The sequence below is a fragment of the Azohydromonas aeria genome (genome assembly GCF_009760915.1).
Taxonomy (GTDB): Bacteria; Pseudomonadota; Gammaproteobacteria; order Burkholderiales; family Burkholderiaceae_C; genus Azohydromonas; species Azohydromonas aeria.
Genome location: NZ_VIDQ01000063.1, coordinates 1 through 44,685, shown reverse-complemented (window position 1 = coordinate 44,685; position 44,685 = coordinate 1). Strand labels below are relative to the sequence as shown.

General features: G+C 71.9%; 40 protein-coding genes. 15 read left to right on the top strand and 25 right to left on the bottom strand.

Annotation, left to right across the window (positions count from 1 at the left end; translation table 11 throughout):
* Window positions 1-817, bottom strand: an 817-nt coding sequence (locus FJ694_RS27080; RefSeq protein ID WP_198321015.1) for a HAMP domain-containing protein, incomplete at its 3' end; no start/stop codon positions are given.
* A 374-nt stretch (window positions 818-1,191) separates the two neighbouring features.
* Here FJ694_RS27080 and FJ694_RS27075 point away from each other — a divergent pair.
* Window positions 1,192-4,446: a PAS domain S-box protein gene (locus tag FJ694_RS27075; RefSeq protein ID WP_198321014.1), complete on the top strand. Its 3,255-nt coding sequence runs from the start codon at window positions 1,192-1,194 to the stop codon at window positions 4,444-4,446.
* A gap of 15 nt (window positions 4,447-4,461) precedes the next feature.
* Here the strand turns inward: FJ694_RS27075 and FJ694_RS27070 are convergent, their stop codons facing one another.
* From FJ694_RS27070 to FJ694_RS27015, 12 genes are all read right to left on the bottom strand, one after another.
* The gene (locus FJ694_RS27070) at window positions 4,462-5,367 is read right to left on the bottom strand and encodes an ACP S-malonyltransferase (RefSeq protein WP_157270656.1); all 906 of its coding nucleotides are present in this window, start codon (window positions 5,365-5,367) and stop codon (window positions 4,462-4,464) included.
* Between the two features lie 4 nt (window positions 5,368-5,371).
* Complete coding sequence (locus FJ694_RS27065; RefSeq protein WP_157270655.1) at window positions 5,372-6,247, bottom strand: triphosphoribosyl-dephospho-CoA synthase; 876 nt, start codon at window positions 6,245-6,247, stop codon at window positions 5,372-5,374.
* The gene (gene mdcG, locus FJ694_RS27060; protein ID WP_157270654.1) at window positions 6,244-6,945 is read right to left on the bottom strand and encodes a malonate decarboxylase holo-[acyl-carrier-protein] synthase; all 702 of its coding nucleotides are present in this window, start codon (window positions 6,943-6,945) and stop codon (window positions 6,244-6,246) included. Before mdcG ends, FJ694_RS27065 begins: the two co-directional genes overlap by 4 nt.
* A 16-nt stretch (window positions 6,946-6,961) precedes the next feature.
* Window positions 6,962-7,663, bottom strand: a complete 702-nt coding sequence (locus FJ694_RS27055) for a biotin-independent malonate decarboxylase subunit gamma (protein WP_157270653.1) — start codon at window positions 7,661-7,663, stop codon at window positions 6,962-6,964.
* Between the two features lie 18 nt (window positions 7,664-7,681).
* Window positions 7,682-8,575, bottom strand: a complete 894-nt coding sequence (locus FJ694_RS27050) for a biotin-independent malonate decarboxylase subunit beta (protein ID WP_157270652.1) — start codon at window positions 8,573-8,575, stop codon at window positions 7,682-7,684.
* Window positions 8,572-8,907 (bottom strand): malonate decarboxylase acyl carrier protein, encoded by a 336-nt coding sequence (mdcC, locus tag FJ694_RS27045; RefSeq protein WP_157270651.1) that lies wholly within the window; start codon window positions 8,905-8,907, stop codon window positions 8,572-8,574. The genes FJ694_RS27050 and mdcC overlap by 4 nt, the downstream gene beginning before the upstream one ends.
* Before the next feature lie 17 nt (window positions 8,908-8,924).
* Complete coding sequence (gene mdcA / locus FJ694_RS27040; RefSeq protein WP_157270650.1) at window positions 8,925-10,607, bottom strand: malonate decarboxylase subunit alpha; 1,683 nt, start codon at window positions 10,605-10,607, stop codon at window positions 8,925-8,927.
* A gap of 10 nt (window positions 10,608-10,617) precedes the next feature.
* Window positions 10,618-11,661: a Bug family tripartite tricarboxylate transporter substrate binding protein gene (locus FJ694_RS27035; protein ID WP_157270649.1), complete on the bottom strand. Its 1,044-nt coding sequence runs from the start codon at window positions 11,659-11,661 to the stop codon at window positions 10,618-10,620.
* A gap of 235 nt (window positions 11,662-11,896) precedes the next feature.
* Window positions 11,897-13,138: a type II toxin-antitoxin system HipA family toxin gene (locus FJ694_RS27030; RefSeq protein ID WP_232540240.1), complete on the bottom strand. Its 1,242-nt coding sequence runs from the start codon at window positions 13,136-13,138 to the stop codon at window positions 11,897-11,899.
* Window positions 13,119-13,391 (bottom strand): helix-turn-helix domain-containing protein, encoded by a 273-nt coding sequence (locus FJ694_RS27025; RefSeq protein WP_157270648.1) that lies wholly within the window; start codon window positions 13,389-13,391, stop codon window positions 13,119-13,121. Before FJ694_RS27025 ends, FJ694_RS27030 begins: the two co-directional genes overlap by 20 nt.
* 89 nt (window positions 13,392-13,480) lie before the next feature.
* Window positions 13,481-14,395 (bottom strand): LysR family transcriptional regulator, encoded by a 915-nt coding sequence (locus FJ694_RS27020; protein ID WP_157270647.1) that lies wholly within the window; start codon window positions 14,393-14,395, stop codon window positions 13,481-13,483.
* Between the two features lie 762 nt (window positions 14,396-15,157).
* Window positions 15,158-16,126, bottom strand: a complete 969-nt coding sequence (locus FJ694_RS27015; protein ID WP_157270646.1) for a Bug family tripartite tricarboxylate transporter substrate binding protein — start codon at window positions 16,124-16,126, stop codon at window positions 15,158-15,160.
* A gap of 251 nt (window positions 16,127-16,377) precedes the next feature.
* Between FJ694_RS27015 and FJ694_RS27010 the strand changes: the two genes are divergently transcribed.
* From FJ694_RS27010 to FJ694_RS26995, 4 genes are all read left to right on the top strand, one after another.
* The gene (locus FJ694_RS27010) at window positions 16,378-17,163 is read left to right on the top strand and encodes a transporter substrate-binding domain-containing protein (RefSeq protein WP_157270645.1); all 786 of its coding nucleotides are present in this window, start codon (window positions 16,378-16,380) and stop codon (window positions 17,161-17,163) included.
* A gap of 213 nt (window positions 17,164-17,376) precedes the next feature.
* Window positions 17,377-18,054 carry an amino acid ABC transporter permease gene (locus FJ694_RS27005; RefSeq protein WP_157270644.1) on the top strand — a complete coding sequence of 226 codons (678 nt, stop codon included), beginning with the start codon at window positions 17,377-17,379 and terminating at the stop codon, window positions 18,052-18,054.
* 1 nt (window position 18,055) lies between these two features.
* Complete coding sequence (locus tag FJ694_RS27000; RefSeq protein ID WP_157270643.1) at window positions 18,056-18,706, top strand: amino acid ABC transporter permease; 651 nt, start codon at window positions 18,056-18,058, stop codon at window positions 18,704-18,706.
* 1 nt (window position 18,707) lies between these two features.
* Window positions 18,708-19,451, top strand: coding sequence for an amino acid ABC transporter ATP-binding protein (locus FJ694_RS26995; protein ID WP_157270662.1), 744 nt, complete (start codon window positions 18,708-18,710; stop codon window positions 19,449-19,451).
* Window positions 19,452-19,472: 21 nt separating this feature from the next.
* Here FJ694_RS26995 and FJ694_RS26990 read toward each other — a convergent pair whose 3' ends face one another.
* Window positions 19,473-20,189 (bottom strand): GntR family transcriptional regulator, encoded by a 717-nt coding sequence (locus FJ694_RS26990; RefSeq protein WP_157270642.1) that lies wholly within the window; start codon window positions 20,187-20,189, stop codon window positions 19,473-19,475.
* Between the two features lie 267 nt (window positions 20,190-20,456).
* Between FJ694_RS26990 and FJ694_RS26985 the strand changes: the two genes are divergently transcribed.
* The gene (locus tag FJ694_RS26985) at window positions 20,457-22,439 is read left to right on the top strand and encodes a diguanylate cyclase domain-containing protein (RefSeq protein ID WP_157270641.1); all 1,983 of its coding nucleotides are present in this window, start codon (window positions 20,457-20,459) and stop codon (window positions 22,437-22,439) included.
* 27 nt (window positions 22,440-22,466) lie between these two features.
* Here the strand turns inward: FJ694_RS26985 and FJ694_RS26980 are convergent, their stop codons facing one another.
* Window positions 22,467-22,991: a gamma carbonic anhydrase family protein gene (locus FJ694_RS26980; protein ID WP_157270640.1), complete on the bottom strand. Its 525-nt coding sequence runs from the start codon at window positions 22,989-22,991 to the stop codon at window positions 22,467-22,469.
* A 261-nt stretch (window positions 22,992-23,252) separates the two neighbouring features.
* Here FJ694_RS26980 and FJ694_RS26975 point away from each other — a divergent pair, with 261 nt between their 5' ends.
* On the top strand, window positions 23,253-25,001 hold the full coding sequence (locus FJ694_RS26975; protein WP_157270639.1) for a methyl-accepting chemotaxis protein: 1,749 nt from the start codon (window positions 23,253-23,255) through the stop codon (window positions 24,999-25,001).
* A gap of 19 nt (window positions 25,002-25,020) precedes the next feature.
* Here FJ694_RS26975 and FJ694_RS26970 read toward each other — a convergent pair whose 3' ends face one another.
* The 7 genes from FJ694_RS26970 to cyoA all read right to left on the bottom strand — a co-directional run bounded on the left by FJ694_RS26970 (window position 25,021) and on the right by cyoA (window position 31,963).
* The gene (locus FJ694_RS26970; RefSeq protein WP_157270638.1) at window positions 25,021-25,569 is read right to left on the bottom strand and encodes a response regulator transcription factor; all 549 of its coding nucleotides are present in this window, start codon (window positions 25,567-25,569) and stop codon (window positions 25,021-25,023) included.
* A complete protein-coding gene (locus FJ694_RS26965; protein ID WP_157270637.1) occupies window positions 25,556-26,866 on the bottom strand; it encodes an ATP-binding protein in 1,311 nt (436 codons plus the stop codon). Before FJ694_RS26965 ends, FJ694_RS26970 begins: the two co-directional genes overlap by 14 nt.
* Before the next feature lie 36 nt (window positions 26,867-26,902).
* The gene (locus FJ694_RS26960) at window positions 26,903-27,709 is read right to left on the bottom strand and encodes an SURF1 family protein (protein ID WP_232540239.1); all 807 of its coding nucleotides are present in this window, start codon (window positions 27,707-27,709) and stop codon (window positions 26,903-26,905) included.
* Window position 27,710: 1 nt separating this feature from the next.
* The gene (cyoD, locus tag FJ694_RS26955; RefSeq protein WP_375140257.1) at window positions 27,711-28,148 is read right to left on the bottom strand and encodes a cytochrome o ubiquinol oxidase subunit IV; all 438 of its coding nucleotides are present in this window, start codon (window positions 28,146-28,148) and stop codon (window positions 27,711-27,713) included.
* Window positions 28,149-28,159: 11 nt separating this feature from the next.
* A complete protein-coding gene (gene cyoC, locus FJ694_RS26950; protein ID WP_157270659.1) occupies window positions 28,160-28,804 on the bottom strand; it encodes a cytochrome o ubiquinol oxidase subunit III in 645 nt (214 codons plus the stop codon).
* Between the two features lie 78 nt (window positions 28,805-28,882).
* Window positions 28,883-30,889 (bottom strand): cytochrome o ubiquinol oxidase subunit I, encoded by a 2,007-nt coding sequence (cyoB, locus tag FJ694_RS26945; RefSeq protein WP_157270636.1) that lies wholly within the window; start codon window positions 30,887-30,889, stop codon window positions 28,883-28,885.
* A 69-nt stretch (window positions 30,890-30,958) separates the two neighbouring features.
* On the bottom strand, window positions 30,959-31,963 hold the full coding sequence (gene cyoA, locus FJ694_RS26940) for a ubiquinol oxidase subunit II (protein WP_232540238.1): 1,005 nt from the start codon (window positions 31,961-31,963) through the stop codon (window positions 30,959-30,961).
* Between the two features lie 206 nt (window positions 31,964-32,169).
* On the opposite strand from cyoA, the gene FJ694_RS26935 reads away from it, so the two are divergent.
* Window positions 32,170-33,525: an MFS transporter gene (locus FJ694_RS26935; RefSeq protein ID WP_157270634.1), complete on the top strand. Its 1,356-nt coding sequence runs from the start codon at window positions 32,170-32,172 to the stop codon at window positions 33,523-33,525.
* Between the two features lie 137 nt (window positions 33,526-33,662).
* Here the strand turns inward: FJ694_RS26935 and FJ694_RS26930 are convergent, their stop codons facing one another.
* Entirely contained in the window at window positions 33,663-34,166 is a 504-nt protein-coding gene (locus tag FJ694_RS26930; protein ID WP_157270633.1) for a hypothetical protein, read from the bottom strand.
* A gap of 182 nt (window positions 34,167-34,348) precedes the next feature.
* Between FJ694_RS26930 and FJ694_RS26925 the strand changes: the two genes are divergently transcribed.
* From FJ694_RS26925 to FJ694_RS26905, 5 genes are all read left to right on the top strand, one after another.
* Window positions 34,349-35,755 carry a selenium-binding protein SBP56-related protein gene (locus FJ694_RS26925; protein WP_157270632.1) on the top strand — a complete coding sequence of 469 codons (1,407 nt, stop codon included), beginning with the start codon at window positions 34,349-34,351 and terminating at the stop codon, window positions 35,753-35,755.
* A 1-nt stretch (window position 35,756) separates the two neighbouring features.
* Window positions 35,757-36,413, top strand: a complete 657-nt coding sequence (locus tag FJ694_RS26920) for a hypothetical protein (RefSeq protein WP_157270631.1) — start codon at window positions 35,757-35,759, stop codon at window positions 36,411-36,413.
* A gap of 107 nt (window positions 36,414-36,520) precedes the next feature.
* Window positions 36,521-37,750: a GNAT family N-acetyltransferase gene (locus FJ694_RS26915; RefSeq protein WP_157270630.1), complete on the top strand. Its 1,230-nt coding sequence runs from the start codon at window positions 36,521-36,523 to the stop codon at window positions 37,748-37,750.
* A gap of 229 nt (window positions 37,751-37,979) precedes the next feature.
* Entirely contained in the window at window positions 37,980-39,404 is a 1,425-nt protein-coding gene (locus FJ694_RS26910; protein ID WP_157270629.1) for an LLM class flavin-dependent oxidoreductase, read from the top strand.
* 170 nt (window positions 39,405-39,574) lie between these two features.
* Entirely contained in the window at window positions 39,575-39,913 is a 339-nt protein-coding gene (locus FJ694_RS26905) for a hypothetical protein (RefSeq protein WP_198321011.1), read from the top strand.
* Window positions 39,914-40,041: 128 nt separating this feature from the next.
* On the opposite strand, the gene FJ694_RS26900 is transcribed toward FJ694_RS26905, so the two are convergent.
* The gene (locus tag FJ694_RS26900) at window positions 40,042-41,082 is read right to left on the bottom strand and encodes a UDP-glucose--hexose-1-phosphate uridylyltransferase (RefSeq protein WP_157270627.1); all 1,041 of its coding nucleotides are present in this window, start codon (window positions 41,080-41,082) and stop codon (window positions 40,042-40,044) included.
* Window positions 41,079-42,092: a UDP-glucose 4-epimerase GalE gene (galE, locus tag FJ694_RS26895; protein WP_157270626.1), complete on the bottom strand. Its 1,014-nt coding sequence runs from the start codon at window positions 42,090-42,092 to the stop codon at window positions 41,079-41,081. The genes FJ694_RS26900 and galE overlap by 4 nt, the downstream gene beginning before the upstream one ends.
* 229 nt (window positions 42,093-42,321) lie before the next feature.
* Here galE and FJ694_RS26890 point away from each other — a divergent pair, with 229 nt between their 5' ends.
* Entirely contained in the window at window positions 42,322-43,125 is an 804-nt protein-coding gene (locus FJ694_RS26890) for an alpha/beta fold hydrolase (RefSeq protein ID WP_157270625.1), read from the top strand.
* On the top strand, window positions 43,125-44,685 hold a 1,561-nt coding region (locus FJ694_RS26885; RefSeq protein ID WP_157270624.1), incomplete at its 3' end, for an ATP-binding protein. The genes FJ694_RS26890 and FJ694_RS26885, both read left to right, overlap by 1 nt.

The window sequence follows — 44,685 nt, the reverse complement described above, 5'->3', positions numbered from 1 at the left end:
CGATGCCGTCCACCGAGGTGCGGATCTCGCCCACCAGGGCGCGCAGCGCCTCCTGCATGGCGCCGACGGCGCGCAGCAGGCGGCCGACCTCGTCCTGGCCGCCGGCGGGCACCTCGGTGCTCAGGTCACCGCTGGCGATGCGCTCGGCCGCGGCCTGCGCCGCCGACAGCGGCCGCGCGATGCCGCGCGCCAGCCGCCAGCCCAGTACGCCGGCCAGCAGCGCGCAGGCCAGCGCGGTGCCGACCAGCCGCGACTTGATCGAGGCCAGCTCCGCGTTCACGGCCTCGCCCAGCGCGGCGCTGCGCGCCTGCTCGAAGCGCGCCAGCTCCGAGGCCACCTCGGTGTAGCGCTGCGCGGTGTTCTTGAACTGGTCGGCTGCCTGTGCCAGCACCACGGCATCGGCCGGCGGCGTCTTGAGCAGCCCCTCGCGCTGCGACAGGTACTGCGCACGCGCCTGCCCCAGGCGCTCGATGATCGCCACGGCCTCGGGCGTGGTCTCGATCTCGGCGAATCGCTTCTGAATCACGGTGGTGCGCTCCGTGACCCGCTTCATGTCTTCGGCGAAGTGCGCACCCAGGGACTTGTCCGCGCTGTAGACCACGGCCAGCGTGCGCTGCGAATTCAGCACGATGTTCTCGCGCCACTCTCCAGCCAGCTGCAGGCGCTCGGCCTGCAGCCCGGTCAGGGCCCGCGTTTCTTCCTGGGCCCGGCCCAGTTGCAGGAAGGCCGTCACCGCCAGCACGGCGATGAGGCCGACGATGCCCGCGAAGCCCAGGGCCAGGCGGGTGCCGATGTTCAGGTTGCTCAGCTTGTTCATGACAGGAAGGAGGGGCCTCATCGGCAGGCCCGACGACAACTTTTTCAATACACGGAAAGTGAAATTCGGCGTGTTTCACGGCAAGTTGAGCGAGCGCAAACCTTTCCACGCGCGGACCATGACTTGTTCACGCCGCTTCGGGCGTTTCCCGGGGCAGCCTCGGCATTCCCCGGGCACGCAGCCCCGGTCGGGCGCAGCCTGGGAACCCGTGACTTTTTTCACGAACCGTGCCGGCGTGGATGAGGCGTGGGTTGGAGGCCGGGAGCGCCTGTTCACAATTTCCGGCCTATGAGCAGCCGCCCGCGCCCGCATGCCTCGACCTGGTGCGAGGCCCGCCCTTCCCGTCGTCAGGCGGCGCCGGCCAGGGCACGGGCATGAAGCTGCCCGACGACGGCGCCTGGGGGGGCGGCTCGAGCGACGCCTGGAACGAGGCGGCGCTGCAGCCCAGCATGCCGTTCAGGACCGATGCCCAGGGGGCGCTGGCGTCGGCCGGCGCGGCCTGGAGCGTCTACGCCGGCCTGTCCGTCGAGCAGCTGGCGCAACGGGGCTGGGCGGCCGTCATCGATGCCGCGGACCTGCCCGAGCGCAACGCTGCATGGCGTACCGGCATGGCCCGGGGGATGGCGTTTTCCATGCGGCTGCGCGTGCGCCGGCACGACGGGCAGAGGCGCTGGCACCTCGTGCGGCTGCAGCCGCTGCGCCACGGCGACGGACTGCCGCACGCGTGGCTGGGGTCGGCCACCGACATGCACGACCTGCCCGGCGAGCACCCGGACGGCGCCGGCCGGGACGATGCCGCGGCTTTCCCGGCCGAGCCCGGCGGCGCCCGTGCCGAGGCCGGCCTGCAGCGGCGCGAGGCCTATCTCGACGCCGTGCTGCAGGCGCTGCCCGTGGGCGTGCTGCTGGCGGACGCCGAGGGCGCCCTGATCCTGAGCAACGAAGCGTTCCGAAGCCTGTGGGGCATGGTGCCGCCGACCCGGGATTGCAGCGAGTACGGCCGCTGGGAGGGCTACTGGCCCGAAACCGGCGCACGCATCCAGGCGCACGAGTGGGCCCTGGTGCGCGCGCTGCGCCAGGGCGAGGTCGTGCGCGGCGAGCTGGTCGAGGCCCAGCCCTTCGACGACGGCCCGCGCCGCTTCCTGCTCAGCAACGCCGCGCCGGTGCGCGATGCGCGGGGCCGCATCGTCGGCGGCGTGGCGGTGATGGTGGACGTCACCGGGCAGCGCGCCGCGCAGCTGGAGCGCGAGCGGCTGCTGACGGCACAGACCCTGGCGCGCGGGCAGGTCGAGTCGATGCTCGAGGCCATCAGCGACGCCTTCTTCGCGCTGAACCACGACTGGCGCTTCACCTACGTCAACGACCGCGCGCAGCAGGTGCTGGGCGTGCAGCGCGCCGAGCTGCTGGGCCGCTCGGTGTGGGAAGCGTACGCGCCGGCCGTGGGCACGGTGTTCGAGCGCGAGTACCGCCGCGCCATGGCGCAGGGCGTGCCGGTGGCCTTCGAGGCGCACTACCCACCGCTGGAGATGTGGTTCGAGGTGCGCGCCTACCCCGGGCGGCAGGGCCTGTCGGTGTACTTCCAGGACATCACGGCGCGGCGCGTGGCCGAGGAGCGGCTGCAGGCCAGCGAGGCCCGGCTGCAGGCGGTGTTCGACGCCGCGCCGGTGGGGCTGCTGGTGGCCGAGGCGCCGGGCGGCCGGATCGTGCAGGCCAACCGGCAACTCGAAGAGATCCTGGGCCATCCCACGCTGCCCGCGCAGGACGTGCAGGGCTACGCGGCCTACGCGGCCTTCGACGCCGACGGCCGGCCCGTGCCGCCGCAGGACACGCCGCTGGCCCGTGCCCTGGCCGGCGAGGAGCGGCCGCAGAAGGAAATGCTCTACCGCCGCGGCGACGGCCACCTGACCTGGATTCGGGCCGTGGCCACGCCGCTGCGCGACGCCCAGGGCGGCATCAACGGCGCGCTGGTGGCCGTGGTCGACATCGACCAGGAGCGCCGCGCCATCGACGCGCTGCAGGAGCGCACCGCGCAGCTGGCGCAGACCCGGCTGCGGCTGGACGTGGCGTTGACCGGGGGCCAGCTCGGCGTCTGGGACTGGAACGTGGCCACGGGCGAATCCTGGTGGACGCGGCAGATGTTCGAGCTGCTGGGGCTGCCGCAGCGCGAGGACGGCGCCGCCCGGGCGGACCTGTTCATGTCCATGGTGCATCCCGAGGACCGCGGCGCCGTCGAGGCCGCCATCGCGCAGGCGATGGAAGGCCAGGAGATGTTCGAGGCGGAGATGCGCCTGGTGCGTGCCGACGGCCGGCAGTGCTGGGTGCTGGGCCGGGCCAAGGTGCTGCGCGACGAATGGGGCCAGCCGCTGCGCCTGGTGGGCGTGAACCTCGACATCACGGCGCAGAAGGCGGCCCAGGCGCGCATCGTGGAGCTCAACGCCACGCTGGAAGCGCAGGTCCAGCAGCGCACGGCCGAGCTGCAGCGCACGGCGGCGCGCGAGCGCGCCATCCTCTGCAGCGCGGCCAGCGCCATCGTCGCCACCGACCTGGAGGGCCGCATCACCTCGTTCAACCCGGCCGCCGAGGCGATGTTCCGCCTGACCGCGCAAGCCGCGCTTGGCAGGCCGGTGGTCGATCTCTACGACCCGGAAGACTGCCAGACCCACCTGGCGAACTTCCCGCCGGAAGTGCTGCAGGTGCTGTGGCCCGACGAGGCGGCGCGGTTCCAGGGCTCACCCGGTTCGCAGCGCAGCGAATGGCGCTACGTGCGCGCGGACGGCACGCGCTTTCCCGGGCTGCTGAGCGTGAGCGTGCTGCGCGACGCCCAAGGCGCGCCCAAGGGGCTGCTGGGCATCGTCACGGACCTCACGGAGCGCAAGGCGCTCGAGGAAGCGCTGCACCAGCGCACGCACCAGGCGGAGGCCGCCAACCGGGCCAAGAGCGCGTTCCTGGCCCACATGAGCCACGAGATCCGCACCCCGCTCAACGCCGTCATCGGGTTGAGCGACCTGCTGCGCCGGCGAGCGCTGCCCGAGGACGCGGCCCGCTTCGTCAGCCACATCCACGGTGCCGGCGAGCAGCTGCTGGCGCTGGTCAGCGACGTGCTCGACCTCTCGCGCATCGAGGCCGGCGAGATGGTGCTGGAGTCGGTGGACTTCGAGCCGCGCCAGCTGCTGGAGGCGGCCCTGGCGATGGTGCAGCCGCAAGCCGGCGCCAAGGGCCTGGCCCTGGCGTGCGACATCGCGCCGGACCTGCCGGCACGGCTCTATGGCGATCCGCTGCGGCTGCGCCAAGTGCTGCTCAACCTGCTGTCCAACGCCGTGAAGTTCACGCCGTCGGGCAGCGTGACCCTGCACGTCGGGCTGCTGGCGCGCAAGCACCAGCAGGTGCTGGTGCGCCTGGACGTGGCGGACACCGGCATCGGCATCGCGCCGGAGCAGCAGCAGCGCATCTTCGAGCCGTTCACGCAGGCCGACGGCTCCATCACGCGGCGCTTCGGCGGCACGGGACTGGGCCTGTCCATCGTGCGGCGCCTGGTGGACATGATGGGCGGCACGCTGCTCGTGCACAGCCAGCCCGGCCAGGGCAGCACCTTCAGCATCAAGCTGCCCATGACGCTGGCCGGCGAGGACTGAAACCGCGCCCGGAATTCAGCCCGACCGGGCCCGCAGCCACTTCGCCACGGCGGCGGCGCTGCGGAACTCGTCCACGCAGCGCGCCGGGATGTCCGGATACCGTGCCTGCCACAGCCGCGCCAGCGCCTGTCCGGGGCCGATCTCCAGCACCGCGTCCACGCGCTGCGCGAAGAGCGCGTCCATGCACTCGTCCCAGCGCACCGTGCGGGCTATCTGCACGGCCAGCGCCTCGCGCGCCTGCGCGGCGTCGCGCACGCGGCCCAGGGCGTTGCTGAACAGCGCCGTGCGCGGCCGCGCCAGCGGCACGGGCGCCAGCTCGCGCGCGAAGGCGTCGGCGGCCGGTTGCATCCAGTGCGTGTGCGAAGCCAGCGCCACGTTCAGCAAGGTGCAGCGCGCCCCCTGCGCCTCGGCCCCGCGCACGACCTCGTCCAGCACGGCACGCAGGCCGCCCAGCACCACGGCGTCGAAGCCGTTGCGGATGGCGACGTCCAGGCCGAAGCGGGTGCCCAGCGCCGAAAGCGCGTCGGGCGCCAGGCCGGTGACGGCGAGCAGCCCGGTGTCGGCGGCCGCGGCGGCGGCGTCCATGCAGGCGGCACGCCGCCGCGCCAGCGCCAGCGCGGTCTGCGCATCGAACACGCCCGCCGCGCAGAAGGCGGCCAGCTCGCCCACGCTGTAGCCGGCCACGCCCACCGGCGCCGCGGGCAGCAGCGGCGCGAGCTGCGACCAGGCCGCCAGCGCCAGCCCGGTGAGCAGCGGCTGCGCCACCGCGTTGCGCCCGGCCCAGGCCGCGTCGGCCAGGCGCGCGCGCCAGCCGGCGCCGACGTGCTGCTCGACGGCGGCGACGGCCTCGCCGGGCGCCAGCCAGGACAGCATGTCCGGGTGCTGCATGCCCTGGCCGGAGAAGACGAGGGCGTATCTCATGGCTTCAGTCCCGGGACGCCAGGCGCTGAATGAAGCAGGCCGCGGCCAGCATGTCCGCGCAACCACCGGGCGAGAGCCGCCGCGCGACGAAGGCGCGGTGCAGGGCCCACGCGGCTTCCACCGCGCCCGGCGCCGCCGCGCCGCCCGCGGCCAGGAAGCCGCGCGCCGACTGCCGGGCGAATTGCAGGCCCTCCAGCCCGCCGCGGTGCGCCAGGTTGCTGTCGTCGAGCACCGCCAGGATCGAGAAGAACACTTCCAGACGCACACCGGGCAGGCCGAGCCCGGCGCGCCGCGCCCGGTCCCAGGCCGGCAGCGCCGTCTCGAACAGCGCCGGGAAACCCAGCGCCGCCTCCTGCGAGGCGCTGCGCAGGCCGAGCCGGCGCGCGGCCAGGCCGCCGGGCAGGACCGGCACCCGTCGAGCGCGCGACGCCAGCGCCGCGCCCCAGTGCCGGCCCAGCGCGGCCCGGAGGGCGGTGGCCTGCGGCGCCGTGCCTTCAGCCTGCGCCGCGCCCGCCGCCGCGCACAGCAGCCCCAGCACGAAGATGGCGCCGCGGTGCGTGTTGATGCCGCCCGTGGCCGCCAGCATGCGCGCCTCGGCGCCGATGCCGCAGCTCTCCAGCTCGGCGAAAGGCACGCGCGCCGCGCCCAGCTCGGCCATGCGCACGAAATAGCGGCGCAGCGCGAACAGGCTGCGCATGAAGGTGTGCGCGTCCATGTCGGCATGGCTGCCGCTGTCCACGAAGGACACCAGGCCCGGCTTGGGCGCCAGCGCCAGCTCGTCGTGCAGCGCCAGCGTGGCGGCGCGGCCGATGGCGGCGGCGGTCAGCCGCGGCGACGAGGCAGGTGCGGGATCGGCCCGCCGCAGCGCCGCGCCGCTCATGCCGCGCGCGCCAGCGCCGGCGCCTCCCAGCCTTCAGGCAGCGCCTGCTCCAGGCTCGCGCCGTGCAGCCGCTTCACCAGCAGCGCGCGGCTGCGGCCCGCGCGCCAAGCGGCCCACTCGCGCCACGCCACCGCGCCGCCGTCCGGGAAGACCAGCTCGCCGTCCAGCCGCAGGCCTTCCGGCGCATGCCGCTGCAGCAGCGCCGCGGCGGCGTCCGCCGCGCCCGCGTCCTGCACCGCCAGCCACAGGTCAAGGTCGGAGCGCGCATGCAGGTAGCGCTGGCCCGTCAGCCACTGCCAGCCGGCGCTGCCGTAGGCATGGGCGTTCAATCCCTGCTGCTGCAGCGCCTCGTGCAGCGCCTGCGCCTCCGCCCGTAGCGCGCGCGGCAGCGCCGCGGCCGCCTCGCACAGGGCGGGAAACTCGCCGAACCGGGCGATGGCCGAGGCCGGCAGCCGCAGCCCCAGCAGCCGGCGCCCGAAGACCGGCGGCGCCGACAGGCCCAGCGCGATCGAAGCCGGCGCCGGGTCGCCCGGTTGCGGCAGCGGCTGGCGCGTGACCACCAGCGGCAGGTCGTGGTCGGCCCAGTGCCGCAGGCAGTCGCGGGCCTGCCCGTCCCAGGCGCAGCAGTTCGCTTCCGACAGGTCCTGCCAGCCCGCGGCGGACAGCCAGGCGAGCTGATGACGGCGCAACGGTGGCATGTTCCGGCTCCTCTCGTCAGGCCGCGTCCAGCACCCGCTGCGCCACCGCGGCGGCCAGGCGCCGGCCGCCGCGCTCGGCGCCGTCCAGCGCGCGCGTGTCCCCGGTGGGCGTGTGCGCCAGCGCCTCGCGCAGCGCGCCGGGTAGATCGCCCTGCCAAAGCCCGCGCACGCCGCCCATGGCCACGTAGTTGGCCACGCCCGGCGCGAACACCGGATTCGATTGCGACAGCGACTCCAGCAGCTCCGGCGCCAGCTTGGTCACGCGCGCCATGGCCGGGATGCGCATGACGCGGATCTCGGCCTGCGGCAGCGCGTAGCAGGCGTCCGCGATCAGCCCCGAGGTGATGAAGCCGCCCGACAGCGCTTGGTCGTACACCAGCCCGATGACGCGGTGGCCGCGCCGGCGCGCCAGGTCGATGCACAGGCCCAGGTGCGCCATCGCGCGGTTGATGCCCAGCAGCTCATCGCGGCGGCGCAGCTGCTGCCCCTGCGTGTCGATCAGCAGCAGGATCGGCCGCCCGGGATGGCTCGCCACCGTGTCCAGCACCACCCGCGCCTGCGCCAGCGCCAGCTGCACGCCGATGGGCGCGTGGTTCGTGGTGCCCACCACCGTCAGCGGCGCGCCGTCGAAGGTCGCGGTGCCGTGCAGGAAGTCGCCGTCCGCCGTGATGCCGTGATCGGCGCCGAAAAGCTGCGTCGCCAGCGTATTCCAGTCCATGTCGGAGCCCTTTCTGCCTCAGGCCGCGCGCAGCGCGCGCACCTCGTCCACGTCCAGCGCCGGCACCCGCTCCGCGTCCGCCACGCCCAGCTGGCGCCACAACTGGATCGCCTCCTCGTCGCCATCGAACCCTTCGGGCAGCAGGCGCAGGCGTTCGGCCAGCAGCGCGTGCTCGGCTTCCAGCGCTTCCAGCGTCACCGGCCGGCTCTCGTCCAGCGCGGCGATGGCGGCGGCGCGGAAGGCGGCCACGTCGTCCTCCACCAGCACGTCGCAGTCGCCGCTGAGCCAGCGGTGCTTGCCGCCCGTCGTGCGCCACACCAGGGCGCGGTCTTTCGAGTCGAACTCCTCGACGCCGTGCGAGGCTTCGATCACCTCCGGGCCCGACATGGCCAGCCGCCCCACGTCGCTCATCACGATGAAGTCGGTGCAGCGCGCCACGATGCCCATGCCGCCGAAGCAGCCGTTGGCGCTGCCGATGAGCGTGAGCACCGGGATGCCGGCGGCGCGCACGTCCAGCACCGCGCGCATCACCTCGGACACCGCGATCAGCCCGGCATTGGCCTCGTGCAGCCGCACGCCGCCGGAGTCGGCCAGCAGCAGCACCGCGTCGGGCCGCTCGCGCAGCGCGCGCCTGAGCATGCCGACCAGCTTGGCGCCGTGCACCTCGCCCACGCCGCCGCCCATGAAGCCGCCCTCCTGCGCCGCCACGAACACCGGCCGGCCACCGAGCGTGGCGCGCCCGACGGCCACGCCGTCGTCGAAGGACGAGGGCACGCCCAGCTGCGCCAGGTGCGGGCTGCTGACGCGCTCGGCCGGCGGCAGCCACTCGTGGAAGCTGCCCGCGTCGAGCACGCGCGCCAGGCGCTCGCGCGCCGGGCACTCGGCATAGCTGATGGTGGTGCTCGTGCTCATGGCCGGTTCCCGGAAAGCGGCAGCTCGGCCACGGCCTGGTCCAGCCGCAGGCTGACCACCGCGGGCGTCGCGCCCATGTCGTTGATGGAGACGCGCAGCCCGGCCAGCGGGTGGCGCAAGTGGAAATCCTCAAGCACGGCCTGCCAGATGGCGCCGAAGCCGCGCGCCGAGGTTTCCACCTGCACGCTGCAGGCGTCGCCGGCGGCGGGCTCCAGCATCACTTCCAGGTTGCCGGAGCCAACCACGCCGACCAGCACCGGGGCGAAGGTGCCCGCGGCCTGCCGGCCCTCGAAGCTGAAATCCAGGGTTTCGATGCCCGCATGAAGGCTCATGTCAGGGTCTCCTTCCTTCACCAGTTGCGGAAGCGCTTGGGCGGCTGGTAGAGCCCGCCGGAAGCGCGCACCAGGTCGCGCATGGAGCGTGCGGCCAGCAGGTTGCGGGTGGCGTCGCGCGGGTCGATGCCGAGGTCCTGCGGGCGCTGGATGACGCCGCGGTCGCGCAGGTTCTCCACCATGCGTCGGTCGCGGCCCAGGCCGACGGCCGTGTAGCCCGCCACGCCGCGGATGGCCTGCGCCCGCTCCTCGTCGGTGCGGCACAGCAGCAAGTTGGCGATGCCTTCCTCGGTGAGCACGTGCGTCACGTCCTCGCCGTAGATCATGATCGGCGGCAGCTGCATGCCCGCCTGCTCGGCCAGCTGCCAGGCGTCGAGCTTGTCCACGAAGGCCGGCTGCATGTGCTCGCGAAAGGTTTCCACCATCTGCACCACGAGCTTTTGCCCGCGCGGCGTGCCGGCGGCGCCGCCGCGACCGGCGCGCGCCTCCCGCCCGGCGCGCAGCCAGGCCGGGCTGGCGTGGCGGCGCCCGCGCGCGTCGGCGCCCATGTTGGGCGCGCCGCCGAAGCCGGCAATGCGGCCCAGCGTCGCGGTGGAGCTGTTGCCGTCGAGGTCCATCTGCAGCGTCGAGCCGATGAACAGGTCGCAGGCATAGTGGCCCGCGGCCTGGCAAAAGGCGCGGTTGCTGCGCAGCGAGCCGTCCGGCCCGGTGAAGAACACGTCGGAGCGGGCGCGGATGTAGTCCTCCATGCCCAGCTCGGAGCCGAAGGAGTGGATCGACTTGACCCAGCCGGCCTCGATGGCGGGAATCAGCGCCGGGTGCGGATTCAGCGCCCAGTGCCGGCAGATCTTCCCCTTCAGTCCCAGCGCCTCGCCGTAGGTCGGCAGCAGCAGCTCGATGGCGGCGGTGTCGAAGCCGATGCCGTGGTTCAGGCGCTGCACGCCGTACTCGGCATAAATGCCCTTGATGGCCATCATCGCCATCAGCACCTGGATCTCGCTGATCTGCGCCGGGTCGCGCGTGAAGAGGGGCTCGATGAAGTTGGGCCGCGGCGCCTTGACCACGAAGCCGACCCAGTCGGCCGGGATGTCGATGCGCGGCAGCGTGGTGGTGGCGCCATCGACCAGCTCGTTCACCTGCGCGATGACGATGCCCCCGGAAAACGCCGTGGCCTCGACGATGGCCGGCGTGTCCTCGGTGTTGGGGCCGGTGTAGAGGTTGCCTTGCGCGTCGGCCGCCTGCGCCGCCACCAGCGCCACCTGCGGCGTGAGGTCCACGAAGTAGCGCGAGAACAGCTCCAGGTAGGTGTGGATGGCGCCGATCTCGATGCGCCCCTCCGACACCAGCTTCGCCAGCCGCGCGCCCTGCGGGCCGGAGAAGCTGAAGTCCAGCTTCGCCGCGATCCCGTTGTCGAACACGTCCAGGTGCTCGGGCAGCGCCAGCACCGACTGCACCATGTGCAGGCCGTGCACGCGCTCGGGATCCAGCCGCACCAGCGCCTGGGCCAGGAAGTCGGCCTGCTTCTGGTTGTTGCCTTCGAGGCAGACGCGGTCGCGCGGCTCGATCACGGCTTCGAGCAGCTCGGTGATGGCATCGGCCTCGGCCAGCTTGCCGCGCAGCTTCGGGCCGAGAGCCTGGGCGGCGCGCGCCAGGCGCGCGGCGCGGTTGTCGGCGCGGGTGGTCCAGTGTCGGGAGGTCATCGGCATTCGCTCAGTCCAGTTTCACGTTGGCCGCCTTCACCACCTCGCCCCAGCGCCGGGTTTCCGCCGTGACGAAGTCGTGGAAGGCCTTGCCGGTGAGCGTGGGCGTGTCGGCGCCCAGGCCGTTCCAGGCCTCCTTGATCTCCCTGGTGGCGAAGGTTTTATTGAGTTCGGCCGTCATGCGCTCGATGGCCGCCTGCGGCGTGCCCCTGGGCGCCCACAGCCCGTACCAGGTGGCGACCTGGTAGGTGGGCACGCCGCCCTCGGCGGCGGTGGGGATGTCGGGGAAGCCGGGGGCGCGCCTGTCGCCGGCCACGGCCAGGGCCTTCACGCGGCCGCCCTTGATGTGCGAGGCCGAGGAGCCCAGGCCGTCGAACATCATGTCGATCTGCCCGGCCATCACGTCCTGCAGCGCGGGGCCGGCGCCGCGGTAGGGCACGTGCGTGAGCTGCACGCCGGTCTGCAGCTTGAACAGCTCGCCGGCCAGATGGTGCGAGGTGCCGTTGCCGGCCGAGCCGAAGTTGGCCTTGCCCGGGTTGGCCTTGGCCCAGGCCAGGAACTCGGGCAGCGTGCTGGCCGGCACGCGCTTGGCATTGACGATGACGACCTGCGGCACGCTGGCCAGCAGCGCCACGGGTACGAAGTCGCGCTCCAGGTGGTAGTCCAGCTTCGGGTAGATGGCCGGCGCGATGGCGTGGTGCACCCCGCCCATGAACCAGGTGTAGCCGTCCGGCGCGGCCTTGGCCGCCAGCGTCGCGCCCACGTTGCCGCCGGCGCCGCCCCGGTTGTCGATGACGACCTGCTGGCCGAGCTGCTTCGACAGCGCGGCGAACAGCGGCCGGGCGAAGGAGTCGGTGCCGCCGCCGGCCGGGAACGGCACGATGACCGTGACCGGCTTCGTGGGCCACGACTGCGCGTGCGCGCCGCCCGCCCATCCCGCCAGGCCGGCCAGCGCCAGGCTGCCCAGCGCCAGCAGTTGCCGGCGCCTTGCACCGGCGGCCCCGGCAGGCCGGGCCGCGGGGCGGAAAGCGGAAAAGGTGCTGGAGGTTTCCATCGCTTCGTCTCCTGTCAGGGGCAGCGGCGCTGCCGGTCGTTGTGGAGCCGAAGGTAGGAAAGCCGGCGCGCGCCTTCAATCAAGCAGCCCGGCAGATCGTTACGGCCACCGTAACGGTGCCGGTGTCAGGCCAGCTCGGCGCGGGCCGCCCGCGCCTCGGCCAGCAGCGCCGGCAGCGCACATGCCCCGGCGGGCAGGTCCAGCGAGGCGACCACGGGAACAGCGGCGGACGCGTTCAGCGCGCCAGCAAAAGCCCTTCCTCCCACGCCGAGCGCACCTTCTCCAACAGCCCTGCCGGTACCCGCTCGTCGCCTCTCGCCTCCCGCAGCGTCTCGCCCAGGGCCTGGGCGATGCGCTCCAGCACCTGCGCGGGCTGGCTCACGCCGCAGATGCGCCGGCCGAAGTCCAGCAACTCGGCACACGTCGGATAGGTTTTCGTATGGTGGCGGCCGGCGAACAGCTTCAAGGCCAGCGTGCGGTCTTCCAGCTCGGGTCCGCCTGGATAGCGGGTGTAGCTGTAGATGGCCGTGGTCACCACGTCGAACATCGGCGCCAGCCGGATGTCGACGGCATCGCGGTACAGCACGCCGAAGTTCTTCAGGTGCGCGTCGCCGTTGCGCACCATCACCGAGAACGCCACCTGTTCGAAGAAGCGCCGCAGGTTGTCGGCGTGCAACTGGAGCTGGCGCAGCAACTCGGCCACCCGCTGGTAGCTGCCTTGATACTTGCGGTCCGACAGCACGTCGCGCACGCGCAGGCCGGCCAGCGCGGCAATGTCCTCGAAGCCCAGGCGCTCGGTGCGTCCATCGCCGTGCACCACCATGTCGAAGCGGTCGAGCACCAGCATCTGGCCGTCGTCGGAAAGCTCGAACGGCGGCACTTCGATGCCCGCGCGCCGTGCCGCGCCGAGGCACAGGAACTCGTTGGCGCACAGCCCGGGATAGGCCGGGCTGGCGGCCTTCACGATCAGCGACGGGATGGGTACCGTCGCCCGGTCGGGCACCATGATCTTGGGCTGCATGCCCGCAATCCCCGCGCCCGAACTCAGGTACGCGGCCACCAGGTCGTCGAACACCTCCGGGCTGTAGCGCAGGCGCAGCAGCGTTTCCCGGCTCAGCGGCCGCGGCGGCGCCGCCGGCGACGCGCCCGGCAGCCGGTAGCCCAGCCGGCCGATACCGTTGCGCCCAGCCAGCGCCAGCAGGTGCATGGGCGTCATCGGCTGCTTGGGAAACAGCTGCCGGATGCGCATGAACAGGTCGCCTTCGGGCAGGTTCTGGTCCATGGGCGCGAACAGGTCGCCGTCCTGCCAGGTCAGGCGCTCACTCGCCGGCATCAGCAGCGCCACGGCGGGCTGGCCCGGGTCCGCGTCGAGGTAGCGGAACTCGTAGTTCGAGGCCTTCAGCAGCTGCCCGGCGCCGGCCTGGTCGCCGATGCCGACTTCCAGCGCGCGGATGCGCTCAGGCAGCATCGTCGTCATCGTCCAGGAAGCGCCGCGACACCTCCTGCGCCGTGGGCAGCCCCACGCGCTCCAGCCTCAGGGCCAGGCCCATGGCGCCCAGCACGGCCATCAGCGACGACACCGTGCTTTCCTCCCCGGACTCCAGCCGGTAGACCACCTCGCGCACCTTGCCCGCCCGCTGCGCCAGTTCGGACTTGCTCAGCCCCAGTGCTTCGCGCCGCTCGCGCAGCGCCTGTCCCAACTCGTCAGGCAAGCGAATGTTGTCAGCCATGGCTTGCATTTTTGTTCCCTCTCTTCGCAACTGCAAGCCGTGGCTTGCAGTCACCGCACGGGGCGGCGGGCGCGATGCCCGGGCCGGCGTCAGACCAACTCGGCCCGCGCCGCGCGTGCCTCGGCCAGCAGCGCCAGCAGGTTCGGGTCGCGCTCACGGGTGCGCAGGAACACGAGCGCAATGGTCTGGTGCATGCGGTAAGGCTCCTGCAGCGGCACCAGTACCACGCCCGCAGGCAGGGCGCGGCGCACGCGCCCGGGCAGCAAGGTGCAGCCCATGCCGCCGTGCACCAGGTTCATGAGCGAGAAGATGTCGCCGGTGCGCATGACGACCTGCGGCATGAAGCCCGCCAGCCTGAAGGCCTCGGCGAAGCCGCCGGAAGTGACGAAGCCCTCGGTGAGGCTGACGAAGCGTTCGTTGGCGCAGGCGGCCAGGTCCACCGCCGCCATGCGGGCGTAGGGCGAGTCAGCCGGGGCGGCGAAGTGCATGTCGTCCTCGAACAGCGGTTCGCATGCCATCTCGGCCACGTCGGCGGGCAGGCCCAGCAGGGCGGCGTCGGCCGAGCCCTCGCGCAGCTTGCGCAGCAGCTCGGCGTTGGAGCCGAGCACGAGGTCGGTCTGCAGGTCGGGGCGGCGCTGCTGGAGGCCCACCACCAGGCGCGGCACGGTGCGGCTGGTCAGCGAGTAGAGCGAGCCGATGCGCATGCGGTCCGAGCCGTAGCCGGCGGCCTCGCGCGTGGCGCGTATGCCCTCGGCCATGCCGCGCAGCACCTCGCGCGCCGATTCCGCGAGCACCTGCGCCGCGGGCGTGGGCAACAGGTTGCGGCCCTCGTGGCGAAACAGCGTGCAGCGCAGCCCGGCCTCCAGCGAGTGCAGCGCACGGTGCACGCTCACCGGGCTGGTGTTCAGACGCTCCGCGGCGCGGGCCAGGTTGCCGGTGTCCATGAAGGCCAGCAGCACCTGCAGCTTGCGGAAGGTGAGTTCTTCGGCGATGGGGTCGGGCATGCCGGGATTAGGGCATGGCGGGAGGCGGCTTCCGTAAGTGGTCGAACGCAGGGGAACCGGGCGGGGCTGCAAGCCGGAGCGCGAATAGCTTGATCATTTCACCCCGAAATTACAGCGGCAGGTTTGGGCACAAAAACAATGGTGCGGCGAATCTTTTGCCGGGCGATGCAAATGGTGTCACAGACTTATATCATCGAAGAGGACGGCGAAACATCAATACTCTCATTGATTTTCGCCGGACAACTCCGGCAACCCACCCTGGGCGCTGCGCAATCCTGATACGCAACGGATTTACCCACCGGATAACCCCTTTCCCGTTCGCCCTGAGGTATCGAAGGGTGGACGGCCCGCACCGTGTGCGGGCATCCGAGCCTGTCGGATTCGGCCTTCGATGCGCGTAGCGCACCCTGTGCTGAGGTATCGAAGCATCAGTCCGAACAGGCTTGCGGGGCTGAGGCTTCCAGCCTCCGTACCAGCCTGACGGCTTCACCCTTCGATACCTCAGGGCGAACGGAGTGGTGTTCGAGTACTGAATCTGATACGCATGAATCTTCAAATATCCTCCGAAGCCGATGCCACACCCCTTATTGCCGCAGGAGTTTATTGGTCACTTGAAGTGGCGCGAAATTGCGCATAATGCTTTTCCACGATCAATATCTCAATATTTTCATTGCCGAACTCGTGAATACTTCCTTCCCGCCTGCGCGGGGACAGGCCCCGCGCGGATTACGGAATTGAAGGCGAAGTCTCTTCGCCACCCCCTCAATCCACCGTCGCCCCCGTCTCCTTCGCCACCTTCCCCCACTTCTCCGATTCCGCCTTCACGAACGACGCGAAATTCTCCGGCGAATCGCCCACGAATTCTGAGCCCGTTTCCTTCAAGACCCGCTGGTACTCCTCGCCCTTCATGACCTTGAGCGCCTCGGCGTTAATTTTGGCGACCACGTCCCTGGGCGTCTTGCCGGGCGCGAACAGGCCATACCACGCATAGGATTCGACGCCCGGCAAACCGGCCTCGGCAAACGTGGGCACGTCGGGCAATTGCTGCGAGCGCTTGGCGCCGGTGACGGCAATCGCCTTCAATTTGCCGGCCTTGATGTGCGGCAATATGGCCACGGTGCTGTCGAACATCATGGGCGCATGGCCGGCGAGCACGTCGTTGATGGCGGTGGCCGAGCCCTTGTAGGGCACGTGGACCATGTCCAGCTTGGCCGTGGTCTTGAACAATTCGCCTGTCATGTGCTGCGGCGTGCCGTTGCCTGACGAGGCATATTGAATTTTTCCCGTGTTTGCCTTGACGTGCGCAATCAGCTCCTTGAGATTGCTGGCCGGCACGGAAGGATGGATGGCCAGCACCAGGGGAACCCGCAGCAAATTGGTCACGGGCGCCAGGTCCTTCGCCTCGAAAGGCATTTTCTTGTAGACGTGCGGGTTGATGACGATGGGCGCGCTGGAGGTGATCAGCAGCGTCGTGCCGTCGGGCGCGGCCTTGGCCACGGCGGCCGAGCCGATGTTGCCGCCGGCACCGCCCCGGTTGTCCACGACGAAGGATTTTCCAAGGGCCTCGGTCAAACCCTTGGCCATGGGGCGCGCCACGGTGTCCGATGGCCCGCCGGGCGGCCAGGGCACGACGACGGTGACCTGCTTGGCCGGCCAGTCCTGGGCTTGTGCCGTGGTCCACACGGCCACTCCGAGAGCGGCCAGGGCCAGGGTGCGATTCCATCGGGTCATTTGAGTCTCCTCGTTGGGCCACCCACCGACCATGCCGGGTGGAACCCCGTGGGCGGGCAAGCCATGCACCCGCATGGGCGCCCGGTGCCCGGTGCGCTGGTTCCTTCGCGGCATGCCGAAGCCGCCTCACCCGCTTGGCCCAGGGCTTGCATACAAGACTTGCATGGACTCGGTGCACCCAAGTCTGCACCTGAGTGGTGCGGACACCACGCGCCGGGCCGCCCTTCCCTCCCGCCGAAAGGACCGCCCCGATGAACCGCCGCCAACTTGCCCGCGCCCTGGGCGCCCTGAGCCTCGTGATCGCCGCCGGCGCGCAGGCGCAGAGCGCGCTGGACGACATCGTCGCGCGCAAGAGCATCAACATCGCCATCCCGACCGACTTCGCGCCCTACGGTTTCGTGGGCACCGACCTGGCGCCGCGCGGCCTGGACATCGACATGGCGCAGCTCATCGGCGCGAAGCTGGGCGTGAAGGTGGAGCTCATCCCCGTCACCAGCGCCAACCGCATCCCGTACCTGCAGACCAGGAAGGCCGACCTCGTCATCTCCACGCTGGGCAAGAACCCGGAGCGCGAGAAGGTGATCGACTTCACGGTGGCCTACTCGCCCTTCTTCCAGGCCGTGTTCGCCGCGAAGTCGCTGCCGGTGAAGGGCCCGGCCGACCTGGCCGGCAAGAGCGTGGGCGTGACGCGCGGCGCGATCGAGGACATCGAGATCAGCAAGATCGCCCCGGGCTCGGCCGACATCAAGCGCTTCGAGGACAACAACGCCACGGTCTCGGCCTTCGTGTCGGGCCAGGTGCAGGTCATCGCCACTGGCGCCTCGGTGGCGGGCAACCTGATGGCGCGCAATCCGCAGCTGGGCACCGAGTTCAAGTTCGTGCTCAAGGACTCGCCCAACTTCATCGGCGTGGCCAAGGGCGAGGACAAGCTGCGCCTGAAGGTCAACGAGATCATCGCCGCCGCCAAGGCCTCGGGCGAGCTCGACCGCATGGCCGTGAAGTGGCTGGGCCGCCCCGCCGGCGAGCTGCCGAACTGAGGCTTTCCCGTTCGTCCTGAGGTATCGAAGGATGAACGGCCCTTGCCACTCAACAGCCACCCAAGCCTGTCGGGTTCGCACTTCGATACCTCAGTGCGAACGGATGAGCTTGCCAACAAAGCTCTTGGAGCCGTCCCAGCCTTCGGATTCGTCCTTCGATACCTCAGGACGAACGGATTGGGGAACGGCCTACCAGAGTGCTCTTGAAATGCCATGACTCTCGACTTCACCGACGTCCTGTCGCAGTGGCCGCTGCTGCTCAAGGGCGCGGCGCTGACGCTGGCGCTCAGCGCCGTGGCCGCGGTGCTGGGCCTGGCGCTGGGCGTGGCCTGCGGCTGGGCGCGCGCCTGGGGGCCGCGCTGGCTGCGGCCGGTGGTGGGCGGCTACGTGGAGCTGATCCGCAACACGCCCTTCATCGTGCAGCTCTTCTTCATCTTCTTCGGGCTGCCGGGGCTGGGGATCAGGCTCTCGCCCGAGGCCGCCTCGGTGATCGCGATGGTGCTCAACCTGGGCGCCTATGCCGCGGAGATCGCGCGCGCCGGCATCGAGGCCACGCCGCGCGGGCAGATCGAGGCCGCGCGCAGCCTGGCGCTGACCGAGGCGCAGGTGTTCCTGCGCGTGGTCATGCCGCCGGCGCTGGGCCGCGTCTGGCCGGCCATGGTCAGCCAGATCGTGATCGTGATGCTGGGCTCGGCCGTGTGCGGCCAGATCGCGGCGCAGGAGCTGAGCTACACCGCCAACCTGATCCAGAGCCGCAACTTCCGCGCCTTCGAGAGCTTCATCGTCGCCACCGCGCTGTACCTGGCGCTGGCGGTGCTGCTGCGCCAGGCGCTCAACGTGATCGGCCCGCGCTGGATCTTCGGCCGCGCGGCGCACGCGGGAGGGCGCTGACATGACCGACTTCACCCTCTGGGACATCCTGCGCAACCTGCTGCTGGCCGCGCGCTGGACGGTGGCGCTGTCGCTCACCGCCTTCATCGGCGGCGGCCTGCTGGGCCTGGCGCTGCTGGCGCTGCGCCTGACGCGCTGGCCGGGCGCCGAGCGCGGCGTGGCGCTGTACGTGCAGCTGTTCCAGGGCACGCCGCTGCTGATGCAACTCTTCCTGGCCTACTTCGGCCTGGCGCTGCTGGGCCTGAACGTGCCGGCCTTCGCCGCCGCGGGCATGGCGCTCACGCTCTATGCCAGCGCGTTCCTCAGCGAGATCTGGCGCGGCTGCGTCAACGCCATCCCGCGCGGGCAGTGGGAAGCGGCGGACAGCCTGGCGCTGTCCTTCGGCGAGAAGCTGCGCCACGTCATCGGGCCGCAGGCGCTGCGCATCGCCGTGGCGCCGACCGTGGGCTTCTCGGTGCGGGTCATCAAGGGCACGGCGCTGGCCTCGGTGATCGGCTTCATCGAGCTGACCAAGGCCGGCACCATGATCACCAACACCACGTTCCGCCCGTTCACCGTCTATGCCTGCGTGGCGCTGCTTTACTTCGCGCTGTGCTGGCCGCTGTCGGCTTGGAGCCGCCGGCTGGAAAGGAAGCTCGCCCGTGTCCACTGACATGACCCGTACCGACCCCATCGTCCACGTCAGCGCGCTGCGCAAGCGTTTCGGCAGCAACGAGGTGCTCAAGGGCATCGACCTGCAGGTCCAGCCCGGCGAGGTGGTCTGCATCATCGGCAAGAGCGGCTCGGGCAAGAGCACGCTGCTGCGCTGCATCAACGGGCTGGAGGAGTTCCAGGACGGCAGCCTGCAGGTGGACGGCCAGCCGCTGCGCCACGGCGACGCCAAGGCGATGCGCGCCCTGCGCCAGCACGTCGGCATGATCTTCCAGAGCTTCAACCTGTTCCCGCACCTCACGGTGGGTCGCAACGTGATGCTGGCGCCGACGCTGGTCAAGCAGCGTGGCGCGGCGCAGGCCGAGGCGCATGCGCGGGTGCTGCTGGAGCGCGTGGGCCTGGCCGACAAGTTCGACGCCTGGCCCGATCAGCTCTCCGGCGGCCAGCAGCAGCGCGTGGCCATCGCCCGGGCGCTGGCCATGGAGCCCAGCGTGATGCTGTGCGACGAGATCACCTCGGCGCTCGACCCGGAGCTGGTGGGCGAGGTGCTGAAGGTGGTGGAGCGGCTGGCGCAGGAGGGCATGACGCTGCTGATGGTCACGCACGAGATGGGCTTCGCCCGCAAGGTCAGCGACCGCGTGGTGTTCATGCACGCCGGCCGCATCCACGAGATGGGGCCGCCCGAAGCGCTGTTCGGCGACCCGCAGACGCCGGAGCTGCGGCAGTTCCTGGCGGCGCTGCACTGAGGCGGCGCCGCACCGGAATCCTCAGGCCGGCGCCGGGCGCGATGCCCCCAGCGGCGCCAGCGAGGCGCGCAGCCGCGCCCGGGCGTCGTCGGCCGTGGCGCCGGCCTGGCCCAGCGCGTCCTCCACGTGGCCGATGTGCGCCAGCATCAGCGTGGTGGCGCGGCTGAAGTCGCCCTGCTCGATGGCCTCGACGATGCGGGCGTGGTCCTCGCAGGACTCCCGCGCGTCGTGCGTGGACTGGTAGAGCGTGGCCACCAGCGTGGTGCGCGCCGTGAGGTCGCGCAGCATGTCGGCCAGCACGCGGTGCCCCAGGCACTCGGCCAGGCAGACGTGGAAGTCGGCCAGCATGAAGGCGCGCGTGGCCGCGTCGGACTCCTCGATGGCGGCGCGTTCCTGCGCCAGGTGCTGGCGCATGCGTGCCACGGCCGCCTGCAGCGGCTGCCCGTCGCCCCCGAAGCGCTGCCCGGCCTGCGCCAGCAGCCCCGACTCCACCGCACGCCGCGCCGCGAAGGCGTCGCGCGCCTCCTCGGCCGAGGGCTCCACCACGTACCAGCCCTTGCGGCTGCGCACCTCGACGAAGCCGCGCGCCTGCAGCTGCATCAGCGCCTCGCGCACCAGCGTGCGGCTCACGCCGAAGAGGTCGGCCAGCTCCTGCTCGCCCAGGCGCTCGCCGGGCTGCAGGCGCTGGGCCAGGATGGATTCGACGACGCGCCGGGCAATTTCGGTCGGGCTGGGCATGGCTGCACTGTATCGGCTGGCACGCCGCGTTCCAGGGCGGCGGCGGGCGGCTGGCCGGGCCCGGCCGTTGCACTGGAAGCCCCCGGAAACAGGCCGTGCGTCCGCCTCGCGCCGGCTCCGGGCGGGGCCGTGAGCCGCAGATTTGTAAAAAACCGTGTGCTATTGCCGCGGCAGCGTGCCGCGGGGCTCTTCACGGGCCCTGATCCGCGCCGAACAACGGGCATCACCCAACGGCCCGGGAGCGTCAGCGCTGCCCGGGTGCCCCCGATGTCCGATCAGAACAAATCCAGCCTTCCCGCCGAATCGCCGTCCCTTCGCGCGGATCGCCGCGTCCACGCGGCCTTTGCCCTGGCCTGCCTGGCGCTGGTCGCGCTGTTCCTGGGCTTCGAGTGGCGGGCCCGTGCCGCGGCACTGGAGGCGGCACAGGCGCACAGCGCCCAGCTGGCCGCGGCGGTGCTGCGGCAGAGCGTGGAGCTCACGCGCCAGGCCGCGCTGGTGACCGGGCTGGTGCGCGAGGCACAGGAGGGCGCCGGCACCGGGGAGCGGGCGCTGGAGCTGTTGCGCCACGCGCTGGCGGCGCAGGCCGGCGCGCAACCGGACCTGCGCGAGGTGGCCGTCCATGCCGCCGACGGCCGGCTGCTGGCCAGCTCGGCAGCCGCGGGCGAGGAGTCGGGGTCGGCGCGGGGCCTGCCCTTCTTCGAAGCCCAGCGCGGCGCCGGCCGCGATGCGCTGCGGGTGGGCACGCCGCTGCGCGCGCCGCGCCAGGGCGAGTGGCTGATCCCGGTGTCTCGCCGGCTGCAGTCGGGCGACGGCGAGTTCGCCGGCGTGGTGGTGGCGCTGCTGCGCCTGCGCGGGCTCGATGCCCGCTTCGCGGCCTGGGACGTGCCGCCCGGCACGGTGCTGGCGCTGCACGGCGGCGACGGCACGCTGCTGGCGCGGCATCCCTTCGTCGAGCAGGCCATCGGCATGGACCGCGAGGCCTCGGTGCTGAGCTCGGAGCACTGGAGCGGCGCGGCTTCGGGCACCTTCGACGCGGTCTCGCCGCTGGACGGCGTCGAGCGCCGCTACGGTTACGCGCGCGACGACGCCCTGCCGCTGCTGGCGCTGGCGGGCGTGCCGCGGGAGGCTGCCCTGGCGGCCTGGCGCGAACAGGCCGCTCGCGACGGCGCGCTGGCCGCGGCGCTGCTGCTGCTGGTGGCGCTGGGCGGCGCCTGGGCGGCGCGGGCAGTGGCGGCGCAGCGGCGCGCGGCGCAGGCGCTGGAGCGGTCGATGCGGCACCTGGGCGACCTGGAGCGTGCCATCGACGCGCACGCGGCGGTGGACGTGTCGGACCTCAACGGCACGCTGTTGCACGTCAACGCCCGCTTCCGCGAGATCAGCCGGTACGGCGACGACGAGCTCGTCGGCCAGAACCTGCGCATGCTCGACGCCGACCGGCAGCCGGCCACCTATTTCCAGTCGATGTGGCGCACGCTGGCCGCGGGCGGGGTGTGGAAGGGCGAGGTGCGCCACCGCGCCAAGGACGGCACGCACCACTGGCTGGACACGACCATCGTGCCCTGCGCCGGCGCCGAGGGGCAGCCCGGGCGCTACATCGCCGTGCGCAGCGACGTCTCGGCGCGCAAGCAGGCCGAGATCGAGCTGCGCCAGGCGCAGCACCACGTGGCCGAGCTGAACCAGGAGCTGGCGCGGCTGGCGGCCTTCGACGAGGTGACGGGATTGCCGAACCGGCGCCAGCTCAACGGCGCGCTGGCCGGCGAGCTGCGGCGCGCGCAGCGCAGCGGGCTGCCGCTGTCGGTGCTGTGCGTGGGCGTGGACCACTTCGAGGCCCTGCTGGACGGCGACGGCGCGGCCGCGGGCGAGGACTGCCTGCGCCGCATGGCCATGGCCGTGCGCAACGTGCAGCGCCGCCCGGGCGACCTGGCCGCCCGCTGGAGCGGTGCCGAGTTCGCGGTGCTGCTGCCCGACACCGACGCCGCCGGCGCCCTGGCGGTGGCCGAGATGGTGCGCTGCGGCGTGGAGATGCTGGCCATCGCGCACGGCGCCAGCCCGCGCGGCCGCGTCACGGCCAGCATCGGCGTGTACGCGCTGCGCCCGACGCTGCACGACCATCCGCAGACCCTGCTGGAGCGCGCCACGCAGGCGCTGTGGCAGGCGCGCGAGGGCGGGGGCAACCAGGTGCAGCTGCATGGGCCGGTGGTGGCGGAGCAGGCGGCGGTTGCGGACGAGAGCGCAGCGTCCCTCGGCTGACCGGCCGGCCCGGCCGGTCCCGTCCCGTCAGCCCACCCGCTCCAGCTCGGTGGAGAACACCCCGACCCGCTCCACGTACCCCGCCGCCGCGCGCTCCAGCCGGGCCACGTCCTCGTCGCCGAGCTGGCGCACCACCTTGGCCGGCGCGCCCAGGATCAGGCTGCGGTCCGGGAAGTCCTTGCCCTCGGTGACGACGGCGCCGGCGCCCACCAGGCAGTGCCTGCCGATCTTCGCGCCGTTGAGCACCACGGCCTGGATGCCGATCAGGCTGCCTTCGCCGATGGTGCAGCCGTGCACCATGGCCTGGTGGCCGATGGTGACGCGCTCGCCGATGGTCAGCGGATAGCCCGGGTCGGCGTGCAGCACCGCGCCCTCCTGCACGTTGGACTGCGCGCCGATGGTGATGGGCTCGTTGTCGCCACGCGCCACGGCCTGGAACCAGACGCTGGCCTGGGCCCCGAGCCGGACGTCGCCCACGAGCGTGGCGTCCGGCGCCACGAAGGCGGTGGCATCGACGGAAGGGGCCTTGTCGCCCAGGCGGTACAGCGGCATGCGGGTCTCCTTGGCGGCAGGCCCAGACCGGAGCGTGCCGCTAAAAGCATCGGGAAGTGTCGTTAGCAGGGCCCGCGGCGCGGACCGTGCCCCGCCAGTATTCCAGCCTCGCGCGGCCGGACCTGCACCGCGCGCTGCGGCGCGTGCAGCGCACACATTGACAGTTCTGTAACAAGTGGCGTCGCCGAGCGCCGATGCTCCCGAGCCAGCCAGGAGCCCTGGCTCCAATAACAACGAGACAAGCATCGGAAACAAGAAACCATGACCGTCAGAAACAAATTGATGGCGAGCTTCGCCCTGCTCGCCGCACTGGTCGTTGCCGTGTCACTGCTGGCGCTGCAGGCCCTGAAGCAGGAGCACGACGACTTTGAGGACTACACCGGCGAAACGGCAGTCCGGCAGGCGCTGGCGCACGAGGTGCAAAGCGCGGCCGACGCGCGCGCCATCAGCGCCCGCAACCTGGTGCTGCTCACCAGCCCGGCGGAACGGGAGGCCGAAAAGGCACTGGTCGAGCGTTCGCACGCGCGCGTCACCGCGGCCATGGGCCAACTGGGCCAGGCGCTGGCGCGCATGGAAAGCGTGTCGGAGCGCGAGCGCGGCCTGTTCAGGGAGTTCCAGAGCATCGAGTCCCGCTACGGCCCGCTGGCGCTGAACATCGTCGCCCTGGCGCTGGAGGGCCAGCGCGAGCAGGCCACGGCCAGGATGAACGCCGAGTGCCGTCCCTTGCTGGCGGCGCTGGTGCGCAGCGTCGATGCCTACATCGCCTACGGCAACGAGCAGGCCGCGGCCGAGGTCCGCCAAGCGGCCGAGGCCTACGCCCTCAACCGCAACCTGCTCATCGGTGCCTGCCTGCTGGCCGCGGCGCTGGCCTTCGGGCTGGCCGTGGCCATCACGCGCACCATCACCAGCCAGCTCGGCGGCGAGCCGGCGCAGGCCGCTTCCGTGGCGCGCGAGATCGCGCAGGGCAACCTGGCCACCGAGGTCGCCTGCCGCCCCGGCGACGAGGCCAGCCTCATGGCCGCGATGAAGTCCATGCGCGACCAGCTGGCACGTACCGTCAGCGAGGTGCGCCGCAATGCCGACGGCGTGGCCCTGGCCAGCGCCGAAATCGCGCAGGGCAACCAGGACCTGAGCCGCCGCACCGAGCAGCAGGCCGCGGCGCTGGAGGAAACCGCCGCCTCCATGGAAGAGCTCGGCAGCACGGTGAGCCACAACGCCGGCAACGCCAGCCAGGCCGACCAGCTCGCGCAGGGCGCCTCGGACGTGGCCGCGCGCGGCGGCACGGTGGTGGCGCAGGTGGTGGACACCATGCGCGGCATCGAGGAGAGCTCGCGCCGCATCGCCGACATCATCGGCACCATCGACGGCATCGCCTTCCAGACCAACATCCTGGCGCTCAATGCCGCGGTGGAAGCCGCGCGCGCCGGCGAGCAGGGCCGCGGCTTCGCCGTCGTGGCCGGCGAGGTGCGCAGCCTGGCGCAGCGCAGCGCCGAGGCGGCCCGGGAGATCAAGGCGCTGATCACCGAGAGCGTGCAGCGCGTGGCCGACGGCTCGACCCTGGCCGACCAGGCCGGCCAGACCATGACGGAGGTCGTGAGCGCCATCCGCCGCGTCACGGACCTGATGGCCGAGATCAACGCCGCCAGCGCCGAGCAAAGCCGCGGCGTGGCCCAGGTCGGCGAGGCCGTGTCGCAGATGGACCAGGCCACGCAGCAGAACGCCGCGCTGGTGGAACAGAGCGCCGCGGCGGCGGAGAGCCTGCGCACCCAGGCGCAGCGCCTGGTGGAAGCGGTGTCGGTGTTCCGGCTGGCGGCCGACGGCGGCCCGGCTCCCGCCACGGCCCCGGCCGTGGTTGCGACGGGCAACTGGGACGGCATGGAGCGGCGCGGCCCGGACCGCGCCCGCAACGTGGTGCGGCCCGCCTTCGGCGCCCGCGGCGGCGCTCAGCCCACGGCAGCGGCACCGGCCGCCGCGCGCACGGGGACCGACGACGGCTGGGAGCAGTTCTGATCCGCGGCCCGGCCGCGGCTTACTTCACCCGCTGCTTCTCCAGCTTGCGCGCCAGCGTGCGCCGGTGCAGGCCCAGGCGGCGGGCGGTCTCGGAGACGTTGAAGCCGGTGTCGGCCAGCGTCTCGTGGATGCGCTCCCACTCCAGCGTCTTGAGCGAGGTGGCGCGGCCGCTGAGCTCGACCTCGGCATTGCCCTCGGCGCGGCCGAAGGCGGCCTCGATGTCGTCGGTGTTGGCCGGCTTGGCCAAGTAGTGGCGCGCGCCGAGCTTGATGGCCTCCACGGCGGTGGCGATGCTGGCGTAGCCGGTGAGCACGACGATGACCATGTCCGGGTCGCGCTCGTGCAGGAACTGCACGCAGTTCAGCCCCGAGGCACCGCCGCTGAGCTTCAGGTCCACCACCGCGTAGCCCGGGCGCTCGCCGCCGTCCAGCAGCGCCTGCACCTCGGCCAGGCTGGCCGCGCGCTGCACGGCGTAGCCGCGGCGCTCGAAGCTGCGGTAGAGCGTGCGGGCGAAGGCCGCGTCGTCCTCGACGATCAGCAGCCGGCGTTCTTCATCAGTGGGGCTCATCGGTGTCCTTGTCCTGCAGCGTCAGCGCGGCCAGCGGCAGCCGGATCGTCACCTCCGCGCCGCCGCCCTCGCGGTTGCGCGCCTGCAGCCGCCCGCCCAGGATGCGCGCGACGTTGACGGCCAGGAACAGGCCCAGCCCGCCGCCGGGCCGGCCCTTGCTCGACTGGTAAGGCTTGCCCAGCCGCGCCAGCATCTCCGGCACGAAGCCCGGGCCGCTGTCCTGCACGCGCAGCACGAGCTCGTCATCTTCGCACTCGGCCCACAGCGTGGGCTCGGCATCGGGCGCGGCCTCCAGCGCGTTGTCGAGCACGTTGTCGATCATCTGCCGCAGCGCGGTGTCGGAGACGATGTCCACGTCGGGCAGGTTCTCGCGCTGCAGCCGCAGCCCGGGCGCGGGCCGGGTGCGCAGCCAGTGCGCGGCCAGGTCGTCGAGGAATTCATGCAGCGTCGTCTCCACGGGCGCCTCGCCGCGCGCCTCGCCCGCGGCCAGCAGGATGCCGCTGACGATGCGCTTGCAGCGCTGGAGCTGCACCTGCATCTCGTCGATCTCCTCGCGCAGCTCGGGCTCGGCGGCGAACACCGCCATGCGCGACCAGTCGCCCAGGATCACTGACAGCGTGGCCAGCGGCGTGCCCAACTCGTGCGCCGCGCCCGAGGCCAGCAGGCCGATGCGCACGATGTGCTCCTCCTCGGCGGCGCGCTGGCGCAGGTTGGCCAGGCGCTCGTCGCGCTGGCGCAGGTTGCGCCCGATGCGGCCGATGAACAGCACCAGCAGCGCCGCCACCAGCATGAAGCACAGCAGCAGCCCGCCCACGTAGTGCGGCGGCAGCGCCGGCTCCAGCCCGGGCAGCTCCAGCGGCCGGTGCCACTGCGTCAGCGCCACGAAGCAGCCGCCGGTCAGCAGCGCCATGGCCCAGCCCAGGCGGGGGCCCAGCAGCACCACGGCCACCACCACCTGCAGCAGGAACAGGAACACGAAGGGGTTGCTCACCCCGCCGCTGTAGTAGAGCTGGCCGCTGAGCACGGCCGCGTCCACCAGCAGCCCGGCGAACAGCTCGCGGTCGAGCACCTGGCGCGCGGCCCGGGCGCGCAGCGCGCACACGGCGTTGAACAGCGACAGCGCCGCCAGCAGCAGCAGCATCTCGCCCAGCGGCAGCTCGATGCCCAGCAGGTAGTGCACGGCCACGATGGTGAGCAGCTGCCCGCCCACGGCCAGCCAGCGCAGCTGCACCAGCTGCACCAGGTTCTTGCGCCCGGCCAGGTGCTCGGCCCGGCCCGCGTCGGCGGCGGCCGGCACGGGGCTCGCCTGGGCTGCAGCGTCCGCAGCCACGGCTCAGGCCGAGGAGGACGCCGCGCGCGCGCGCAGCCGCCGGTCGTCGCGCACCACGTACACCGCCGCGGCCGCCACCATCCCTGCCAGGGCGTACCAGGTCAGTGCGTAGGACAGGTGGTTGTTGGTGAAGCGCACCACGGTCAGGCCCGGGCGGGGCCAGGTCTCGGTTGCGGTGGCCGCGGTGGCCGCGGCGGCCGGCGCCGAGGCATCGACGAAGTACGGCGCCACCGCGCCGGGCGGGCGCTCGGCCAGGCCGCGCGCGGCGGCGATGGCGGCCACGTCGCGCGAGTACCAGCGCCCGGCCGCCGCGTCGTTGTCCTGCAGCAGGCTGCCGCCCGGCTCGGTCAGGCGCAGCAGGCCCGTGACCTGCTGCTCGCCCTCGGCGCGGTCGGTGCGCATCTCGCGCGCGCGGCGATCCGGCGGCACGAAGCCGCGATTCACCAGCGCCCAGAAGCCGTCGTCGCTGCGCAGCGGCGTGAGCACCCAGTAGCCGCTGCCCAGCTCGGTGCTGGCCTGCACCAGCGTCTCCAGCTCGTGGGCGAAGTGGCCGCGCAGCGTCACGCGCTTGTACTCGTCGGTGCCGCGCTCCAGCGCCGCCCAGGCGGCGCGGCCCGGCGCGGGCACGGGCTGCGCGCCCAGGCGCTGCTCCAGGCGCGCGATCAGGTCGCGCTTCCAGGCCAGGCGCTGCAGCTGCCAGGTGCCCAGGGCGATGAAGCCCGCAAACAGCAGGGCCGCGCCGGCCAGCAGCGCCACGAGGGCGCCGCGGCCGCGCGGCCTGCGGGTGGAGTCGATGTCGTCCCGGGACACGTCAGGGCTTGAGCGTGCTCTCCCGCATGGGCGTTTCCATGAGGTTGGTGTTGAGGTGGTGCATGACCCAGATCGAGCCCGCCAGCATGATCACCAGCAGCACCACCGTGAACAGCAGCGCCAGCATGTTCCAGCCGCCCTCGGACTTCGAGTTCAGGTGCAGGAAATAGACCATGTGGACCACGATCTGCACCGCGCCCAGGCCCAGGATCACCAGCGTGGTCATCTCGGGCGAGAGCTTCTCGCCCATCACCAGCCAGAACGGGATGGCGGTGAGGATGACGGCCAGCACGAAGCCCTTGACGTAGTCGGCGGCGGTGGCGTGGTAGCCGTCGCCATGGTCGCCACCGTGGTCGTCGCCGTGGTTGTCGTGGCCGTGGTCGTGCACGTGGTCGTGGCCCAGGTCATCGTGCGGCACGGTGGCGGTGTGGGCCGGGATGTTGGCGGGGCTCAAGGCAACACTCCCATCAGGTAGACAAAGGAGAACACGCCGATCCAGACCACGTCCAGGAAGTGCCAGAACATGGACAGGCAGATCAGGCGGCGGCGGTTGGCCGGGATCAGGCCGAGCTTGTTGACCTGCACCATCAGCGTCACCAGCCAGATGACGCCGAAGGTGACGTGCAGCCCGTGGGTGCCCACCAGCGCGAAGAACGCCGACAGGAATGCGCTGCGCTGCGGGCCCGCGCCCTCGCCGATGAGGTGCGCGAACTCGTAGAGCTCGATGCCCAGGAAGCCCAGGCCCAGCAGCCCCGTGATGCCCAGCCACATCAGCACGTTGCGCTTGCGGCGCTGCTGCATGGAGATCATCGCGAAGCCGTAGGTGATGGACGACAGCAGCAGCAGCGCCGTGTTCACCGCCACCAGCTGCAGGTCGAACAGGTCGGCGCCCGACGGGCCGGCGGCGTAGCTGCGGCCGTAGACCGCGTACACCGCGAACAGCACCGCGAAGATGAGGCTGTCGCTCATCAGGTACAGCCAGAAGCCCAGCAGCGTGCCCTGCTCGGGGTGGTGGGTGCCGTCGTCGTAGAAGCGCGGCGCCTGGTCGGTGCCGACTTCGGCGGCGACGGCAGGGCTGCCGCCTTTGCCGGGCATCGGCAGGGTGGAGGATGGGCTGCTCATGGTGGAGGTTTCTTCTTCAGTCGCTTCGGTCGCAGGACGCCGCGGCCCGGCTCAGGCCACCGCCGCGGTCAGCGCCCGCGTGCGCTCGGCTTCGGTGCGCGCCACTTCGTCGGCGGGGATGTGGAAATCGCGCTGGTAGTTGAAGGTGTGCACGATCGAGGCCACCACCGTGGCGACGAAGGCGATGCCCGCGACCAGCCACATGTGCCAGATCAGCGCGAAGCCCAGCAGCGTCGCCAGCATCGAGATCACGATGCCCGCGGCGGTGTTGGCGGGCATGTGGATCGGCTTGAAGCCGTCCACCGGACGCTTGAAGCCGCGGTGCTTCATGTCGTGCCAGGCGTCGGTCTCGTGCACCACCGGCGTGAAGGCGAAGTTGTAGGCCGGCGGCGGCGAGGACGTGGACCACTCCAGCGTGCGGCCGTCCCAGGGATCGCCCGTGACGTCGCGCAGCTGCTCGCGGCGCATGACGCTCACCACGATCTGCAGCACGAAGGCGCCGATGCCCGCGGCGATCAGGTAGGTGCCGAAGGCCGAGATCATGAACCACGGCTGCTGCGACGGGTCGTCGAAGTGGCTCATGCGCCGCGTCACGCCCATCAGGCCCAGCACGTAGGGCGGGATGAAGGCGAACCAGAAGCCGATGGCCCAGCACCAGAACGAGACCTTGCCCCAGAAGGCGTCGAGCTTGAAGCCGAACATCTTCGGGAACCAGTAGTTGAAGCCGGCGAACAGCCCGAACAGCACGCCGCCGATGATGACGTTGTGGAAGTGCGCCACCAGGAACAGGCTGTTGTGCAGCACGAAGTCCGCCGGCGGCACCGCCAGCAGCACGCCCGTCATGCCACCGATCACGAAGGTCACCATGAAGGCCGGCACCCACATCATCGCCGGCTCGTAGGTGATGCGGCCGCGGTACATCGTGAACAGCCAGTTGAAGATCTTCGCCCCGGTGGGGATCGAGATGATCATCGTGGTGATGCCGAAGAACGAGTTCACGCTGGCCCCGGAGCCCATCGTGAAGAAGTGGTGCAGCCACACCAGGTACGACAGCACCGTGATCACGACCGTGGCGTACACCATCGAGGCGTAGCCGAAGAGCTTCTTGCGGCAGAACGTGGCGGTGACTTCGGAAAAGATGCCGAACACCGGCAGCACCAGGATGTAGACCTCGGGGTGGCCCCAGATCCAGATCAGGTTCACGTACATCATGGCGTTGCCGCCCAGATCGTTCGTGAAGAAGTTGGTGCCGACGTAGCGGTCGAGCGTGAGCAGCGCCAGCGTCGCGGTGAGCACCGGGAAGGCCATCACGATCAGCACGTTGGTGCACAGCGCGGTCCAGGTGAAGATGGGCATCTTCATCAGCGACATGCCCGGCGCGCGCATCTTGACGATGGTGGCGATCAGGTTGATGCCCGACAGCGTTGTCCCGACCCCGGCCACCTGTAGCGCCCACAGGTAGTAATCGACCCCGACCCCGGGACTGGCGTCGATGTTGGACAGCGGCGGGAAGGCCAGCCAGCCCGTGCGCGCGAACTCGCCCACGAACAGCGAGACCATGATCAGGATGGCGCCGCCGGCCGTCATCCAGAAGCTGAAGTTGTTCAGGAACGGGAAGGCCACGTCGCGCGCGCCGATCTGCAGCGGCACCACGTAGTTCATGAAGCCCGTGACCAGCGGCATGGCCACGAAGAAGATCATGATCACGCCGTGCGCCGTGAACACCTGGTCGTAGTGGTGCGGCGGCAGGAAGCCGGCGTTCTCGCCGAAGGCCATGGCCTGGTGCGTGCGCATCATCAGCGCGTCGGCGAAGCCGCGCAGCAGCATGATGCCGCCCAGCACCAGGTACATGATGCCGATCTTCTTGTGGTCGATGCTGGTGATCCAGTCGCGCCACAGCGGGCCCCACAGCCGGTAGCGCGTGAGCAGGAACATCACCGCCAGGCCGCCGAGCAGCGTGGCGGCGAAGGTGGCTACCAGGATGGGCTCGTGCAGCGGCAGGTCGTCGAAGCCGAGGCGCCCCAGCAGCAGGCTATTGGGTTCTCTTGGGTCGTTCATCTCGTGTCTTCCGGGTAAGGCTGGAAGCAACCTGTTCGTCGTGGGGGCGGGTTCTTTCGCGCGTGCCGCTCAGGGCTGCGCAGTCACCGCCACGCCGGGCTGGGTTTGGCCGTAGAGGTTGGTGGGGGTGCACAGCGCCGCCACCACGGTGCGCTCGCGCCCGCCCCAGCTGCGCTGCGTGGTGCCGGCGATGCCGCCCTTGCCCGCGCCGCCGGCGGCGTCGATGGCCATCATCTGGTGCATGCACATGCGCGCGCCGTCCACGCAGCGGTTGACGATCAGGTCGAACAGCTGGGGCTCGACCTGGCCGAAGCGGCGCACCGGCTCGCGCTCGCTGGGCAGCTCCAGCTTCAGGTAGGCCTCGCGGCTGAGCGCGTTGGCCTGCCCTTCCGTGCGGTTCTGCTGCACCCAGCGCTCGAAGTCCACGTCGGTCAGGCCGTGGAACTTGAAGCGCATGTGCGAGAAGCCGTCGCCGCTGTAGTTGGCCGACAGGCCCTGGTAGACACCGGCCTTGTTGATCACGGCATTGAGCTGCGACTCCATGCCCGGCATGGCGTAGATCATCCCGGCCAGCGCGGGCACGTAGAAGGTGTTCATCACCGTCGAGGCGCTGATGTGGAAGCGGATCGGCCGGTCCACCGGCGCGGCCAGCTCGTTGACCACCGCGATGCCCTGCTCCGGGTAGATGAACAGCCACTTCCAGTCCAGCGCCACGGCCTGCACCACCAGCGGCTGCACGCCTTCGGGCAGCGGGCGCTGGGCGTCGATGCGCTCCAGCGGGCGGAACGGGTCGAGCCTGTGGGTGCTGATCCAGGTCACCGCGCCCAGCGCGATGATGATCAGCAGCGGCGCGCCCCAGATCACCAGCTCCAGCCGCGTGGAATGGTCCCAGTCGGGCGTGTAGGGCGCGTTCTTCGTGGCGCGGTAGCGCCAGGCGAACAGCAGCGTCAGCGCGATCACCGGGACGATGATCAGCAGCATCAGGTAGGTGGCGGTGCGCACCAGGTCGGCCTGCTGCGCGGCGATGTCGCCCGAAGGATTCATCACCACCAGGTCGCAGCCTCCCAGCAACATCAGGGAAAGCAGTGGCAGGGCGGCACGGGCCGGGGTGCTACGTTGGTGTGGCGTGGTGGTCATCGTTGAACTTCCAGGCAGGCACGGGCCAGGGCCGGCGTGCAACGCGCGGGAATGTAGCGTGCTTGATCTCGATCAACGATTGGACATATTGTCCCAGCACGGTCTTACTTCCTTGCGCCATGTCACAACCCTCTGCCCCATCCATGAACCCGCTGTTGCGGCCACAGCAACCTCCGCTCCCGCCGCAAGGCTTCAGCGGCAAGCCCGGCAACGCCACGCCTGACGAGTCCGGGGTTGCCCCGGGTGACATCGCGGTGGGCGTGATCGTCGGGCGAGCGTCGGAGTACTTCGACTTCTTCGTCTTCGGCCTGGCCTGCGTGCTGGCCTTCCCGTTCGTGTACTTCCCCTTCGCCGAGGATCGGCTCACGGGCACGCTCTACGCCTTCACGGTGTTCGCGCTGGCCTTCGTGGTGCGGCCGCTGGGCACGCTGCTGGGCATGGCGATCCAGCGCCGCTTCGGGCGCAGCGCCAAGCTCACCACGGCCATGTTCCTGCTGGGCACGGCCACGGCGGGCATCGCCTTCCTGCCCGACTTCGAGAAGCTGGGCTTCTGGGCCGTGGGGCTGCTGGTGGCCTTCCGCTGCCTGCAGGGCATCGCGCTGGGCGCCACCTGGGACGGGCTGCCCTCGCTGCTGGCCATCAACGCGCCGGCCCACCGCCGCGGCTGGTACGCGATGCTGGGCCAGCTCGGCGCGCCGCTGGGCTTCGTCGTCGCCGCCGCGCTCTTCGCCTACATCCTCAACAACACCTCGCCCCAGGACTTCGCCGACTGGGGCTGGCGCTTCCCCTTCTACGTGGCCTTCGCCATCAACGTGGTGGCCACCTTCGCGCGGCTGCGCCTGGTGGTGACGCACGAGTACGAGAGCGCTCTGCAGGCGCACGAGCTCGAGCCCGCCCCGGTGCGCGAGCTCTTCGGCAGCGGCCAGGGCCAGGGCGCCAACATCTTCGTCGGCGCCTTCGCCGCGCTGGCGAGCTTCGCGCTCTTCCACATCGTCACGGTGTTCCCGCTGTCGTGGATCCAGCTGCGCACCCAGGAGTCCGTGGGCGACTTCCTGAATGTGCAGATCATTGGCGCGCTGCTCGCGGGCCTGGCCATGCCGCTGTCGGGCATGCTGGCCAACCGCATCGGCCGGCGCAGCACGCTGGGCACGCTGGCCGTGCTCATCGGGCTGTTCGGCTTTGCCGTGCCCTTCCTGCTCGACGGCGGCGCCACGGGCCAGTACGCCTTCGTGCTGCTGGGCTTCGTGCTGCTGGGCCTGTCATACGGCCAGTCCTCGGGCTCGGTGACCTCGAATTTCCTGCCGCACTTCCGCTACACCGGCGCCGCGCTCACCGCCGACGTGGCCTGGCTCATCGGCGCGGCCTTCGCGCCGCTGGTGGCGCTGGGGCTGTCCAACCGCTTCGGCCTGATCGCCGTCAGCTTCTACCTGCTCTCCGGCGCGGTGTGCACGCTGCTGGCGCTGCGCCTGAACAAGACGCTGGCCGCCGCGCGCGATTGATACGCACGCAACGCTCCTGAAACAACGCGGCCGGCGCCACAAGCGCCGGCCGCGGTCATTTCAGGCGGGCCCGGGACGATGGAGCCTGGAAAAGTATCCGGCCGCAGCCGGACTTGCCGGCAGCGCCGCCCGCCGTTTCAGCGGGGCTTGCGGAAGCCGTCCTCGACCCAGGCCGAGGCGCTGGCCGAGTTGAGCTTGAAGTCCGGCCGCACGCGGCAGCTCGCCAGCTCCTCGCCGAAGGCGTCGCGCGCCGACAGCACGGCGTAGGACTCGTACTCGTCGGGCACGATCTCCAGCGCCACCGTCACCGTGCCGCCGTCACCGCTGACCGTGACGCTGCGGTTGAGCATGGCATGACGGTGCTGCTCGGCGCGGCGCAGCACCTCGCTGGCGGTCTTGACCAGCACGTTGAACGCGGACACGTCCAGCGGCTTGGGGTTCTTCTTGTCGCGGCCCATGGTCCACGGGCCCACCAGCGCGGGCTCGGACTCGCCCTGGCGCGTCATCGCCACGGCCCAGCCGTCGTCGTCCTCGTTCTTGACGACGCGCGCCGTCCAGCCGTTGTCGCGCCACAGCAGCGCCTCGTGCACGGACTCCACGTCGTCGCCGTGGGCCGCCTCGTTCTTCACATCGAATGCCATTCCCGAATCGTAGCGGGGGCCGGATACCGGTTCCCGCGCCGGGTTGCCCCGGCGCCGGCATGGGGCCTTGCCGCGATCGGCGCATTTGCAAGTGCGACGCGCCCCGGTTGACAGCGCCTCGGCCCGGGAGACCATGCCCTTTCCGGCTCCCTTTGCTCACCCAGGAAATCAGGAGGCTCGCCATGCTCGAAACGCTGCGTCCCGACCCGACCTTCCACGCCTCGCCGCGGCTGGCGATGGAGGCCCCGCGCGAACGCATCGCCTACACCGCGCTGCTCTCGCCCGACGCCAGCCGCAGCGACGCCATCGCCGTCATCGACGTCGATCCGCAGTCGCCGCAGTACGGCCGCGTCATCCACCGCCTGGACATGCCCTACAAGGGCGACGAGTTCCACCACTTCGGCTGGAACGCCTGCTCGTCGGCGCTGTCGCCGCTGGCCGGCCATGCCTTCGTCCGCCGGCGCTACCTGGTCGTGCCGGGCATCCGCTCCTCGCGCCTGTACATCATCGACACCGAGCCCGACCCGCGCCGACCCACCATCGCCAAGGTGATCGAGCCCGAGGAGATCGTCGCCAAGACCGGCTACTCGCGCCCGCACACCGTGCATTGCGGCCCCGAGGGCGTGTACGTCAGCGCCCTGGGCGGCCGCGGCGCGGACGGCACCGACGGGCCAGCGGGCATCTTCGTGCTCGACTGCGAGACCTTCGACGTCCGCGGCCCCTGGGAGATCGAGCGCGGCCCGCAGGAACTGCACTACGACTTCTGGTGGAACCTGCCGCGCGACTGGATGGTGAGCACCGAGTGGGGCAAGCCGCCGCAGTTCGAGCACGGCATCGTCGCCGAGGACCTGCTGGCCAACCGCTACGGCCACCGGCTGCACTTCTGGGACCTGCGCGGGCGCCGGCACGTGCAGACCATCGACCTCGGCGCCAACCACCAGATGGCGCTGGAGGTGCGCCCGGCACACGACCCATCGCGCGAGTACGGCTTCGTCGGCGTGGTGGTGGACACCACCAACCTCGAAGCCTCGGTCTGGACCTGGTGGCGCGAGGGAGGGAAGTTCCACGCCAGGAAGACCGCCACCATCCCGCCGGAACCGGCCGACAAGTCCCTGCTGCCGCCGCTGCTGCAGGGCTTCGGTGCGGTGCCGCCCCTGGTCAGCGACATCGACCTGTCGCTGGACGACCGCTTCCTCTACGTCGCCTGCTGGGGCACGGGCGAGCTGCGCCAGTACGACGTGACCGACCCGATGGCGCCCAGGCTCGCCGGCAGCGTGCGCATCGGCGGCATCGCCGGCCGGGTGCCGCACCCGACGGGCCGCGCCTTCGCCGGCGCGCCGCAGATGACGGAGATCAGCCGCGACGGCCGCCGCGTCTACTTCACCAACGGCCTCTACAGCCGCTGGGACACGCAGTTCTATCCGCAGGGCGTGCCTGGCGCGATGGTGATGTGCAACGTCGGCGCCGACGGCGGGCTGGAGATCGACCGCGAGTTCTTCGTCGAGTTCGGGCCGGACTTCGGCGCGCACCAGATCCGGCTCGAAGGCGGCGACTGCTCCACCGACTCCTTCTGCTACCCGAGCGCCTGAGTTGGATGCCGCTTCCGTCAATGCCGTCAATGCCGGCGCGCTCTGGGCCGCCGTGGCGGCGCTGGGTGCCTGGCACGGCCTGAACCCGGCCATGGGCTGGCCGCTGGCCGTGGCCAACGGGCTGATGGCGCGCCGCTCCATGGCGGTGTTCGGCACGCTGGCGCCGCTGGCCGCCGGGCACCTGCTGGCCATGGCGGTGGTGCTGCTGCCGTTCGCGGCGCTGAGCCCGCTGCTGGCGTGGCAGCAGCCCATCCGCATCACTGCCGGCTTGCTGGTGGCGGCCTTCGGCGTTTGGCGGCTGATCGACCGGCGCCACCCGCGCGCGCTGGCGCGGGTGCGGCCGACGCAGGTGGCGCTGTGGTCCTTCCTGATGGCCACGGCCCACGGCGCCGGGCTGATGCTGCTGCCCTTCGCGCTGGGGCTGTGCATGCCGGCGGCGCAGCAGGCGCCGCTGCCCGCGTCGGCCGGGCTGGCGGCGGCCGCCACGGTGGCCGCCGTGCACACCGGCGCCATGTTCGCCACGGGCCTGGCCGCCGCCTGGTCGGTGTACCGCTGGCTGGGCCTCAAGGCGCTGTCGCGCAGCTGGATCGACCTGGAGACGGCCTGGGGCGCCAGCCTGGTGCTGGCCGGGGCGGCGAGCGTGGCGATGGCGCTGTAGCCGGGGGACACGGCCTGCGACCGCGGCTGCCGCTTGCGGCGGGCATTCGCCGGGACACTTTCCCGGCGCGCTGCACGGACGCCGCCGCTGCGGTCGAATCGCAGCCCATGGCCTCTTACCGCGACCGCAACCCGCTCCAGTCCCCCGCCCCGCCTGCCCAGGACGGGCACGTGATCCGCCTGCACGACGACCCCGCCGGCCTCGACGCCGCCGCCTGGGACGCGCTGCTGGCCCGGCAGGCCGCGCCCACGCCGTTCATGCAGTGGGCCTACCTGGCGGCGCTGCACCGCTCGAAGTCCGCCGTGCGCGCCACCGGCTGGGCGCCCTGCTTCATGACCGTGGAAGACGCGGACGGCACGCTGCTGGGCGGCGTGCCGCTGTACCTGAAGTCCCACTCCTACGGCGAGTACGTGTTCGACTGGGCCTGGGCCGACGCCTACCGCCGCCACGGCCTGGCCTACTACCCCAAGCTGCTCGCGGCCGTGCCCTTCACGCCCGTGCCGGGCACGCGGCTGCTGGCGCGCGACGACGCGGTGCGCGCGCTGCTGGCGCGGGCGCTGCTGGCGCTGGCGCAACGGGAGAAGCTGTCGTCGGCGCACCTGCTGTTCATGGACGGGCCCGACGCCGCCGCGCTGGAGCGCGCGGGCTGGATGCTGCGCGAGGGCGTGCAGTTCCACTGGACCCAGCCGGCCGAGGCGCCCTGGACCCGCTTCGAGGATTTCCTGGCCAGCCTGCAGCGCGAAAAGCGCAAGAAGATCGCCCAGGAACAGCGCCGCGTGGCCGAGGCCGGCATCGTCTTCACCGCGCACGAGGGCGGCGCCATCAGCGAGGACCTCTGGGACTTCTTCTACCGCTGCTACACCCTGACCTACCGGGCGCACGGCTCCATGCCGTACCTGGAGCGCGGCTTCTTCCGGGACATGGCGCGCACCATGGCGCAGAACTGGCTGCTGTTCGCGGCGCGGCGCGGCGGCCCGCAGGGCGAGCCCGTGGCCGCCTCGCTGGTGGCGCTGGACCCGGCGCGCCGGCGCGCCTACGGCCGCTACTGGGGCAGCGTCGAGCACGTGCCCTGCCTGCATTTCGACGCCTGCTACTACCAGCCGCTGCGCTGGTGCATCGAGCACGGCTACGTCGCCTTCGAGGGCGGCGCGCAGGGCGAGCACAAGATGGCGCGCGGGCTGCTGCCGGTACGCACGCAGTCGGCGCACTGGCTGGCCGACGACCGCTTCGCCGGCGCCGTGGCGGACTTCCTGGCGCGCGAGGGCGCGGGCATGCAGGACTACGTGGACGAGCTGCGCGAGCGCAACCCGTTCAAGTCCGGCCAGCCCCCCGCCTGAACGTGGGTTCAGGCCACACGGTGCAACACCCGCATCACAAAGCCGGGATTTGGTTGCGATTCAGGCATGCCGGCATGCCTAGAGTGGCTTGCAAGCCACCATGAAGTCCGCAATGCCTTCCTCCTCCTGCCGCCGTTCCTGCCGTTCCTGCCGTTCCTGCCGTTCCCGCTGTTCCCGCTGTTCCCGCTGTTCCCGCGACCAGCGCCGCCTTTGCGCCTGAAGCCCCGCCATGGCGCGCCGCATCCGCTTCAACGCGTTCGAGATGAACGCGGCCTCGCACCAGGCGCCCGGGCTGTGGCGCCATCCGCGCGACACCTCGCACCGCTACACCGAGCCCGAACACTGGGTCGAGCTGGCCCAGCTGCTGGAGCGCGGCGGCTTCGACGGCGTGCTCTTCGCCGACGTGCTGGGCGTCAACGACCTGCATGCCGGCAGCCCCGAGTCGGCGCTGCGCCACGGCGTGCAGGTGCCCGTCAACGACCCGCTGGCGCTGGTGCCGCTGATGGCGCAGGCCACGCGGCACCTGGGCTTCGGCGTGACCTGCTCGGTGGCCTACGAGCATCCGTACCTGTTCGCGCGGCGGCTGTCCACGCTGGACCATCTCACCAAGGGCCGCATCGGCTGGAACGTCACCACACGCTGCTTCGACAGCGCCGACCGCAACCTGGGCCTGGCGCAGCCGCCCGCGCCCGACGAGCGCCACGCGCTGGCCGAGGAATTCCTGGAGGTGGTCTACAAGCTCTGGGAAGCGAGCTGGGAAGAGGACGCGGTGCGCCGCGACCGCGCCGGCGGCCTCTACACCGACGCGTCGCGCGTGCACCCGATCGCCCACCACGGCCGCCACTTCGACGTGCCCGGCATCCACCTGTGCGCGCCCTCGCCGCAGCGCACGCCGCTGCTGCAGGTGCAGGCCGGGCTGTCGGCGCGCGCCACGCGGCTGGCGGCGCAGCATGCCGAGGCGGTGTTCCTGAGCGCGCCCACCATCGCCACCGTGCGCCGCCAGGTCGAGCAGCTGCGCCAGGGCCTGATCGCCGCCGGACGCGCGCGCGAGGACGCGCTGGTCTACGCGCAGGCGCTGGTCATCACCGCGCCGACCTCGGCCGAGGCGCAGGACAAGCACATGGACCTGCTGCGCCACGTGGACGTGGAAGGCGCGCTGGCACTGCTCTCGGGCTGGACCGGCATCGACTTCAGCCGCCATCCGCGCCACGCGCCCATCGAAGACGTGGCCACCAGCGCCGAGCGCACCGCGCTGTCCGCCTTCACGCAGGCGCAGCCGGGACGGCGCTGGACCGTGGGCGAGGCCGCGCGCTTCATCGGCCTGGGCGGGCGCGGGCCGGTCATCGTCGGCTCGCCGGCGCAGGTGGCCGACCAACTGGAGCAGTGGGCCGACAGCGCCGGCATCGATGGCTTCAACCTCAGCTACGCCCTGGCGCACGAGACGCTGCGCGACGTGGTCGAGCTGGTGGTGCCGGAATTGCAGCAAAGAGGGCGCTACGCCGAAAGCTACGTCGAGGGCACGCTGCGCGAGCAGCTGTTCGGGCGCGGAGCGCGCCTGCCGGCCTCGCATCCGGGGCGGCGCGTGCGCATCGGCGCCGGCGTCGGCACGCGCGCCCTGCCCGAAGACGCGCCGGCGATCAAGGCCGCGTCCTGAGGCGCCGCCCCCGCCCGCGCGGGCCGGCGCCCCGGAAAAGACCCCCGTGACACGGGCCGCCGCGAAGGGAGCGCGGGCGACCCCGTTGCCATCCAACCTCCCGCGCCCCGGACCCCGCGTGCCACGCGACCGGCCGGGGGCGTGCATCGCGCTTCGTGCCAGCCGTGTGCATGCGACGGCCGACCCAGGAAGCATCCATTGAGGAGGTGGAAGTGACGGAACCCAACAATTCCCGGCGGGATTTCGTGAAGAAGGGGGCGTACATCGCGCCCGCGATCCTGACGATGGCGGTGGCGCCCGAGTTCGCCAAGGCCGGATCGGTCAAGCCGGAACCGCCCAAGACCGGCGGCGGCGGCCCAGGCGGCGCGGGCCCCGCCCCGGGTCCGGGCGGGCGCCCCGGCAACGACAGGCCGGGCCGCGGTTTTGGCCCGGGTCGCGTGGACGACGGCCCTCGCCACGGCGGCGGCTGGCTCGGCAACTTCCTGAGGAACCTGTTCGGCCGACGCTGACGCGAGGCGACCGCCCCGCGCCAGGGCGGCCGGCACGGCAAGGCCACCGCCCGCGCCGCGCCGGATTCCAGGGAGGATTCACGCACCGCCGCCCACCCGGGCGGCGGTTTTCGTTTCAGCGCCTGTTTTTAGCGCCCGCTGTAGTGCCGGTCGCTTTGGGCGCGCAGCCGCTCGGCGGCCTGCTCGGGCGTGAGGTCGCGCTGCGCCTCGGCCAGCATCTCGAAGCCCACCATGAACTTGCGCACCGTCGCCGAGCGCAGCAGCGGCGGGTAGAAGTGCGCGTGCAGCTGCCACGGGGCGGGATCACGCGCGTCGAAGGGCGCGCCGTGCCAGCCCATCGAGTACGGGAACGGGCACTGGAACAGGTTGTCGTAGCGCGAGGTCAGCTGCTTGAGCGCCAACGCCAGGTCGGCGCGCTGCGCGGCCTCCAGCTGCGGCAGCCGCTGCACCGGAAAGCGCGGCAGCAGCAGCGTCTCGAAGGGCCAGGTGGCCCAGAACGGCACCACCGCCAGCCAGTGCGCGGTGCGCAGCACCACGCGCTCGCCCGACGCCTCCTCGGCCTGCACCACGTCCAGCAGCAGCGGCCGGCCGGTCTCGGTGAAGTACGCGCGCTGCTGCACGTCCTCCATCGCCGGCTCGTCGGGCACGAAGCCGGTGGCCCAGATCTGGCCGTGCGGGTGCGGCTGCGAGCAGCCCATGAGCTCGCCCTTGTTCTCGAACACCTGCACCCAGGCCCAGTCGCGGCCCAGCTCGGCGCTCTGCTCGCACCACGCATCGACCACGCCGGTGATGGCCTCGACCGTCATCTCCGGCAGCGTGCGCCCGTGGTCCGGCGAGAAGCACAGCACGCGGCTGGTGCCGCGTGCGGCCTGGATCTGGTGGAGCGCGTCGCCCGGCGGCGCGTCGGGCACCTGGGGCAGCAGCGCCGCGTGGTCGTTGGTGAACACGTAGGTGCCGGCGTAGTCGGGGTTGCGTTCGCCGCTGACGCGCTGGTTGCCCGGGCACAGGTAGCAGCCCGGGTCGTAGCTCGGCAGCTCGGCCGTGGCCGGCGCTTCCTGGCGGCCCTGCCAGGGCCGCTTGGCGCGGTGCGGCGAAACCAGCACCCAGCGCCCGGTGAGCGCGTTGCGGCGGCGGTGCGAATGCTCGGTGGGGTCGAAGTTCAGGCTCATCCGGGATACCCCTCAGGATTCATCGACTGCCAGCGCCAGGTGTCGGCGCACATCTCGTCGAGGCTGCGCCGCGCGCGCCAGCCCAGCGTGCTCTCGGCGTGCGCCGGGTCGGCCCAGCAGCTGGCGACGTCGCCGGGGCGGCGCGACGCGATCTCGTGCGCCAGCGTCTTGCCGCAGGCGCGGCCGAAGGCCTGCAGCATCTCCAGCACGCTGTGGCCCTGTCCCGTGCCGAGGTTGAAGACGTGCAGGCCCGGCCGGCCGTGGCCGTGGCGCAGCGCGGCAAGGTGGCCGTCGGCCAGGTCGAGCACGTGGATGTAGTCGCGCACGCCGGTGCCGTCGGGCGTGGGGTAGTCGTTGCCGAAGACGCGCAGCTTCTCGCGCCGGCCCACCGCCACCTGCGCGATGTAGGGCATGAGGTTGTTGGGAATGCCCTGCGGGTCCTCGCCCATGAGGCCGCTGGGGTGCGCGCCCACCGGATTGAAGTAGCGCAGCGCCGTCAGCGACCACGACGGGTCCGACGCCGCCAGGTCGGCCAGGATCTGCTCGACCATGAGCTTGCTGCGCCCGTAGGGGTTGGTGGCGCTGGTGGGCGCGTCCTCGCGCAGCGGCATCACCTGCGCGTCGCCGTAGACGGTGGCCGAGGAGCTGAACACCAGCGTGCGCACGCGCGCCTCGCGCAGCGCCTGCAGCAGCACCAGGGTGCCGTTGACGTTGTTGTCGTAGTAGGCCAGCGGCATCTCCACCGACTCGCCCACGGCTTTGAGCCCGGCGAAGTGGATGACACTGTCGATGCCCTCCTCGCGCAGCACGCGGTCGAGCAGCGCGCGGTCGCGGATGTCGCCGTCGATGAAGCGCGGCCGCACGCCGGCCACGCGCTCGATGCGCTCCAGCACCGCCGCCTTGCTGTTGCACAGGTTGTCGAGCAGCACCGGGCGCAGCCCCGCGCCCAGCAGCTGCACGCTGGTGAGGCTGCCGATGTAGCCGGTGCCCCCGGTAACGAGGACGTTCATGGGGAGTTCTCCTTGGGTCTTGCCACCGCGCAGGCCCGCCGCGGCGGGCGTCGGCGGCTCCAGCAAGTGGCCTTCCTCCCCGGGGCACGCGCTGCACCGTGCCTGACTTCGATCAAGAACGCGCCTTTTTCCGTGCCGGCATGGGCAGGGTCTTGCGCCTGCAGGGGGGCGGCCCGGGGCGGCGCGCCTACCATCGACGGCATCCATGAATGAGTGTTGGAGACGGACCTTGAGCCAGGACGTTCTGCAGCGCCACCGCGTGCGCGTGAGCGGGCGCGGCGAGCGCGCCTTGCTGTTCTCGCACGGGCTGGGCTTCGACCAGCGCGCCTGGCGCCTCGTGGCGCCGGCCTTCGAGGCCACGCACCGCGTGGTGGTGTTCGACCACGCCGGCTGCAGCGCCGCCGCGGCGCAGGGCTACGACGAAGGCCGCCACGGCAGCCTGTACGGCTACGCGCGCGACCTGCTCGACATCTGCGACGCGCTGGCGCTGGAGCAGGTGTCGGTGGTCGGGCACTCGGTGGGCGCGATGATCGCGCTGCTGGCCAGCCTGGCGCAGCCCGGGCGCTTCGAGCGGCTGGCGCTGCTCACGGCCTCGCCCTGCTACGAGAACCTGCCCGGCTACGAGGGCGGCTTCGACCGCGAGGACCTCGAAGGCGTGCTGGCCATGATGGAGCGCAGCATGCTCGGCTGGGCCCAGTTCATGGCGCCGATGGCGCTCAGCGACCCGAGCCAGCCCGAGCTGCTGGCCGAGGTCGAGGCCAGCTTCGCCGCCAGCGATCCCTGGACCACGCAGCGCCTGGCGCGGCTGGTGTTCCTGGGCGACCACCGCGCGCTGATGCCGCAGGTGCAGGTGCCCGCGCTGCTGGTGCAGTGCACCGGCGACGTGGTGGTGCCGGTGTCGGTCGGGCACTGGCTGCACGAGCACCTGCGCGGCAGCCGGCTGGAAATGATCGACGCCGCCGGCCACTGCCCGCACCTCAGCCAGGCCGCGCGCACCACGGCGCTGCTCAGGGACTGGCTGCCCGCGTCGTGATGCCCGGCGCCCTGGACCCGGACGACCTGCCCTGCGCCTGGCTCAGCGTGGCCGCGGACGGGCAGGTGCTGGGCTGCAACGCGGCGCTGTGCGCGCTGCTGGGCGGCGCGCGCGCCGATTTCGAGGGCCGGCACATCGACGCGCTGCTCGGCGGCGGTGGGCGGCTGCTGTACTACGGCTATCTCCTGCCCGTGCTGCGGATGCACGGCCAGGCGCGCGAGATGGCGCTGGCGCTGTGCCTGCGCGACGGGCAGGCGCTGGAAGTGCTGGTGCACGCCCGCGCCCACCCCGCGCCGCCGCAGCCGGCGCAGCGCTACGACCTGGTGGTGCTGCCCGTCAACGAGCGCCGCCGCCTGGAGGAGGAGCTGCTGCGCATCCGGCGCGCCGCCGAGGGCGCGCCGGGCATGCTGTTCCAGTACGTGCGCGGCGCCGACGGGCGCGGCGGCTTCGCCTACTGCAGCGAGGTGCTGCGCCGCCTCTACGGCCTGGTGCCGGCGCAGCTGCGCGACGACGACGCGCCGTGGCTGGCGCGCATCCACGCCGAGGACCGCGAGCGCGTGCGCCGCGTGCTGCACGGCGTGCCCGAAGGCGACGCCACCTGGCGCGACCGCTTCCGCGTGCTCGCGCCCGACGGCGCGCTGCGCTGGCATGCCGTGCAGGCCACGCCCACCCCTGGCAGCGACGGCCGCGTGCTCTGGCACGGCTACGTGGCCGACGTCACCGAGCAGCATGCGCTGGAGCTGGCCGCGCGGCAGCGCGAGACGGCCGAGCGCGCCAGCCGCGCCAAGAGCGAGTTCCTGGCCCGCGCCAGCCACGAGCTGCGCACGCCGCTCAACGCCATCCTGGGCTTCGCGCAGCTGCTGGAGCTGGAGTCCGGCGCCCTGGGCGGGCCGCAGCGGCGCCAGCTCAGCCTGATCGGCGAGTCCGGGCGCGAGCTGCTGCGGCTGGTGGACGACATGCTGGAGATCGCCCGCATCGAGGCCGACCGCGCCGCGCTGCACCCGGTGACGCTGGCGCTGCGGCCGCTGCTGGAGCGTGCGCTGGCGCTGGCGCAGCCGGCGGCGCAGGCCGGCGGCATCACGCTGCAGCTGGCGGGCTGTCCCGAGGCGCTGCACGTCCTGGCCGACGAGGGACGGCTGCTGCAGGTGCTGGCCCACCTGCTGTCCAACGCCGTGCACTACAACCGGCCCGGCGGGCATGCGTGGCTGTCGGCGCGGGCCGAGGGCGCTGACCGGCTGTGCATCGACGTCCAGGACGACGGCACGGGGCTCGACGCGCAGCAGCAGGCCGCGCTGTTCCAGCCCTTCAACCGGCTGGGCGCGGAGCGCAGCGGCGTCAAGGGCGCCGGGCTGGGACTGACCATCGTGCAGCGGCTGCTGCCGCTGATGGACGGCGCCATCGAGGTGCGCAGCACGCCGGGCATCGGCTCGGTGTTCAGCGTGCGGCTGCCGGCGGTGGCGCCAGCGCACGCTGCGCCGGCGGGTGCAGGCCGGGCCGGGACCGGGGCCGCGCTCCCCGCGCCGCCCGGCGCCCGCGAGGCCGGGGCGGCGGAGCGTGCCG

Excerpts from the sequence above, each read along its gene's own strand:
- FJ694_RS27075 (WP_198321014.1), top strand. The coding sequence starts at position 1,192 with ATGAAGCTGCCCGACGACGGCGCCTGGGGGGGCGGCTCGAGCGACGCC.
- FJ694_RS27070 (WP_157270656.1), bottom strand. The coding sequence starts at position 5,367 with ATGAGATACGCCCTCGTCTTCTCCGGCCAGGGCATGCAGCACCCGGAC.
- FJ694_RS27065 (WP_157270655.1), bottom strand. The coding sequence starts at position 6,247 with ATGAGCGGCGCGGCGCTGCGGCGGGCCGATCCCGCACCTGCCTCGTCG.
- mdcG (WP_157270654.1), bottom strand. The coding sequence starts at position 6,945 with ATGCCACCGTTGCGCCGTCATCAGCTCGCCTGGCTGTCCGCCGCGGGC.
- FJ694_RS27055 (WP_157270653.1), bottom strand. The coding sequence starts at position 7,663 with ATGGACTGGAATACGCTGGCGACGCAGCTTTTCGGCGCCGATCACGGC.
- FJ694_RS27050 (WP_157270652.1), bottom strand. The coding sequence starts at position 8,575 with ATGAGCACGAGCACCACCATCAGCTATGCCGAGTGCCCGGCGCGCGAG.
- mdcC (WP_157270651.1), bottom strand. The coding sequence starts at position 8,907 with ATGAGCCTTCATGCGGGCATCGAAACCCTGGATTTCAGCTTCGAGGGC.
- mdcA (WP_157270650.1), bottom strand. The coding sequence starts at position 10,607 with ATGACCTCCCGACACTGGACCACCCGCGCCGACAACCGCGCCGCGCGC.
- FJ694_RS27035 (WP_157270649.1), bottom strand. The coding sequence starts at position 11,661 with ATGGAAACCTCCAGCACCTTTTCCGCTTTCCGCCCCGCGGCCCGGCCT.
- FJ694_RS27030 (WP_232540240.1), bottom strand. The coding sequence starts at position 13,138 with ATGACGACGATGCTGCCTGAGCGCATCCGCGCGCTGGAAGTCGGCATC.
- FJ694_RS27025 (WP_157270648.1), bottom strand. The coding sequence starts at position 13,391 with ATGGCTGACAACATTCGCTTGCCTGACGAGTTGGGACAGGCGCTGCGC.
- FJ694_RS27020 (WP_157270647.1), bottom strand. The coding sequence starts at position 14,395 with ATGCCCGACCCCATCGCCGAAGAACTCACCTTCCGCAAGCTGCAGGTG.
- FJ694_RS27015 (WP_157270646.1), bottom strand. The coding sequence starts at position 16,126 with ATGACCCGATGGAATCGCACCCTGGCCCTGGCCGCTCTCGGAGTGGCC.
- FJ694_RS27010 (WP_157270645.1), top strand. The coding sequence starts at position 16,378 with ATGAACCGCCGCCAACTTGCCCGCGCCCTGGGCGCCCTGAGCCTCGTG.
- FJ694_RS27005 (WP_157270644.1), top strand. The coding sequence starts at position 17,377 with ATGACTCTCGACTTCACCGACGTCCTGTCGCAGTGGCCGCTGCTGCTC.
- FJ694_RS27000 (WP_157270643.1), top strand. The coding sequence starts at position 18,056 with ATGACCGACTTCACCCTCTGGGACATCCTGCGCAACCTGCTGCTGGCC.
- FJ694_RS26995 (WP_157270662.1), top strand. The coding sequence starts at position 18,708 with ATGACCCGTACCGACCCCATCGTCCACGTCAGCGCGCTGCGCAAGCGT.
- FJ694_RS26990 (WP_157270642.1), bottom strand. The coding sequence starts at position 20,189 with ATGCCCAGCCCGACCGAAATTGCCCGGCGCGTCGTCGAATCCATCCTG.
- FJ694_RS26985 (WP_157270641.1), top strand. The coding sequence starts at position 20,457 with ATGTCCGATCAGAACAAATCCAGCCTTCCCGCCGAATCGCCGTCCCTT.
- FJ694_RS26980 (WP_157270640.1), bottom strand. The coding sequence starts at position 22,991 with ATGCCGCTGTACCGCCTGGGCGACAAGGCCCCTTCCGTCGATGCCACC.
- FJ694_RS26975 (WP_157270639.1), top strand. The coding sequence starts at position 23,253 with ATGACCGTCAGAAACAAATTGATGGCGAGCTTCGCCCTGCTCGCCGCA.
- FJ694_RS26970 (WP_157270638.1), bottom strand. The coding sequence starts at position 25,569 with ATGAGCCCCACTGATGAAGAACGCCGGCTGCTGATCGTCGAGGACGAC.
- cyoC (WP_157270659.1), bottom strand. The coding sequence starts at position 28,804 with ATGCCCGGCAAAGGCGGCAGCCCTGCCGTCGCCGCCGAAGTCGGCACC.
- cyoB (WP_157270636.1), bottom strand. The coding sequence starts at position 30,889 with ATGAACGACCCAAGAGAACCCAATAGCCTGCTGCTGGGGCGCCTCGGC.
- cyoA (WP_232540238.1), bottom strand. The coding sequence starts at position 31,963 with ATGTTGCTGGGAGGCTGCGACCTGGTGGTGATGAATCCTTCGGGCGAC.
- FJ694_RS26935 (WP_157270634.1), top strand. The coding sequence starts at position 32,170 with ATGAACCCGCTGTTGCGGCCACAGCAACCTCCGCTCCCGCCGCAAGGC.
- FJ694_RS26930 (WP_157270633.1), bottom strand. The coding sequence starts at position 34,166 with ATGGCATTCGATGTGAAGAACGAGGCGGCCCACGGCGACGACGTGGAG.
- FJ694_RS26925 (WP_157270632.1), top strand. The coding sequence starts at position 34,349 with ATGCTCGAAACGCTGCGTCCCGACCCGACCTTCCACGCCTCGCCGCGG.
- FJ694_RS26915 (WP_157270630.1), top strand. The coding sequence starts at position 36,521 with ATGGCCTCTTACCGCGACCGCAACCCGCTCCAGTCCCCCGCCCCGCCT.
- FJ694_RS26910 (WP_157270629.1), top strand. The coding sequence starts at position 37,980 with ATGGCGCGCCGCATCCGCTTCAACGCGTTCGAGATGAACGCGGCCTCG.
- FJ694_RS26905 (WP_198321011.1), top strand. The coding sequence starts at position 39,575 with ATGCGACGGCCGACCCAGGAAGCATCCATTGAGGAGGTGGAAGTGACG.
- FJ694_RS26900 (WP_157270627.1), bottom strand. The coding sequence starts at position 41,082 with ATGAGCCTGAACTTCGACCCCACCGAGCATTCGCACCGCCGCCGCAAC.
- galE (WP_157270626.1), bottom strand. The coding sequence starts at position 42,092 with ATGAACGTCCTCGTTACCGGGGGCACCGGCTACATCGGCAGCCTCACC.